This window comes from Sphingobacterium sp. UBA6320 (assembly GCF_002440335.1).
Lineage (GTDB): Bacteria > Bacteroidota > Bacteroidia > Sphingobacteriales > Sphingobacteriaceae > Sphingobacterium.
Genome location: NZ_DJTA01000028.1, coordinates 107458 through 165128 on the forward strand (window position 1 = coordinate 107458; position 57671 = coordinate 165128).

Annotated in this window: 44 protein-coding genes and 1 riboswitch (2 of these 45 only partly in view); of the genes, 20 read left to right on the plus strand and 24 right to left on the minus strand. The window is 34.3% G+C overall.

Features of this window, described 5'->3' with window-relative positions; genetic code table 11:
• The 3 genes from B3P23_RS17400 to B3P23_RS17410 all read right to left on the minus strand — a co-directional run.
• A protein-coding gene (locus B3P23_RS17400) for a DUF2264 domain-containing protein (protein WP_293928407.1) crosses the window boundary here: on the minus strand, window positions 1–1127 show its 5' portion. Its footprint begins 142 nt before the window's first position; the window shows 1127 of its 1269 coding nt (coding positions 1–1127); the start codon lies at window positions 1125–1127; its stop codon lies beyond the left edge, outside the window.
• Window positions 1128–1294: 167 nt separating this feature from the next.
• Window positions 1295–3046 carry a RagB/SusD family nutrient uptake outer membrane protein gene (locus B3P23_RS17405; protein ID WP_293928408.1) on the minus strand — a complete coding sequence of 584 codons (1752 nt, stop codon included), beginning with the start codon at window positions 3044–3046 and terminating at the stop codon, window positions 1295–1297.
• 13 nt (window positions 3047–3059) lie between these two features.
• Window positions 3060–6338: a SusC/RagA family TonB-linked outer membrane protein gene (locus B3P23_RS17410; RefSeq protein ID WP_293928410.1), complete on the minus strand. Its 3279-nt coding sequence runs from the start codon at window positions 6336–6338 to the stop codon at window positions 3060–3062.
• Window positions 6339–6470: 132 nt separating this feature from the next.
• Here B3P23_RS17410 and B3P23_RS17415 point away from each other — a divergent pair, with 132 nt between their 5' ends.
• Window positions 6471–10337: a hybrid sensor histidine kinase/response regulator transcription factor gene (locus B3P23_RS17415; RefSeq protein ID WP_293928412.1), complete on the plus strand. Its 3867-nt coding sequence runs from the start codon at window positions 6471–6473 to the stop codon at window positions 10335–10337.
• A gap of 743 nt (window positions 10338–11080) precedes the next feature.
• On the opposite strand, the gene B3P23_RS17420 is transcribed toward B3P23_RS17415, so the two are convergent.
• From B3P23_RS17420 to B3P23_RS17460, 9 genes are all read right to left on the minus strand, one after another.
• Window positions 11081–12328 (minus strand): glycoside hydrolase family 88 protein, encoded by a 1248-nt coding sequence (locus B3P23_RS17420; RefSeq protein WP_293928632.1) that lies wholly within the window; start codon window positions 12326–12328, stop codon window positions 11081–11083.
• Window positions 12329–12776: 448 nt separating this feature from the next.
• Complete coding sequence (locus tag B3P23_RS17425) at window positions 12777–13136, minus strand: CoA-binding protein (protein WP_045753969.1); 360 nt, start codon at window positions 13134–13136, stop codon at window positions 12777–12779.
• A gap of 10 nt (window positions 13137–13146) precedes the next feature.
• A complete protein-coding gene (locus B3P23_RS17430) occupies window positions 13147–14337 on the minus strand; it encodes a serine hydrolase domain-containing protein (RefSeq protein ID WP_248754929.1) in 1191 nt (396 codons plus the stop codon).
• 135 nt (window positions 14338–14472) lie between these two features.
• Window positions 14473–16104, minus strand: coding sequence for a pyruvate dehydrogenase complex dihydrolipoamide acetyltransferase (locus tag B3P23_RS17435; protein ID WP_045753967.1), 1632 nt, complete (start codon window positions 16102–16104; stop codon window positions 14473–14475).
• 33 nt (window positions 16105–16137) lie between these two features.
• On the minus strand, window positions 16138–17133 hold the full coding sequence (gene pdhA / locus B3P23_RS17440; protein ID WP_045753966.1) for a pyruvate dehydrogenase (acetyl-transferring) E1 component subunit alpha: 996 nt from the start codon (window positions 17131–17133) through the stop codon (window positions 16138–16140).
• 241 nt (window positions 17134–17374) lie between these two features.
• Window positions 17375–18757: a histidine--tRNA ligase gene (gene hisS, locus B3P23_RS17445; RefSeq protein WP_045753965.1), complete on the minus strand. Its 1383-nt coding sequence runs from the start codon at window positions 18755–18757 to the stop codon at window positions 17375–17377.
• A gap of 52 nt (window positions 18758–18809) precedes the next feature.
• Window positions 18810–19550, minus strand: coding sequence for a ribonuclease III (rnc, locus tag B3P23_RS17450; protein ID WP_045753964.1), 741 nt, complete (start codon window positions 19548–19550; stop codon window positions 18810–18812).
• Between the two features lie 77 nt (window positions 19551–19627).
• On the minus strand, window positions 19628–20881 hold the full coding sequence (gene fabF / locus B3P23_RS17455) for a beta-ketoacyl-ACP synthase II (RefSeq protein ID WP_021192393.1): 1254 nt from the start codon (window positions 20879–20881) through the stop codon (window positions 19628–19630).
• A gap of 27 nt (window positions 20882–20908) precedes the next feature.
• Window positions 20909–21145 (minus strand): acyl carrier protein, encoded by a 237-nt coding sequence (locus B3P23_RS17460; protein ID WP_021192392.1) that lies wholly within the window; start codon window positions 21143–21145, stop codon window positions 20909–20911.
• A gap of 271 nt (window positions 21146–21416) precedes the next feature.
• Between B3P23_RS17460 and B3P23_RS17465 the strand changes: the two genes are divergently transcribed.
• The 4 genes from B3P23_RS17465 (at window position 21417) to B3P23_RS17480 (ending at window position 26143) form a co-directional block, all read left to right on the plus strand.
• Window positions 21417–21911: an IPExxxVDY family protein gene (locus B3P23_RS17465; RefSeq protein WP_045753963.1), complete on the plus strand. Its 495-nt coding sequence runs from the start codon at window positions 21417–21419 to the stop codon at window positions 21909–21911.
• A 130-nt stretch (window positions 21912–22041) separates the two neighbouring features.
• A complete protein-coding gene (pyk, locus tag B3P23_RS17470) occupies window positions 22042–23469 on the plus strand; it encodes a pyruvate kinase (protein ID WP_045753962.1) in 1428 nt (475 codons plus the stop codon).
• A gap of 694 nt (window positions 23470–24163) precedes the next feature.
• The gene (locus B3P23_RS17475) at window positions 24164–25435 is read left to right on the plus strand and encodes an aminotransferase class I/II-fold pyridoxal phosphate-dependent enzyme (RefSeq protein WP_094771539.1); all 1272 of its coding nucleotides are present in this window, start codon (window positions 24164–24166) and stop codon (window positions 25433–25435) included.
• A 72-nt stretch (window positions 25436–25507) separates the two neighbouring features.
• Window positions 25508–26143, plus strand: coding sequence for a TetR/AcrR family transcriptional regulator (locus B3P23_RS17480; protein WP_094771540.1), 636 nt, complete (start codon window positions 25508–25510; stop codon window positions 26141–26143).
• 237 nt (window positions 26144–26380) lie between these two features.
• Here B3P23_RS17480 and B3P23_RS17485 read toward each other — a convergent pair whose 3' ends face one another.
• Window positions 26381–26746 carry a hypothetical protein gene (locus tag B3P23_RS17485; RefSeq protein WP_293928418.1) on the minus strand — a complete coding sequence of 122 codons (366 nt, stop codon included), beginning with the start codon at window positions 26744–26746 and terminating at the stop codon, window positions 26381–26383.
• 123 nt (window positions 26747–26869) lie between these two features.
• On the opposite strand from B3P23_RS17485, the gene B3P23_RS17490 reads away from it, so the two are divergent.
• The 5 genes from B3P23_RS17490 to B3P23_RS17510 all read left to right on the plus strand — a co-directional run bounded on the left by B3P23_RS17490 (window position 26870) and on the right by B3P23_RS17510 (window position 33600).
• Window positions 26870–28702, plus strand: a complete 1833-nt coding sequence (locus tag B3P23_RS17490; protein ID WP_045752578.1) for a sensor histidine kinase — start codon at window positions 26870–26872, stop codon at window positions 28700–28702.
• 59 nt (window positions 28703–28761) lie between these two features.
• A complete protein-coding gene (locus tag B3P23_RS17495; RefSeq protein WP_045752579.1) occupies window positions 28762–29451 on the plus strand; it encodes a response regulator transcription factor in 690 nt (229 codons plus the stop codon).
• A 173-nt stretch (window positions 29452–29624) separates the two neighbouring features.
• Window positions 29625–30281, plus strand: a complete 657-nt coding sequence (locus tag B3P23_RS17500; RefSeq protein WP_293928419.1) for a phosphatase PAP2 family protein — start codon at window positions 29625–29627, stop codon at window positions 30279–30281.
• Window positions 30282–30356: 75 nt separating this feature from the next.
• Window positions 30357–30461, plus strand: a riboswitch (SAM riboswitch).
• Between the two features lie 155 nt (window positions 30462–30616).
• Window positions 30617–32929 (plus strand): 5-methyltetrahydropteroyltriglutamate--homocysteine S-methyltransferase, encoded by a 2313-nt coding sequence (gene metE, locus B3P23_RS17505; RefSeq protein WP_293928420.1) that lies wholly within the window; start codon window positions 30617–30619, stop codon window positions 32927–32929.
• A 143-nt stretch (window positions 32930–33072) separates the two neighbouring features.
• A complete protein-coding gene (locus B3P23_RS17510; protein ID WP_045752582.1) occupies window positions 33073–33600 on the plus strand; it encodes a DUF4833 domain-containing protein in 528 nt (175 codons plus the stop codon).
• A gap of 245 nt (window positions 33601–33845) precedes the next feature.
• Here B3P23_RS17510 and B3P23_RS17515 read toward each other — a convergent pair whose 3' ends face one another.
• Complete coding sequence (locus B3P23_RS17515) at window positions 33846–34340, minus strand: hypothetical protein (RefSeq protein ID WP_045752583.1); 495 nt, start codon at window positions 34338–34340, stop codon at window positions 33846–33848.
• 333 nt (window positions 34341–34673) lie between these two features.
• Window positions 34674–35045, minus strand: a complete 372-nt coding sequence (locus B3P23_RS17520) for a hypothetical protein (RefSeq protein ID WP_045752584.1) — start codon at window positions 35043–35045, stop codon at window positions 34674–34676.
• Window positions 35046–35220: 175 nt separating this feature from the next.
• Between B3P23_RS17520 and B3P23_RS17525 the strand changes: the two genes are divergently transcribed.
• On the plus strand, window positions 35221–35619 hold the full coding sequence (locus tag B3P23_RS17525; protein WP_045752585.1) for a single-stranded DNA-binding protein: 399 nt from the start codon (window positions 35221–35223) through the stop codon (window positions 35617–35619).
• 66 nt (window positions 35620–35685) lie between these two features.
• Entirely contained in the window at window positions 35686–35865 is a 180-nt protein-coding gene (locus B3P23_RS17530; protein WP_045752586.1) for a hypothetical protein, read from the plus strand.
• Window positions 35866–35929: 64 nt separating this feature from the next.
• Here B3P23_RS17530 and B3P23_RS17535 read toward each other — a convergent pair whose 3' ends face one another.
• Window positions 35930–36589 carry a helix-turn-helix domain-containing protein gene (locus B3P23_RS17535; protein WP_045752587.1) on the minus strand — a complete coding sequence of 220 codons (660 nt, stop codon included), beginning with the start codon at window positions 36587–36589 and terminating at the stop codon, window positions 35930–35932.
• 90 nt (window positions 36590–36679) lie between these two features.
• On the opposite strand from B3P23_RS17535, the gene B3P23_RS17540 reads away from it, so the two are divergent.
• The 6 genes from B3P23_RS17540 (at window position 36680) to B3P23_RS17565 (ending at window position 45879) form a co-directional block, all read left to right on the plus strand.
• Complete coding sequence (locus B3P23_RS17540; protein ID WP_021192378.1) at window positions 36680–37069, plus strand: YbjN domain-containing protein; 390 nt, start codon at window positions 36680–36682, stop codon at window positions 37067–37069.
• A 2-nt stretch (window positions 37070–37071) separates the two neighbouring features.
• Entirely contained in the window at window positions 37072–37782 is a 711-nt protein-coding gene (locus B3P23_RS17545; protein ID WP_248754938.1) for a PspA/IM30 family protein, read from the plus strand.
• Complete coding sequence (locus tag B3P23_RS17550) at window positions 37769–37960, plus strand: DUF4177 domain-containing protein (RefSeq protein ID WP_045752588.1); 192 nt, start codon at window positions 37769–37771, stop codon at window positions 37958–37960. Before B3P23_RS17545 ends, B3P23_RS17550 begins: the two co-directional genes overlap by 14 nt.
• A 15-nt stretch (window positions 37961–37975) precedes the next feature.
• Complete coding sequence (locus tag B3P23_RS17555; RefSeq protein WP_045752589.1) at window positions 37976–38680, plus strand: OB-fold-containig protein; 705 nt, start codon at window positions 37976–37978, stop codon at window positions 38678–38680.
• Between the two features lie 9 nt (window positions 38681–38689).
• Window positions 38690–40807, plus strand: a complete 2118-nt coding sequence (locus tag B3P23_RS17560) for a flotillin family protein (protein ID WP_293928424.1) — start codon at window positions 38690–38692, stop codon at window positions 40805–40807.
• 239 nt (window positions 40808–41046) lie between these two features.
• Entirely contained in the window at window positions 41047–45879 is a 4833-nt protein-coding gene (locus B3P23_RS17565) for a DNA repair ATPase (protein WP_293928426.1), read from the plus strand.
• 175 nt (window positions 45880–46054) lie between these two features.
• Here the strand turns inward: B3P23_RS17565 and B3P23_RS17570 are convergent, their stop codons facing one another.
• From B3P23_RS17570 to B3P23_RS17605, 8 genes are all read right to left on the minus strand, one after another.
• Window positions 46055–47536: a TPM domain-containing protein gene (locus B3P23_RS17570; RefSeq protein ID WP_293928428.1), complete on the minus strand. Its 1482-nt coding sequence runs from the start codon at window positions 47534–47536 to the stop codon at window positions 46055–46057.
• A gap of 88 nt (window positions 47537–47624) precedes the next feature.
• The gene (locus B3P23_RS17575) at window positions 47625–49331 is read right to left on the minus strand and encodes a bifunctional alpha/beta hydrolase/class I SAM-dependent methyltransferase (protein ID WP_248754941.1); all 1707 of its coding nucleotides are present in this window, start codon (window positions 49329–49331) and stop codon (window positions 47625–47627) included.
• Between the two features lie 4 nt (window positions 49332–49335).
• On the minus strand, window positions 49336–50643 hold the full coding sequence (locus B3P23_RS17580) for a hypothetical protein (RefSeq protein ID WP_248754942.1): 1308 nt from the start codon (window positions 50641–50643) through the stop codon (window positions 49336–49338).
• On the minus strand, window positions 50625–51374 hold the full coding sequence (locus B3P23_RS17585) for an SDR family NAD(P)-dependent oxidoreductase (RefSeq protein WP_293928432.1): 750 nt from the start codon (window positions 51372–51374) through the stop codon (window positions 50625–50627). Before B3P23_RS17585 ends, B3P23_RS17580 begins: the two co-directional genes overlap by 19 nt.
• Window positions 51371–52408, minus strand: a complete 1038-nt coding sequence (locus B3P23_RS17590) for a patatin-like phospholipase family protein (RefSeq protein ID WP_293928434.1) — start codon at window positions 52406–52408, stop codon at window positions 51371–51373. Before B3P23_RS17590 ends, B3P23_RS17585 begins: the two co-directional genes overlap by 4 nt.
• A complete protein-coding gene (locus B3P23_RS17595) occupies window positions 52408–53244 on the minus strand; it encodes a phosphatidate cytidylyltransferase (protein ID WP_248754945.1) in 837 nt (278 codons plus the stop codon). Before B3P23_RS17595 ends, B3P23_RS17590 begins: the two co-directional genes overlap by 1 nt.
• A 2-nt stretch (window positions 53245–53246) precedes the next feature.
• Window positions 53247–53843, minus strand: a complete 597-nt coding sequence (locus tag B3P23_RS17600; protein ID WP_045752596.1) for a CDP-alcohol phosphatidyltransferase family protein — start codon at window positions 53841–53843, stop codon at window positions 53247–53249.
• A gap of 211 nt (window positions 53844–54054) precedes the next feature.
• A complete protein-coding gene (locus B3P23_RS17605) occupies window positions 54055–55686 on the minus strand; it encodes an ABC-F family ATP-binding cassette domain-containing protein (RefSeq protein WP_045755245.1) in 1632 nt (543 codons plus the stop codon).
• Window positions 55687–55898: 212 nt separating this feature from the next.
• Here B3P23_RS17605 and trmD point away from each other — a divergent pair, with 212 nt between their 5' ends.
• Together trmD and B3P23_RS17615 are read left to right on the plus strand one after the other, a co-directional pair.
• Window positions 55899–56576 (plus strand): tRNA (guanosine(37)-N1)-methyltransferase TrmD, encoded by a 678-nt coding sequence (gene trmD / locus B3P23_RS17610; protein ID WP_045752597.1) that lies wholly within the window; start codon window positions 55899–55901, stop codon window positions 56574–56576.
• Between the two features lie 243 nt (window positions 56577–56819).
• Window positions 56820–57671 carry the 5' portion of an anthranilate synthase component I family protein gene (locus tag B3P23_RS17615; RefSeq protein WP_094771484.1) on the plus strand. Its footprint extends 552 nt past the window's final position, so the window shows 852 of its 1404 coding nt (coding positions 1–852); the start codon lies at window positions 56820–56822; its stop codon lies off the right edge, out of view.

Sequence of the window (57671 nt, forward strand, 5' to 3'; positions counted from 1 at the left end):
GAACCAGCATTCGTATAGTAATCTGCCAGATTCTGTTGCAAATCGCCTACCACCCCCATACGAAGCCATCCTGAAGGTGAAAAAGTCTTATCAATATAAATATTTCTCAATACTGCTGTTAAAGCTGCACGTACTTGTCCCTTAGAAATATCCTCCGGCAATTTATTTTCAAGAGCCACCGCAGCCAAAGGCTGAAACGCTGCATTCTTATAAGTTGAAGATCGACCAACCACCATATAATAACCTTCTGGAGAAATCATACGTTCCAGATGATGTGCATAACGTTGCATTCTTTTATAAGCGCGATCAAACATTTCTTTATATCTCTTATCTACGCTTATATTATGACGCAAGGTTTCCACCAGCATATTATGGATCACATAACCATTATAATGATCAAAACTAAAGTGAGCGCCATCGCTGTACCAACCATCACCCACATACCATTCTGTATCAAATTTGTTTACAGCATAATCTATTTTCTCTCTTGCGCACTCCTCCCCGATGTCATATAAAAACGTTTCCGTCATTGCCGCAAATAAAAGCCAATTACTTTCATTTGGTTTAATTTTACGCAAAAGTTTAAATTCTTCTACAACTCGACTTTTAGTAAGGGGATCTAAAGGTGCCCACAGTGCAACAGGAGCACGCAGAAAAGCTAGAGCTAAATGAGCTGCATCAACCAAAGTTTGCGAAGAGGGACCACGCCAGGTAAAATAATCTGGAGATCTAGGATCTACTCCATGTTTTATTCCCAATAAAGCCTGCTCTCTGAATTTTTTACGCACCCTCCCCTCATCCGTTCCATCATCAGGTAAAGCCAACCAAGAGGCCATACCTGCTAATAATCGACCAAAAGCCTCTAGATAACCCACACCAGGATCACGCTTATCAAAAGTCGGACTGACCTCCATCGGCATATTTCTTCGCCATTGCTCCTTACTGATATTGGTTAATATCGGTGATGCCATCTTACTTAATATGGCTACCCAATAAGCACGGTCATTTTCCTTTCCAAAACAATGCAGTGCCTTTTGATGACCAGCCTCTACTTGCATGGGTACAGAAGTCGACAAGGTCCCTAATCCAATTCCACCTAAAAGCTTCAATAACAACCTTCTTTTCATTTTTTTTATATCTATCTATGTGCACTAGATGTTCTTATTTAATAACCTAAAAGTCTAAAAATCATATTTTTGCATTAAAAAAGCAATCCTAAAAATATCAACCGACTTGTCAAACGATTGCACAGACGGTTGATATCAAAATCTTTACAGAATGATCAAAATTTAACTTAATTATCCCAACCAGGATTTTGAGTAAGATTTGTATTTCTCTCCCTTTCTAACTGTGGTACAGGCCAAGTAAATAAATGGTCTCCCCCCCAAGTGTATGGTGAATTCACTCTACCCCAAACTTCTTTAATACCATTTCCCGCATAAAAAGACGTCGCTTTAAGAGTTTTCCAACGCAGTTCATCAAAATAGATAACACCCTCACACATTAATTCACGACGTCGCTCATCACGAATTTCCTTACGCAAATCATCTTCACCGATACCTAAACGAATAGGCTGCACACTCGCACGAGTACGCACCTCATTGGCTTTTATAACGGCCTCTCCAGGCTTATGCAATTCATTCAGAGCCTCTGCCCATAACAATAATATATCGGCATAACGAATCACGATATAATCATAAGCTCCCGCCTCTCTGTTAGGAATACCAGGATTTGCACCCGTATAGACAAATTTTCGAGGATAGTAATAAAAATTTGGAACAATGTCCGTACGCAAATCAAATACACCTCCAAACTCCTGACGATATGGCCATCTCGAAGTAAACACCTGATCAGTTGCACCATTAGCCCCCACAAAAGTCGAATACGGCAAAATAACATTACTTGACAGCCTAGGATCTCGATCAACATAAGCAGCCATAACACGTTGCTCATTGCTCGTAGGAAGGTACAAAGACATATCTAAACCCTTTTTCGTCATATTAGCTATTTCCGTAGCTGTTAAGTTATTTCTTAAGAAAAATACCTCACGTTTTATGGGATCCATAGCATTATAACCCGGAATATAATCGTTCCAATTAAATGGTGAACCGTCCTTCTTTTGATAACGGTCCACCGCATCAGGGTGCACCAAGAACGTATTCCAATTAGAACCAAATGCAGATCTAGACCCAAATCTAAATTGATAATTTGACCCATAACCTGGTAAAGCAATATTCTGAATACTTAATATAATTTCAGGACTTTTCTCATTTTCACCTTTAAACAAATTCTCATAATTTCCGAAAAGAGTATGTCCAAGATCCTTCACTTTTTGAAAATCATCTATAGCTTTTTGCCATTCTTTTCTGTACATATACACTTTTCCTCGGAGAGCATAAGCAGCAGATTTTGAAATTCTTCCAAAATTCGAATTTGTCGCTTCATATCGATTTGGAAGATTAGTTTCGTTAATACAATCAGTCAAATCCTGTACAATCAAATTCCACACCTCATCTTCTGTATTTCTAGGCTTATCTACCTTATTCCATTCAATCGGTTCCGTATATATTGGAATACCTTGGTATAGTTGATTTAAACGATAGTAATAAAAAGCACGCAAAAATTTCACTTCCGCAAGCAACCGTGATTTTTTAACCTCCTCAGTTGGAGAAATATTGGTCAATCCATAGACTGCATCATTAGCTCGATGAATCCCCTCATAAAGATTCTGCCATTCGGAAGAAAATATTCCAGAGGACGCTGTTGCAGTACCATTCATTAAAACCGAATTATCTCTTCCCTGCAACGTAACATAAGTATCATATTCATACAGCATCTGTCCATTACGCAAGTTTTGATATACACCCGTTACACCTTGATCAGTTAGGTTGTCCGTTAACCACATATTATTGGTTAATACCTGTGTTTTTGGTACCGTGTCCAAGAGATCATTATCGCAAGAAGATACCGATATTGCTGTCGCCAAGCTAGCAACAAGCATTAATTTTTTACTCCAAAATGTATATTTTATATTTTTATTTTTCATGATCAGTCTATTTTTAGCATCCAAAATTTAAACCCAATGCATACTGCTTCATTGTTGGGTATTCAGCACCTGCTCCCACTTCAGGATCTAACCCAGGGAAATTGGTAAACATCAACAAATTCTCTCCAGAAAAGAATATTCTTAAATTTCTAACCTTAAATTTCTCCGTGAGCTTCTTATCAAACGTATACCCGATTTGCAGATTTCTCAACTTAAAGAAATTTGATTCGTACAACCAATAATCACTAGACTGATTATTAATATTTTCTGCAGAGGTACCATATTTCAACCTTGGAAAATATCCATTTTGATTTGTACGCGGATCATCAGGATTATTTGGATTATAGAAGTAGTGATCGTCAGCAATTCGTGTCGTCACCTGATTTCCAGAAATCAAGACATTGTTATTATACCCATGATCATTCCAGTAATACTGCGCACCAGACTCTCCTGACCAAATCATAGACATATCCAATCCCTTATACGAAAATCCAAGACTAATACCGTATATATATTTTGGATTGACAGAAGTACCGGTAAAATATTGATCCGCAGTATTTCCATATACACCATCTTGATTAAGATCCGAATAAATTAGATCTCCATAATATAAAGCAGTACTACCGTACACATCACTGATTTTCTGACTCGAGTTTAAGAAGGAATAACCAGTAGCCTTCATCGCTTTTGCCCATTCATAGTCTCCCTCAGTACGAATCATTCCAGTAGTTGGACCTCCATGAATATTAACAGAACCATCCGCATTAAAATAAGAGCCATCCCCTTTATAGACTTTACGCAAATAAAATTCATTTAATTGACTTCCTTCAAGAATACGGTTGAGCCCCCCGCTAGAAACATCTCCTAAGTTTGTTTGCCAAGTCATTTTTCCTGTACCATCATCAACAAATCCTTCTTTCAACTGACCTTCAAATTTGATTACCCTATTCTTATTATAAGAAAAATTACCCCCTATATTATATCTGAAATCTCCAATCTGATCACGCCAATTTAAATTAAACTCAACACCTGTATTACGCATTGCAGCTTGATTAAAAAAAGGAGGAGTCGTCGTACCCGCAGTAATTGGAACCTCTGCAGCACGAATAATATTAGACGTCTTACGGTCATACACATTCAATTCTACAGATGCACGGCGTTTTAAGGTCGCAAATTCTAATCCGATCTCTTTGTTTTCAGCTTCCTCCCACTGCAATAAATCATTGCCAAAACGAGACAACTGTAAACCATTCATTTGTGTACCATTGAAAGAGTAACCAACCAATCCGTAGACACCGTGCCAACCGTATACATTAAGACCATCTCCCCCATCATTCCCCAATTTACCCCATGATCCACGAATTTTCACATCCTGTATGTAAGGATTCACAGCAGCCATAAAAGATTCTTTTGACAGCATATAACCCAAAGAAAAAGAAGGAAAAGTTCCATATTTTCGATTACGGCCAAACTTCGAAGCACCGTCTCTACGAAGACTAAACTCAGCCAAATATTTAGAGTCATAATCATAGTTCACACGACCAAAGAAGGAACGCATCGAATTATCTGATTCATCTCCTCCGATAGATGACATTTCAGTTCCTGTACCAATATTAGTAATGGTTTCATCAATCAAACCTTTCTTAGAAGCACTGAATCCCGAATCATTATAATAAAATTCGTTATGTCCAATTAACGCACCGATTGTATGCTTGCCTATTTCCGTATTATAGCGCAAAACATTATCAAAAGATTTTCTATAAATTTTCCCATAGGATTGACTTGTTGTCAGCTGTGAAGGCACAGTTGGAGTAACCACCATATTCAGGGTAGAGAAATCATATCGAGCTGAAGGATTTTGATATCCGGTAATCTCATCAAAACGCGACTGATAATTAAATTTGGTTTCAAATGTTAAACCTTTCCAAAGTTTAAGATTAGCGAAAAATGTAGAATTCAATCGAGTTCGCTCATTACTCCCTTTATAATCATACAGATACAATAAAACATTATTTAATTGTGAAGACTCCCCTGAATTTAAAACGGCTCCCCCAAACTTGTCTTCATACTTGGGGTAGATACCCGGAGTTGTTTGACGCAAAAAATTGTAAAGATTAGCATCAGAAGCCAATGAACGATGTTCATTAACAACGAACGTTTGTGTTCCTACAGTCAAGAAATCGGTTACATCAGTTTCCAAGTTAACACGTCCTTCGTAACGCTTCATTCCTGTATTGTACATGATACCGGGATTATCTTGAATTCTTCCAGATAAATTAAAACGAATTTTCTCACTTCCTCCCAGTACACTCACATTATGATTCTTCAACCAGCCATCTTCATAGATCCAGTCCCCCCAATTGGTATTAGGATAAGCAACATAATTAGGTAACCCAGAAGGAGCTAAACCATTTGGGTCCGCATTGGCTGCAGTCCATGCATCAATTGCAGACTGTGTATACTGTCCAGTAGTACCAATATTTGCAGCTGCTTCATTAAATAAATTCATGTGGCGCACATAATCATTAACAAATACAGGCTTAGCACTGGGTGAGGTCCTTGAAAATAATCCTGAATAATTGATCTGCGGGCCTTGTCCAGCTTTACCTTTTTTAGTTGTTATCAAGATAACCCCATTTGCAGCACGTGCACCATATATTGCTGCAGATGATGCATCCTTCAAAACAGAAATACTTTCAATATCTTCTGGATTTACCGCATCCATTACACCTTGTATCCCATCAATGATAACTAGTGCGTCATTATTATTCATAGTTCCTACCCCGCGTACTCGAATAGTAGCACCATCACTCCCCGGTTTGCCATTTCCTACTTTTACCTGAACTCCTGCTGCTAAACCCGAGAGTGCAGAGGAAACATTAGTAACTGCACGATTTTCCAGTTGTTTAGCATCAATAGTTGATATGGATCCCAGTAATTTAGCCTTTTTCTGCGTTCCATAACCCACGACGACAACTTCATCAATAGCAGCATTTCCGTCCGCTAAAGTGATTGTAATAGTGGTTTTTCCATCGACAGAAACTTCTTGATTTTGGTAGCCTACATTAGAAATGATCAACGTTGCATTACTCGGGACAGAAATGGAAAAATTTCCAGATTTGTTAGTCGAAGTCGCTACTGTTCCTCCTTTTTCTTTGATCGTTACGCCAGATAATGCCCCACCTTGACTATCCGTTATTCTTCCAGACACAGAAATCTTTTGCTGAGCCATAGTCGTGCCTACCGTAAATAGCATCATAGCCGATACCCCGACTGTGTAAAACTTTGCCATATTTTTGGATTTAGTTTATATATTAATTAATTGGTTTATGCCTCAAATTTGAAGCATAATCACAATAATAGAGGGTGATTTTTATAAATTTTTAGGGGTAAAATTTTAAATTTGACCTATAAACCAGCCAAAATGAATAATCAGCTAAATCTACTACGATGTTTTTTAACCTTGGGATTCTTGATTGCTCATTGCTATGCACAGGATTTTCGATTTGAACAATTAAGTCAGGAGAATATTCTTGACAAACAACCGGTTCTCTCTATTGCACAAGATCAAAAAGGTAGGCTTTGGTTTGGAGGAGCGGACAATCTTTTTGTTTATGATTCAAAAAATGTCTCCAATTTACGGAGATCTGACACCACACTAAATGATATTGAGTATATTATTAAAATTGGAATTAACGCAAAAAATGATCTTTTTATTGCTACCTCTACCCATTTACATCTATATGATATTAATCGACACAGATATATACAAAAAAACAGTAAACCCTTTAAAGAAAAGATAACCGTTCTAGACATTCAAACGCTATCTGGGCAGACTTTTCTTTGTGCTAAAGATGGGCTTTATCGTGCCAGCCCCACAGCATCTTCTTACAAACTTGAATTATTATTAGCCCGAGATAAAGTTCACACCATTACACAAATAAGTAGTGATACGTACATCATTGCAAGTCTACAGGGCATTGAAATGATACAATACAAGAATAAAAAGCTTTCTATTATATCCAACTTACAGCTGCCGATTCCATTACAAGAAGAACGTATTATAAGTTCGCTATTATATGACAAAGACAACTTATGGGTAGCAACTAAACTTCACGGTATTTATCGATATGAATTTAAGAATAAGACTTGGGTCAACCTTCATATAGGAAATAGCAATTTATTGAGTAATAATGTCCGTAAAATCACTAAAAACCCGCAAGGAAATATTTTAATCGGTACACTCAAGGGGTTATCTGTATTTGAAAAAGAAAATTATTTTAACAATTATCAACATACTACCTTCAACTATTCGCTATCACAAAACTCCATCTACGATATTTTTATAGATAATCAAAAAATTGTCTGGTTAGGCACCTATTTTGGAGGAATAAATGCCATATACCCAAACGTTCTACCTTTTACTATATATGCTACGCGATCAAATAATTTGCATCGTTTAAATAGTGACATAACAAGCAGTTTTGCACAGACAAAAGAGAAGTATTGGATTGGGACAGAGGAAAATGGAATTAATATCATCAACAAAGCAAGCGGAAATAGCATTTCAGTTCCGCATCTAACAAAATCTAATCTCATCAAAGACCTTTACGTCCGAGAAAACAAGATTTATGCTGCTCAGTACGCCGGCGGATATAATGTCATTGATATCCATAGTCATAAAACGAATCATTATTATCTAGATAAAGACTCTTTCGATGTTAAGAATAATATTTTCGCTATTTATGTCGATCCATCTAAAAAAATCTATTTAGGAACAAATAGTGGATTATTTACTGTCGAAAACAATCAGATTCCTGTTCGAGTTGAAGAGATAAGAAGCAGAGAAGTTACAGACATTCAAGAAGACAGCAAATCTCAAATATATCTTTTACAAGAAAGTAAATTATATGTAAAAAATCAAACCTCTATCTTTAAAGTTATTCCCGAACTAAAGTCGCATTCAATAAAAGGTTTTTTCATCGATCCCTTGGATCAACTTTGGTTTACCACTGACAGTGCACTTTATAGTCTGCAAAAAAATGGTGAAGCAACCTTTCACGTCAAGTTCAATAAAAATAATCTCGGTTGGCCCATCATGATCGACAATATGCTCTGGATCACGAGTGAAAATGGCTTAATTTTCTTTAACCCTAAAACGAAGTACACGAATATTTTAAATCAAAATGATGGTTTACCCGTTAAAAATTTGCAAAGTGCAAAACTGTTCCATGGTGAAGAAGGAAAATTATTCTTGACGACTCTAAATGGGTTAGTATCCATAGATACTAAAAAAATAGCCTTCAATCATATTTTACCTACAGTTTTATTAAGAAATATCTATATAAATGAAAGTACACTGCCATTCGACCGAATTCATGCTACAGCAACGAACAATCATTATCAAATAAGATTACAACACCATGAAAACTATTTAACAATCGATTTTTCAAGCTCTAATTTCATCAAGCCACTAAAAAACAAATACAGATACAAGTTAGATGGGATTGACAAAGATTGGATAGAGACCAATTCAGCAAACATTAAATACACCAATATACCCGAAGGAAGACATAAATTAACCATATTTTCTTGCAACAACGATATGATTTGGAGCAAAACTCCTCTAATCTTAGATATTACGGTACTTCCTCCATTTTGGCGCACCTTGTGGGCATATCTTTTTTATGCACTATCATTTGCTTTAGCCATTCATTTCATAATAAAATTCATTGTGGAACGTGAAATTTTAATTAATTCAGAAAAAGAACACGAAAATAAAATTAATTTTTTCACTCAAATTTCACACGAAATTAGAACACCACTTACCTTAATCACAGCTCCGCTTGATGAATTAATAACAGAAGTGGCCAATCTTCCAACTACACAATTTAAATTAATACGCATCAAAAAAAATGCAAACAAACTTCTAACTGTAGTAAATGAATTATTGGACTTTAAAAAATTTGATGATCATAAACAAGAACTCAAATTGACATCAATTTCATTCAGAGAATATATCGAAGATACTTTTTATCTATTTAATGATTTTGCCCAAACAAAAAATTTAAACTATTATATTAAACACATAGATCCCATCGGCATCCAGTCAATTGATACCATACAATTTGATAAAGTGATGTTCAACCTACTGTCCAATGCTATTAAATATACCCCTGAAAATGGCACAGTCTACTTAGAAGTTATTCAAGATGAAAAAAGAATCACCATTCAGATTGTTGATAATGGCATCGGAATTACATCAACCAACCAATTTAAAATATTCGAAGAATATTATAGAGAAGATCAAGTAAATGATACTATCGGCACTGGTATAGGATTAGCCCTAACTAAAAAAATAATCGAACAACATGGTGGAGAAATTCATTGTCAATCCAAGCACGAGCAACAAGAAAATTGGACTATTTTTACCGTGCACTTGCCGAAAACATCAAATCTTGATTACAGTGAGACTGACAATTCCGTTCAAAGCATTTCTCCATTATCCGCTTTCCCCGCTATTGCAGAAGTAGGATTACAAACGACAATCCTCATTGTTGAAGATAATAAAGAGCTATTAGAAATAATTGCCAATATTTTTAAAGATAATTTCAATATTATTCTTGCTCATAATGGCGAGGAGGCATTAAAAAAAGCGGAAAAAATAGTACCTGATCTAATTATTTCTGACTTCATGATGCCCAATATGAATGGAATAGAGTTATGCAGAGCTATCAAGAACAGTATCATTACAAGCCATATTCCATTTATTTTATTAACCGCTTTAACAGACCATCAATTACAAACTGAGACTTTACAAAGTGGTGCAAACATTTATTTAACAAAACCATTTGATAACAGTCAACTCTTTTATTCTGTACAAAATCTCTTAAATATAAGTAAAAAGCGAAGCCAGAACTTTCAAATAAAAGCGCCCATTAGTGATAACGAACAAGACAACAAATTCATTCAATCCTTAAACAGGCTTATCGAACATCACCTACTATCAGATTCATTTGACGTCAATTTTATTTCTCGTGCTATGGGAATGAGTGCTCCAGTACTTTACCGTAAATTAAATGCCATTACAAACCTTTCTCTTAATAACTATGTTAAAAACTATAGACTAAATAAAGCAAAAGATCTATTGCTTTCTGCTCTCAATATAAGTGAAGTAGCTTATGCTGTGGGATTTTCAGACAGAAAATACTTTAGTAAAGAATTTAAAAAACTCTTTGGACAAAATCCTTCTGAATTTATTATTAAAGAACAGCGTGATTCAAATGAATAATAACGTGTTAGTAGTTAGCATGCTAAATTGTTTATGTATTAATTGTACAACATAGTAATAATGGGGCAATAGTAGGATTACTTTTTGCCTTCGGCTAGTACTTTGTTAGCAAACTTGAATCCCTATTTCCAAACAAGTGATCGCTTGTTGATCAATGGAACCGTTATTTCCAAAAAAACTGTCCTGAGTTGATAAACTTAAACTACTATTTCCAAAAAACAGATCCTGTGTTTAGAAATAGTAGTCACTTGTTCCCAGCAATGTACTCCTTAATCCATAAAGTGTTCCATCCTTTTAAATCATCGATTACTTATTTTCAAAAAGGTGATGGTTCTTATGAACAATGGAACACAGTTTTAGAAAACGTGATTTTCTTTTTAAAAGATTGGATTCCTTTGCCAGAGGATGGATTCCTTTTTTGAAAATAGGAACTACTCTTAGTCAAAGAGCGATTGCTCAGAGCCAAAAAGTAGTTGCAGAAAGGTTCACATGAGCTCCTAAAACGGATAATTTAAGCTTTAAAAAGTGTTTTTACACAACAGTCCCATATAGTGAAGCTATAATTGATTAAGGTTGCAATATGGTTGTTCCACTAACTATATCCATTCTTACCGTATAGTCTACTTATCCTAGAGCTCCAAAAAATTCAGTTTTATAATCAGCTCGATCATGATCGCTTGGCATATAGAATTGCAACTCACATTGTCCAAAATAATAAAGAACTGTTAGAGAAGTAAAAAATGTCATTTAGCGATCTCCTGAATAATAGCATTTCCCTCTAGAAGTCTTTTGTATCTAATCAATGCTTCAACATAGTAATAATCGGCATACGTCAATGGTACATCTATTTCAGAATTCAAAGGTAGTGCCCCTACACTATGTTGTAATAAATAACCGCCATTCTTTCCATACTCAGCCTTATAAGGAGCCTTAGATAAATTTGTGAGCATGGTCTCCGCCTTAGTAAGATAAAGCGTCGACTCCTTACCTACTGTATATTGCGCCAATTCTAGTAAAGCAGATGCATACAATGCCGCTGCTGAAACATCACGTAGATCTTTCTTAGCATACATTTTACTAAATTGATCAATCTTATCCTTATCAAAATCCCAATAAGGAATTAAATCTTGCGTTAAATTGGGATGATTTAATATATACTTTGCAATATGTCGAGCCTGATTTAAAAATTCCTTCTTCTTGGTCTCGCGATACATCATGGTATACCCATAGAGTGCCCAACCTTGCCCTCTAGACCATGCAGATTCGTCAAATGCACCCTGATGTGTTTTTTTTGCAATAACTTTACCCGTGTTCACATCGTAATCAATAACATGATATGAGCTATAATCTTTTCTAAAATGGTTTCTCAATGTTGTCTCGGCATGTGTTACCGCCAAATCATAATACCTTTTATTTCCAGTCATTTTTGAAACCTGCGTCAAAAACTCCAAATTCATCATATTATCAATGATGACAGGATAATGCCAAGGCTTGTGATCCCAAGACCGAATAGTCTTTGTTGTCTCATTGAAACGAGAAGCGAGCGAAGCTGCGCCAGTAACTAATACATCTTTATATTTCACAGAATCACCTGTTAGACGTAAGCCATTTCCAAAACTGCAAAACAACATAAAACCTAGATCATGTGTCCCTATATTATATTTTTCTTTCTCCAAATAAGGTAACTTCTCTTCCACCTTTTGTAGTAACCCTCGATCTTGAGTTCCTTCATATAAGTACCACAGTGTTCCTGGATAGAATCCAGAACACCACCAGCTCGATGATGAAAAGACTTCTTTATTATTTTCAAAAGTTTTAGGAAATTTTTCGTTTGGGATCTCATTTGCCAAGACTTTAATTTGTCGAGCGGCATCATTCAAATTCTGCTGGATAAACTCTTTCGATAATTTCAGATCGCTGGACTGGCCTTGCACAGTACATATTCCTAAAGCAGAACATAATACCATGAGAATCTGTTTTTTCATTTTCATCATAATTGCTATCGTCTTAATTTGCTACTATTTTATACATCACTTGATTCTTTAATTCCTTACTATTTATTGCAACATTTATTTTATAAGCGTTTCTCCCCACACTTTTAGCAATCGTGGATCTTCTATGTTTTTTGTTTCTGAAGAAAAATGAACCGTTCCCCTTTCGAAATATATAAAGCCATTTTTCCATTATACGATGTCAGAAGCACGATAAATAATACATAAGATTGGAATTAAAATAATATATGAACTTCTCACAACTTGGGCTCAATTGGACTCTAAAGTGTACTTTTTTTAGTAGACACACAAGGGAAACTTACGAAATCGTTTGAGAAGGGAAGGCATAAAAAAGGGTTATACTGGCTTTTTAAAACCAATATAACCCTTTTTTATGAGTTAAATACGGAATATAAATTCCGATAAAGTATAATTACAATATTTCAGTCTAATACTGTCCTGTACTTAAAAGAACCAGTGTACAAGCATTTTCAGTATCAATACCTAACTTATTAGCAAGTACCGCTAATTCGGGATTTTCAGCACCAGGATTAAAGATAATTCGCTTTGGCTTTGTTGCCAATATGTAATCCATATAGCCCTTCTGATTTGCTTCGCCGACATACATCGTGATCGTATCAATATCCGCATGAATTGGTCCCATTGACTCTATTGCAACACCTGCAACTTCACCCTTCTTAAGACCTACATTCACAATATCATGTCCATATTGCTTCAATTTATGAGCAGCTTTATACGAATACCTTTCTGGATTAGTACTCGCTCCTATTATTAGCGTTTTTTTCATAACTCCTTAATTAAACATCATCAGCCACATTACCAGCATCATTATAAACACCCTTCCTCAAAATAGGCATACCTAAAATTTTATACAATTCATCCAATTTAACTAAACTTCCATTAGTCATATTCGATAACAGTACAATCGTGACATTATTTTTAAGATCCCTCACATACAGATTGCGAAATCCGTGCCACCATCCGGTATGATAGATTATTACATCATTATTTCTATGAAAAGTACGCCATCCCAATCCATATCCAAATATTCCATTTTTAGATTTCGCACGGTCGACATAAGCAGAATCTAATGTTTCTTTCTTTAATAATCTACCTTCATTCAAAGCTAAATCTAATTTATATAGATCCCTTACCGTACTATAAATTCCCTTATCTCCCAGAGGCCCATCTTGAAAATTTTGAACAACAGATCTTCTCCATACTTTATCGTGACCGATAACATCTGTAGGAATTTTTTCATAAATAGCCTTTGACAATGCTGCCGTATTTGTCATGCCTGCCGGATTAAAAACATTTTCCTTCATCCATTCCGCATAACTTTGATTAGTTACCTTTTCAATAATGGCACCTAACACCATGAAATTCGAGTTGTTATAAAAGAATTTACCATCTGGTTTTCCATATCGATTCGGCTTAAATTCTATCAGCATATTCATGACATCTTGATTGGTCATGCCCTTCTTCTTTTCCTTCCAATGCTGCTCCGAAAAATAAACATAATTTGGCAATCCAGATCGGTGAGACAACAATTGTTTAATTGTGATATCTGGATAAGGAAAATTCGGATAAAAATCATTAATGGTTTGATCCAATTTCAATTTCCCCTCCTCGACCAATTTCAAAATACCTATACCTGTGAGGGGTTTTGAAACAGAAGCCAATTCGAATTTTGAATCAATTTTCAAACTATCTTTTAAAAGATAATTGGCCCAACCAAATGAATTTTGATATAAAATCTTTCCATTTCTTGCAATCAGCACATTACCATTAAATCCTGATCTTTTATGCAGATTTTGCATAAATGCCTCAACTTTCGGATCTGCTTCAGATGGATGGTATATGAGTTTTAGACTATCAGTTTTAGCCTGTTCAACTAATGCCTTTTTTTGTTTTTCTTCTTTCGAACTACATGATACTGTTGCTATGATAAGAACAGCAACTAGACTTTTTAATATATATAACTTCACTATTTAACGGATTCTATTTCTTTTCTAATGTATAAATGCTAAAATGCTGATTTTAGTACTAAAAAAAGAAAAAAACAATAAAAAAAGGTCACTTTATATAAAGTGACCTTTTCAATATAAGTATTCGAAGTAAGATTATGCTAATAATCTTACTGGATTTTCTAATAATGCTTTTAACGTTTGTAAGAATTGAGCACCTGTAGCACCATCCACTACACGGTGGTCACAACCTAAAGTCAACTTCATCACATTTCCAGGAACAACCGCACCATTCTTAACAACTGGTACTTGTTGAATTGCACCAACAGATAGGATTGCACCATCAGGAGAGTTGATAATTGATGTAAATTCATCAATACCAAACATACCCAAATTAGAAACTGTAAATGTTGAACCTTCCCAATCTGCTGGAGTTAATTTTTTAGTTTTAGCTTTTTGAGCGAAATCTTTAACTTCTGCAGAAATGTGAGATAATGATTTTCCATCGGCAAAACGTACAACAGGAACTAATAAGCCATCTTCAACAGCCATTGCGACACCAATATTTGTATGTTCATTAAAACGAATCTTATCACCTTTCCATGAAGAATTTACGGCAGGGTGTTTTTTCAAGGCAACTGCAACTGCTTTTACAACGATATCATTGAAAGAAACTTTTACTGGAGCCACTTCATTGATTTGTGTACGAGCAATCATTGCATTTTCCATATCAATACTTACCGTCAAGTAAAAATGTGGAGCAGTAAATAAGCTTTCACCTAAGCGACGCGCAATAGTTTTACGCATTTGAGAAACAGCAACTTCTGTATATCTTTCTTCACCTACAAAAGTTGGTAAAGTGATCGCTTTTGTTTCGGTAGCTACTGGAGCAGACGCAGCAGGAGCAGATTTAGCAGCTGGAACGTAAGATTCAACATCTTTTTTAACAATACGACCACCATCAGCAGATCCTTTTATCTCACTCAGATTGATCCCTTTATCTTTAGCAATTTTACGGGCTAAAGGAGATGCTTTCACTCGAGAATCATCAGCTACATCAGTAGATTTATTTTCAGTAGTTACAGGAGCCTCTTCTTTGGATTCTTCTTTTTTTACTTCTGCAGGAGCAGCTTGAGATGCAGACGCTGGCTTTTGATTTAACAATGGTGTTACATCTGTTCCAGCAGGACCTACAATAGCAATGATATCATTTACTTTAGCAGCTTCACCTGCTTCAAGACCTACATACAACAATGTACCGTCAGCATAAGCTGTCACTTCCATTGTCGCCTTATCAGTCTCTACATCAGCAATAGAATCATCAGATTTGATCGTGTCACCAACTTTAAAATTCCACTGTGCAATCACACCTTCAGTCATCGTATCACTCAACAAAGGCATAGTAATTACGGTAACACCTAAAGATTCCGGAGTCACATTAGATTGTGGAGCTGCTTCAGTTTCAGATGAATTAGAAGTTTCTACTTCCTTTTTCTCTGTTACTTCTTCAGTCTGAGGAGCATCACTTAATAATGCTTGAAAATCTTCTCCTGGTTCTCCAAGAATAGCGATAACAGCATCAATCGCAACTGCTTCACCTTCTTTTGGACCAATATATAAAAGCGTTCCTTCTTGGTATGATTCAAAATCCATAGTTGCTTTATCAGTTTCGATTTCAGCAACTAAATCACCAGAATTAACTTTATCACCAACTTGTTTGTGCCATTTTGCGATAACCCCTTCGGTCATGGTATCGCTCATTTTCGGCATTCTAACTACTTCAGCCATTGTATTTTATTTATCTAGTTAAAGTAACTTATATTAATCTAATATAAATGGATAATCCTCTTGAACGTACACATCTTTGTACAATTCATCAGCTGTAGGGAAAGGAGATTCTTCCGCAAATTTTACAGACTCATCTACAATACTTTTCACTTCAGCATCCACTTCAGCAAACCAAGCTTCATCAGCATAATTGTTTTCAACAATAGCATGCTTTGTCGCTAATAATGGATCACGCCCTTTATATTCTTCTAGTTCTTCTTTCGTACGGTATTTCGCAGGATCGGACATAGAGTGTCCTTTGTAACGGTATGTACGTATTTCTAAGAAAGTAGGTCCTTCACCAGCACGAGCACGTTGAACAGCTTCGTCCATTGCGTTGTGTACCGCTACTACATCCATACCATCTACTGGAGCACAAGGCATATCAAAACCTAAGCCCATTTTATAAATATCTTGCATATTGGTTGTACGTTGTACAGAAGTACCCATTGCGTAACCATTGTTTTCACAAACAAAAATTACTGGTAATTTCCACAACATGGCCATGTTCAAAGTTTCATTGAAAGCACCTTGACGAACAGCACCATCACCCATGTAACATACGTTAACATTATTTGTGCCCAAATATTTCTCAGCAAATGCGATACCAGCTCCTAACGGAATCTGACCACCGACAATACCATGGCCTCCCATCATCTTATGTTCTTTCGAAAAAAAGTGCATAGATCCACCTTTTCCTTTTGAACAACCTGTTGCTTTTCCAAACATCTCAGCCATACATTCATTTGCAGACACTCCTTTTGCTAAAGCATGTGCGTGATCACGGTAGGCTGTAATTAAAGAATCTTCAGGTTTAATTACAGACATGGTACCTGCTACTACTGCCTCTTGTCCAATGTACAAGTGACAGAAACCACGGATTTTTTGCTGTCCATAAAGTTGACCTGTTTTCTCTTCAAACTTACGCATAAGTAGCATAGATCTATACCACTCTAAATATGTCTCTTTTGTTATAGGTGTTGAACTCATTTCAAAGTTTTGAATTTCTTACTAATCTTGACTACAAATCTAATCAATTTGGGTGATATTTTGGTCAGAAAATCAAATTTTCTTCTCGTTTTAGACAGTTCTAAGACATTTGATTTAAACCACATAACAGGAAAGGCAAATAAATGACTGGCTTAATTTAGTAAATTAAAAAAAGAACAAACAAAAAAGCCAAAAGACATAATAATCTTTTGGCTTTTACTATTTTTTAACAAATTTGATTTTAGCTCAATTCAGCAATCAAAGTTGATTCATCAATTTTTCTTTGATCACCTGTTTGCATATCTTTTAATGAAAGCTGTCCAGAAGAAACCTCCTCATCACCGATTAACAAAACATATGGAATCCCTTTACTGTCCGCGTAACTCATTTGTTTTTTCAATTTTGCGGCTGTTGGATAAAGTTCCACAGCAACATTTGCTTGACGTAAGCGATTTAAAAGTGGCAATGTAAAGGACTCGGTCTCTTTATCAAAATTCACAATCAACAGTTTGGTATAATCTCCTTTAGCCTCTGGATAAAGATTCAACTCTTCTAGAACATCATAGATGCGATCGGCACCAAAAGACACACCAACGCCTGTTAACCCTTTTAACCCAAACATACCTGTCAAATCATCGTAGCGTCCTCCGCCTCCGATACTTCCCATAGCTACTTCATTGGTCTTAACCTCAAAAATGCATCCAGTATAATAATTTAAACCACGAGCTAAGGTAATATCCACCTCTACAAACTGCTGTAAAACTTCATTTGAAGAATCCAACTTAGAAATATAATCAAAAGTTTCTTCTATTTCAGCTACGCCCTTCAATCCAATTTCCGAATTTGACAGTACATGTTTTAGCGCCGACAATTTCTCTTCATTTGATCCTTCCAATAAAATAATTGGGCGTAAAATTTCCAAATCAGTTGTTGTAAAACCACGTTCTAATAATTCCTTGTTGACTCCTTCTAAACCGATCTTATCCAATTTATCGATCGCAACTGTCATATCGACAATAAGTTCCGGCTTACCAATAATTTCTGCAATACCTGAAAGAATCTTACGATTGTTGATTTTAATCGTAAAATCTTTCAATCCCAAATTTTTCAGTGCTTCATGATAGATCAACATAAACTCAGCTTCATTGAGTAGACTGGCAGAGCCCACAACATCTACATCACATTGGTAAAATTCACGATAACGACCTCTTTGAGGACGATCTGCACGCCATACAGGTTGAATTTGAAAACGCTTGAAAGGTAAGGAAATATCATTTTGATGCATGACAACGTAACGAGCAAACGGTACAGTAAGGTCATAACGAAGTGCCTTTTCAGAAATATGAGAAATTAATTTAATGGAAGATTTAGATTTAAATAGATCATCAGGAGCTTTACTCAAATAATCTCCCGAATTCAAAATCTTAAAAATTAACTGATCCCCCTCATCACCGTACTTTCCAGTAAGTGTCTGTAAATTTTCAAAAGAAGGAGTTTGAATTTCACTGTAACCATATTTTATAAAAACACGTTTAAGCGTATTGAAAATATAATTACGTTTAAGCATTTCGGCTGGTGAAAAATCACGCGTGCCTTTTGCTAAAGAAGGTTTTACTGTTGCCATTTGGCAAAGTTAATATTTAAGAAGGATTTTTTGAGGCTTCTAAGAAAAAAGCTTAGTCAAGTTCCAAAATTTTCAAATATTCACAAGCTTTTTCAGCAGCAGATTTTTCGGCACTTTTCTTATTGAAATCTTGTCCCAACCCACATACCTCGCCTTGGACAATAGCCTCTACAGAAAACATTTTACTCGATTCTCCTGGTGGATTTTCAATTTGATTGAAAACAACCTCCTTGCCATTATGTTGACACCATTCGATCAATCGGCTTTTAAAATTTGTTTCCGTTTGTTCCAATAAATGAATATCAACATGTGGCTTAATAATGCGATTTAACAGAAAATTTTTAGTAAAAACATAACCTTTATCTAAATAAACAGCACCGATAAGTGCTTCAAAAGCATCTCCTAGCAGAGAGCCTTGTTTATTAGGAAAACTGATCATTCTGGCATCAAACTGAATCAGTTCATTGAATCCCAATTTTCGGGAAAGTTGATTAAGATGGACACGACTAACAATTTTAGATCTCATTTCAGTCAAAAAACCTTCGTCTTTATAGGGATACTTTTTGAAAAGTAATTCAGCAACAACTGAACCCAAAATTGCATCGCCCAAAAATTCCAATCTTTCATTGCTGTTTTTTGAACCTTCCTTAATCACAACAGCTACAGACTTATGCCTAAAAGCCATTTGATAAAGTCGTATGTTTCCAGGGACAAAACCTAACAGGTTCTTGAGCTTTCTAACATAAGCTTTGTCAGCAGAAAAATATAATTTATAAATCCTTGAAAAAGGCATCTTAGTCTAAAAATGGGACAACAGGTATAAAGCACCTGTTGTATCCCAATTATTTTAATAACTTAAATAAAGTAATATTAAGCTTTGTATTTTTTCACAACAATAGTTGCATTGTGACCACCAAAGCCAAAAGTATTACTCATTGCAGCATTTACAATACGCTTTTGAGCTTTATTAAATGTGAAATTTAATCTGTTGTCCAATTCTGGATCATCTGTAAAATGATTAATAGTAGGCGGTACTATATCATTTTGAACAGCTAAAATAGAAGCAATAGTTTCAATCGCGCCAGCTGCACCTAAAAGGTGTCCAGTCATTGATTTTGTAGAACTAATGTTCAATTTATAAGCATGCTCACCAAACAAATCCACAATAGCTTTAGTTTCACTAATATCCCCTACCGGAGTAGAAGTGCCATGCACATTGATATAATCAATATCTGTGAAATCTAGTTCCGCATCATTGACAGCCATTGTCATTGCAAGTTTAGCACCTAAACCCTCTGGATGTGAAGCTGTGATATGATGTGCATCAGCGCTCATACCTCCACCCCCAATTTCAGCATAAATTTTAGCACCACGCGCTAATGCGTGTTCTAAACTTTCTAATATGATCGCACCAGACCCTTCACCAGAAACAAAACCATCACGATCTTTATCAAAAGGACGCGAAGCTGTTTTAGGATCATCATTTCTAGTTGACAATGCATGCATCGCATTAAATCCACCGATTCCAGCTTCATTAATAGTCGCTTCAGATCCACCTGTAACAATCACATCAGCTTTACCCATACGAATATAGTTAAAAGCATCAATCATCGCATTGGTTGCCGAAGCACATGCAGAGACAGCAGAAAAATTAGGTCCACGAAGTCCGTGACGCATAGAAATATGTCCCGGAGCAATATCGACAAGCATCTTTGGAATAAAGAAAGGATTGAAACGCGGTGTTCCATCCCCTTTTGCAAAATTGACAACTTCATCTGTAAAAGTTGTCAATCCCCCAATTCCTGATCCCCAGATTACTCCGATACGATTTGTATCTAAATTTTCAAAAATTAAACCAGCATCCTTGATTGCTTCATCAGATGATGCAATAGCATACTGTACAAAAGGATCTACTTTGCGAGCTTCCTTTCGATCCATAAATTCATGTGGATCGAACCCCTTCACTTCACAAGCGAATTGGGTTTTAAATTTTGACGCATCAAAATGCGTAATGGGAGCAGCACCGCTTACACCATCTAGTAAACTATTCCAATATTCTGAAACGGTATTACCAATTGGTGTAAGTGCGCCTAATCCTGTTACTACTACTCTTTTAAGCTCCATTTATACGATTTGGCCCAATTAAATTAGTTAGTTAACGTTTTTTTCTAAATAAGTGATTGCTTGTCCCACTGTACCAATAGTTTCAGCTTGGTCATCAGGTATTGCAACGTTGAATTCTTTCTCAAATTCCATGATTAACTCTACAGTATCAAGTGAATCTGCACCTAAATCATTAGTGAAAGAAGCTTCTGGTGTTACCTCGTTTTCGTCTACACCTAATTTTTCAACGATAATTGCCTTTACTCTTGAAGCGATATCTGACATGATTTTATAGTTTAATTGTTTAATAAATCTGTGCAAAGAAAAATAAATTTCATCAAATATAAAAATCCAATTGATTTTTAGATTGTCAAATTATTTTCCAGGTAGGTACAGTCATACCCGTAACTCGCTATAAACTAACCTTCTTCAAGTATAACAATAATTCCTAATATGTACAAACAAGAAGTCAATTAATTCAAATTTTACATTAAATTCACAGCATTTGCATCATTTTTTTGTATTTTCGTCAAGAACACAAGCATAAATTTTCACTTTGAATAACAAAACGATACTAAAATGGGACCTAGAATTTGATGCCGAACTTGACTTCGTACTCATCGCCATATCATGTCCTTTAAAAGATTACCGTCTCTGTCATTTTATCAACAAGGTGACCTTACTCGATTTTGTAAGAGGTAAAGAAGATAAGTTTGATCATAATCAAAAATTAAAACAAAAATCTGCTGAAGAATTAGAATATCACATCATTGTCGATCATCATAAAAAATCGATACAGCACTTCACTACTTTTTGGTACATAAACACCAAATTTCAAACTGAGTATTATTTAATCAACAATAAAAGTATAGAGGGAAGCCTGCTTATACCCGAACATGCCAATTTTGATTATTTTATTCTCATCAAAAATTTTATTGATGAAGACGATTTAGATCGGATCATAAAAAACATAAACAAAATACCCGAAGTTGTGTTTGTAAAAGAAATATCACCAAAAATATTGAAATCCAAAGAAAATCTGATATTTTAGCAAACTATTTAATAGTGTACAAGATACACGCCTTAAATCTAAATTATCCTCGTTAGTAAAAACGAGTTTTATAATTTCAAAAAAATGAAATTATATAAAAATAAAAATACATAGTAATAAAAAAATTAGAATGGAAAAAGTTCAAAAAAGGACTAAAATTGTTGCAACATTAGGTCCTGCATCTGCTGACAAACAAGTGTTAACAAATATGATTGCCAAAGGTGTAGACGTTTGTCGTCTTAACTTTTCTCACGGGAGTCAAGAGGATCACCTAAAAGTTATTGAAACCATTAAAGAGATTAATGAAGAAACAAATTTCAATGTCGCTATTTTAGCCGATTTACAAGGTCCTAAGATCCGTATCGGAAAAATGAAAGAAGGTGGTGCTATCCTTGTAAATGGATCACAGGTTGAAATTACTACACATGAATTAATCGGTGATGAAGAGAAAATTTACATCACATACGATAATTTCCCAAATGATGTTGAAGCAAATGAAATCATCCTATTAGATGATGGAAAATTGCAATTACGTGTTATAAACACAAATCATAAAGATACTGTTACTTGTGAAGTTGTACATGGTGGTGTACTTACTTCCCGTAAAGGTGTTAATTTACCAAACACAAAAGTTTCAATCCCTTCTTTAACAGAAGAAGATTTAGATAATTTAAATTTCGCCCTTGATCATGGTGCAGATTGGATCGCTATGTCATTTGTGCGTTCAGCAGAAGACATCTACCAATGTAAAAAAATCATTGCTGAAAAAGGAAGTCATGCACAAGTAATTGCAAAAATTGAAAAGCCTGAGGCTATCGAAAATATTGATGCTATCATTGAAGCTACTGATGCAATCATGGTAGCACGTGGTGACTTAGGTGTTGAAATGCCAATGGAAGAAGTACCAGGACTACAAAAAATTATTGTTCAGAAATGTCGTGATTTATCAAAACCTGTTATCATTGCAACTCAGATGTTAGAAAGTATGATCACAACTCCTCGTGCTACACGTGCGGAAGTTAATGATGTGGCTAATTCGGTTATTGATGGTGCTGATGCAGTGATGCTAAGTGGCGAAACATCTGTAGGTGAATTTCCAGAGATCGTTATCGAAACAATGAGCAAAATCATTATCCACGTGGAACAAACATCTTATCCATATTATAATGAGAAAGTTAGTGAGATTAGTGATGGAACTAAAATTCCTGATGCAATTTGTGCATCTTCAGTATATTTAGCTAAGAAAACAGATGCAGCGGCAATTGCTGTCTTAACATCGTCGGGTGCTACTGCATTTGAAATCGCAAGTTACAGACCTAATGCAGACATTATGGTATTTACAGGAACTAAAAAATTGTTACGTCAATTGAGTTTATTATGGGGTGTTAAAACCTTCATATACGACAAATTTGATAGTACTGACGGTTCTATTCACGATGTCAACAAATTTATTGTGAAAAACAACTATATCGCTCCAGGTTCGATTGTGATCAACACAGCATCGACACCTTTAATCGAAAAAGGAAAAACGAATACCATTCGTGTTTCTCAATTGTAATCAAAACAATATAAAAGATAAAAAAGCTCTCCAATATGGAGCGCTTTTTTTTTGCAATATACCTCAATTCTCTCCAATTCAAAATCTTATTCTTCTCAATTCAAAATACAATTAACACTGACGATCCCAAATAGTCATCAAATTTATTCATGAAGTGAAAGTAACGTGATTTGAACCTCACTCGTATTCATGTACATCTTGGAAAATGTTATTCACACCTATGATATCCAATTTAATAGGCTAATAAGTAGTTACATAAAGCAGAGATTTTTCATTTTTATTTCAAATAATAAAATGATTTTATTGATAGCAATTTACAATTATCTCCTATTTATGACAATTATATTGATTGAAATAATTGTAAATAAAAATTATTATCATTAATCAACAAAAGCAGAACAAAACTTTCATAATCAATAATTTACAAAAAAAACAATTTAATGAGCTTGTTTACTGAAAGATATGCTATTAAGATCTTTCTCTCATAAAAATAACTAGCATCCATGAAAGCATCAAACACTTCCGAAAATTGGCGCTATATAATTCATAAAAAAAGCATAAATTTCACTATAATTAGATTTTGATATTGTTATTAGCTAATTGTAAGTACTGACTATCAATCAGTAACTACCTAAAAGTTCTCAATAATTAGAAAAAGCATTTTAGTAATTACACTTCCCAAAAAAAGCTCACTATGATTAATCATAACATTGACTTCAACAAAGCTAGCTTCAAAGAATTTGAAAATATACCACATTACGATATTGTACAATCTGCAAACGCTTTCCAAGAATTTATAGATTACATGAGCGATCATGATCAAATGAATTTTAGATTTATTACAGCAGGATGTGGTCCAATTGTTCAAGTCAAAACACCATTTATGAAGGTAGCAAAAGAGTGTATCAGCTTAGTGTCCAATGACTACCTCAATTTTACACAACATCCTAAAGTGAAACAGGCTGCGATTGACGGGATTATGAAGTATGGTACAGGAGCCGGAGCATCTCCGCTTATTGGAGGGCACCACGAGTACCATGTGCAACTCGAAGATCAATTATCTAGTTTTTTTAATAGACAACGGGGATCATCAATTGTATATACAACAGGATATTCTGCAAATGCAGCAACTCTACAATGTTTATTAAAGGCGGAGGATTGTGCAATTGTTGACATGGAAGTACATGCAAGTGTTTATGAAGGCTTATTACGTACTAATACTAAACGCTTTCCACATAACAGTATGATTCATTTGGAACGAGCATTGGTCGATGCAGAAAATAAATATAGAACCAAATTAGTGATAATAGATGGCGTATACTCTCAAAATGGGGATTTAGCAAAAATCGACGAAATATATCATTTGTGCGAAAAATATGGTGCTTATTTAATGGTAGATGATGCACATGGGATCGGTGTAATAGGAGAAAACGGAAGGGGCTGTATGGAAATGTACAATTTATTAGATAAAGTCCATATTATCTCCGGTACCTTAAGCAAAGCGTTTGGGCACATTGGAGGATTTATTATTTCATCTCCCGAGATCATCAATTATTTACGTCACCAATCCCGCCAACAAGTATTTTCGTCCACCTCCACTCCCGCATCCAATGGGCTTATACAGGCTATAAAACTAATCGATGAAGAACCAGAATGGCGTACAAAATTAGCTGAAAATATTTCATATTTTAAAAAAGGTCTATTATCTTTAAATCTAAACATTGGAACGTCACAGTCTGCAATAATTCCTATAAAAATCGGTGATCCACACAAAACATCTCAAGTTGCAAGAATGCTTTTAGCTGCTGGTGTATATGCAAATTGTATTGTCTATCCTGGTGTTTCAAAAAAAGATGCCCGAATAAGAACAAGCTTAATGGCAACCCATACTAGAGAAAATTTGGACCACGTATTAAATGTACTTGAACAAATTGCGAAAAAAATTAATCTTACAAAGACCACATAAAATCAATCATTAAAGAAAATGATATATTTAAATTAACTTTGAACCTAATGTTTAACCACATACACAACTACCATGGCTAGAAAAACGTATCAGGGGGAGAAAAACGACAAAAGTAGAACAATGAATAAGCTCATTCATTCTGTCGGCATTGTTTTAGAAAAAAAAGGATATACAGGCTTAACAATTGCTAATATCGCCAGTACAGCAGGTGTCGATAGGAAGTTAATCTCTGTATATTTTGGAAGCGTTGAAAACCTAATTGAAACGTACATCAAAGGAAAAGATTATTGGGTAGAAGCGACAGCTGCCGCAGAACAAACATTAGCAAATTCTAAAGATGACAGTACGCGTTATTTTCTAGAAAAACTGTTATTGGAACAAATTCACTATTTTGCATTAAATGACGAAATGCAAAAAGTTGTTCTGTGGCAGATTAGTGAAAAGTCAGATATTATGTCCCATGTGACACAATCGAGAGAAAAAATGAGTTCGCTCTTCTTTCCATATTCTGACAAGGAATTAGCAGGTAAAAATGTAGACCTCCGAGCAGTTTCAAGTTTACTTGTAGCAGGTATTTACTATTTAGTATTACATACAAAAATGACTGATAGTACTTTTTGCGAGATCGATCTTACAACCGAAGAAGGTATGAATCGTATTAAGGAGGCTGTTAAGTTTATTTTAAAACAGACTTATGAGGCGGAATAATAATGAGCATTAATTTACGACAATAAAGAATCTAGTAGTGAGTAAGCACCTTTGTTCAACATTATCAATATATATAACCAAAATATCCTATTACTATTAAAATATAGGTAATTCCCATTATCCCTTAAGAACTAAAACAAAACATCACCATTCATATTATTTTGGTGGTGAATGAGTGAGTATGATTTATCATATAGAATAATATCAAATATATGTTCCAAAAGAAAAAATCAGTTACTACTTTTCTTTGGCATCCATTCTATTTTTTAACGGAGAATCCATTCGATGGATCAGACTATCTTGTAAAAATTTGACACTATCTGTTAATCCTTTATTTTTCAACTGAGGAATACTGTTTCGTATTGAAAACTCTGAATGTTCAATAGAATTTGGTATCTTAATTGCAGAATTTTCATCAAGCTTTTTATATTTCAAATGGTAATGAACATTTGAATCTTGCGGAATCTTTAAAAAAGGTGCTTTCGAATGGAATTTACTGTTATTTGAATTAATCTTCCCTTTCAAGGTATCCTTAGACATAATTTGTGCTCGTGTTAAAAAAAAGCAAATAGAAAAACAAAACAAGGTTAATATCTTCTTCATATTTTTCAACTATAAAAAATGTTAATCTAAATTAACCAATAGCATTTTAAAATGAAACAATAAGCTTGTTAAACATTGTTAAATGCCGTTAAATCAAAGAAAGCATTCCTATATTTGTAACAAATGAAGAAAAGTAGCATCGTTTTGATTATTAGCTTGATGACCCTCGCCTTATTGGGCGTTGCGGCTATGCAATTCTATTTTATTAGAGAATCATACCGCCAAAAATCACAGCTTTTTGATGAATCTGTTAATGCGTCTCTAACAGCTGTTGCCGGCAAAATAGAGCGTAGAGAAGTTATTGACTTTGCGAAAGTACAGCAACAAACGAATATTAAAAAATACCAGTTTGAGCAAGAGAAGCAGCGACATCTAGCCGAGCAGCTGAAACTTCAAAGAGAGTTAGAAAATCTCAGATCTGAGCAATATGCTATTAAAGAAAAATTTAAAGAAGCAGAAGATCAATTGAAAGAAACTTTCCCAAGTGTTATTTCAATTGAGAATTCATTTTATGAAACCTACATCAATAGAAAGAATAAAGAGAATGTATTGAGTATTGATGTTATTAAATATAATAGTCCAGACCATGTCGTAAAAGAATATGTTGAAATTGGCGCTACCAAATTTTTACCTCGAGTAAACGCAAAAGATGATAGTGCCCGATTTGTTATTCCAACGATAGACCCTGTCCTAAAGCAAGCTATTGAATACAAAATAGCGACTTTACCCCCAAGATCTAATAAACAAATCTCAAAAAAAATAATTGAACTTGAAGATCAACTCGAAAACATGAGTGGTCAAAATTTAATTGGTAATGGGAAAAATGTATTTGATACCATTGCTGCCATTGGTGGTAAAAAAAGCGGTATTATAGAAGATGTAGCTATCGGTATGGAGTTATCAAAGCGTCCCTTTCGAGAGCGTCTAAATATCAATCTCATTCAAAATTTATTAAAAGAGGAATTATCTGAACGCGATATCCACTACCCTTTCAACATTGAGGTTCGAGATAGCAGTAATATTGTTTTCCGAATACAAACCATCGATAATATTATCAAACCCAATAAAATAACGCGCTATTCAACGGCCCTATTTAAAGGTGATATTGGCTCGCCTCCTGGAAGACTAAGCGTTTATTTCCCGAGAAAGAGTACAATTATTGTCGATAATATGAGTTATTTGCTACTCCCAACTCTAGCTTTACTTTTTCTTTTAATCGGCTGTTTTGCATATACCTTACTCATCATATTCAAACAAAAAAAGGTTTCAGAAATGAAAACTGATTTCATAAACAATATGACGCACGAATTTAAAACTCCTGTCGCTACGATCATGATAGCCAGTGAGTCTCTACGTGATCCCGAAATCATATCAGATGAGCGTCGAGTAAAGCGACTTGCCAATATCATATATGATGAGAATGTTAGATTAGGCAATCATATTGAACGAGTCTTAGATATAGCCCGTCTCGAAAAAGAGACTTTAAAACTAGAAAAAACGCCTATCCATATTAATGATCTATTATCAGCAGTGCTGGATAGTATGCAGCTGCAATTACAAAAAGTAGGTGGTAAATTTGAACATCATTTTGACGCAAAAAACGATGTTGTAGTAGGTGATGAACTTCATTTATCAAATGTATTTTTCAATTTGGTGGACAATGCCATTAAATACAGTAAAGATAATCCACACATAACTGTTAAAACTAAAAATACAAAAGACAGCATTCACATAACAATTATTGATAATGGGATCGGAATGGCAAAGGATCATCTCTTAAAAATATTTGATCAATTTTACCGCATTCCAACAGGAAATGTCCACAATGTGAAAGGCTTTGGGTTAGGACTTTCATATGTGTACGATATTATCAAAAGAATGAATGGCAAAATTCAAGTAAAAAGTGACAAAGACAAGGGAACACAATTTGACATCGTATTACCTATAAAAAATTAAATTTAAATCGATATTAATTTCGTATATTATCATCAATATTCGAACAAAACCATAAGAATATGCAGAAGATATTATTAGCAGAAGACGATCCAAACTTAGGAGACTTATTAAAAGATTATTTAGAGCTTAAGGGAAAATTTGATGTTACCTTATGCACTGATGGTGAAGAGGCCGTCAATCAATTTCGCAAAAGCACATATGATCTATGTATCTTAGACGTCATGATGCCCAAAAAAGATGGCTTTACAGTCGGTAAAGAAATCAGGAAAATAAATACGACAACCCCGATCATATTTGCTACCGCAAAAGGCATGATGGAAGATAAGACAGAAGCTTTTGAACTTGGCGGCGATGATTACATCACAAAACCATTTCGAGTAGAAGAATTACTCCTTCGCATAAATGCGTTGCTCAAACGTGTTATAAGAGAAAAAGATGATCAGGTTGTGAGCGATAAATTTGAAATTGGAGAATACTTCTTTGATTATACCAGTCAGCAAATAGCCCACAAAGGTGTGCAGCAGAAGCTATCGACAAAAGAAGCCGAATTATTAAGGTTACTTTGTTTAAAAAAGAATGATGTACTGACAAGAGAAGAAGCACTTTTAAAAATCTGGCATGATGACAATTATTTCACAGGGAGAAGTATGGACGTTTTCTTAAGTAAACTGAGAAAATATCTACGAGATGATCCAAAAGTTGAGATTGTTAACGTACATGGAAAAGGCTATAAATTATTGGTCAGCTAATATACATTTACTCCGAATAATAAAGAGATGTTAAAACATCTCTTTTTGTTTATCTTGCTACAATGAAAATATCAATAACAATTTTTTTTATCCTTTCTATCTTTTGCTACTCTCCATCTCTTTATGCGCAAAGAGATACTTTACAAAAAAATAATGAAGATTTTGACACCAGTATGAGTCAAATAAATTATAAACAATTAATAGTACCCGCTGCTTTAATGACTTATGGCATAATCTCCTTAAACAGCCCATACCTCAAAAATAAAGATCAACAGATAAATAATTCCATAAACAATGATCCATCAAAAACATTCAAATTTGATAATGTCAGTGCTTTTATTCCTTCAGCAGCTGTTTACGGTCTCAATTTCCTAGGTGTCCCAAGTAAACATAACTTCAAAGAACGTCTAGCCATTAGTGCGATCGCTCATGCCATCACCTTATCTACGGTATACACGATCAAACAGACCACTCCTACTTTGAGACCAGATCGTGCTGATCATGAATCATTCCCATCCGGACATACTGCTGTCGCATTTACGGGAGCCGAGATGTTATGGCAAGAGTATAAAGATCAATCCATTTGGTACGGTATCGCAGGATACACAATAGCTGCGGGTACAGGGTACCTCAGAATGTACAATCAGAAACATTGGTTTTCGGATGTCGCTATGGGAGCAGGTATTGGTATCATGGGAACAAAAATAGCATACTGGCTATTACCCCTATTTGATAAACATTTGCAATCAAGAAAGACAAGTTACTTAACCATGGCAACTCCATTTTACAATGGGAAACAACTTGGTGTATCTGCTAATTTTCAATTTTAAGCCTTGATTTATTGTCATTTTGATATAAAAGTTACAAAATATTTGTTTTTATAAAACTAATTCCGATATTTACAGCGCTTATAGAGAAAGGCAGAGGGAATAGACCCAATGAAGCCTTAGCAACCTGTCGATTGACAAGGTGCTACATTCTACCCCATCAAAAAGTGGGAATGATAAGCTAGACACAAATATATCTTGTGCCCTCCTCTCTAAAAGCAATCAAAAAATTTAGTAAATAGATTCAAGAATTTTTGATCGTTTTTTATTTCAAATAAAAAAAATCCATCTAATTTCTTGCTTCGTTAAGGTTGAACAAATAAAATAATTTTATATTTATGTTACTAACGAACAACTTAGGTTACCCACGTGTAGGTGCCTTCCGCGAGTTGAAAAAGGCCAATGAAGCATATTGGGCTAAAAAAATCAGCGCGCAAGAATTATTGCAGGCTGGACTGAAAATCCGTGAAGGCAACTGGAAAACTCAAAAAGATGCTGGCATCGATTTGATCCCTTCAAATGATTTTTCATTTTATGACCAAGTATTAGACTTGACTCTAACTGTAGGTGCTATTCCAGCACAATACCAATCACTCTTAAACAACGAAGATAAAGGATACAATTTGGACCTTTACTTTGCAATGGCGCGTGGTTTTCAACAAGATGGCGTTGATGTAACGGCAATGGAAATGACAAAATGGTTTGATACTAACTACCATTACATTGTTCCAGAATTCGTAAAAAATCAAGAATTCAAATTGACTTCAGAGAAATTCTTAAACGAATACAATGAAGCAAAATCTTTAGGTATCGAAACTAAGCCTGTATTAATCGGCCCAATCTCATACTTATTATTAGGTAAAGAAAAAGAATCTGGTTTCAATCGTATCGATCTAATCGATAAGTTGGTTCCCGTATATGAAGAAATCTTAGGCAAATTGGCTGCTGCTGGTGCAAAATATGTACAAATTGACGAGCCATTTTTAGCTTTAGATATCGATGATGCAACACGTGCTTTATACACTAGTGTATTTACTAAATTAGCTGCTGCTGCTCAAGACATCAAAATTATTGTAACGACTTATTTCGAGGCATTACGTGACAACGAAGAAACCGCTCTAAACTTACCAGTTTATGCTGTTCATGTTGATCTAGTAAGAGGTGAAAATCAACTCGACACTATATTAGCTAAAGTTCCTGCTACATTAACACTTTCATTAGGTGTTGTTGAAGGACGTAACATTTGGAAAAATGATTACGAAAAATCTTTAGCACAAATCAAAAAAGCGGTTGATGCTCTAGGCAAAGACCGTGTATTAGTAGGACCTTCAAGTTCCTTATTACATGTACCTTTTGATTTAGACAATGAGGATAACGAAGAATCATTGCCTAAAGAAGTTAAAAATTGGTTAGCATTTGCTAAGCAAAAATTAGCAGAGGTAAAAGATCTAGCGATCTTAGCTGAAGGTGAAGTAGATGCAAAAACTGCGGAGCGTTTCGAAGCTAATAAAGCTGCTGCAGAAGACCGTCGTACATCTTCTTTAATTCACAAACCGGAAGTCAAAGAGCGTACTGCAAACATCACTGACGACGACGCAAAACGCACATCTTCATTCGCTGCTCGTAAAGAAGCACAGCAAGCTAAATTTAACCTTCCAGCATTCCCAACTACGACAATTGGTTCATTTCCACAAACAAAAGATGTCCGTAAATGGAGAGCTGATTTGAAAAAAGGTGCAATTACTCAAGAACAATATGACAAAGAAATCGCAGAGGAGACAGAAAGAACAATCCGTCTTCAAGAGCAATTAGATATCGATGTATTAGTTCATGGTGAATTCGAACGTAATGACATGGTTGAGTATTTCGGAGAGCAATTAGCGGGTTATGCCTTCACTAAGAATGGTTGGGTACAATCATATGGCTCACGTTGTGTAAAGCCTCCTGTTATTTATGGTGATGTTTACCGTCCTGCTGATATGACTGTTCGTTGGTCTTCATACGCCCAAACTTTGACTAACCGTCCGGTAAAAGGGATGTTAACAGGTCCAGTAACGATCTTACAATGGTCATTCGTACGTAACGATCAACCACGTTCTACCACAACTTATCAGATTGCATTAGCAATTTTGGATGAAGTACAAGCATTAGAAAAAGCAGGTATAAAAATTATTCAAATCGATGAACCAGCAATTCGTGAAGGTCTTCCGTTGCGTAAAGCCGATCATCAACAATATTTAGATTGGGCTGTGCGTTCATTCCGTGTTTCATCTTCTAATGTAGATGACGATACACAGATTCACACACATATGTGCTACTCTGAATTCAATGATATCATCGAAGATATCGCTGCAATGGACGCTGATGTAATTACCATCGAGACTTCTCGCTCACAAATGGAATTATTGGATGCATTTGCGGCTGACTTTAAATATCCAAACGATATTGGACCAGGTGTATATGACATCCACTCTCCTCGTGTACCGAGTACAGAAGAAATGGTTGAGTTATTGCACAAAGCTAAAGCTGTAGTTCCTGCAGAACAACTTTGGGTGAATCCTGATTGTGGTTTAAAAACACGTGCTTGGCCAGAAACTAAAGCTGCTTTAGAAGCGATGGTTGAAGCTGCCAAAATCTTAAGAGCTGAATAAGTTTAGCGTTTTAGAATTATAAATATAAAAGATCCTGAAGTAATTTTACTTCGGGATCTTTTTTTTACAAAAAAATAATACGCTCTATCTATTTCTTTAACACAGAAAGATTAATTTTACTGTAATCAAAAAAAGTGTATATCATGAAAATTTTAAGCTGGTTTTTCTGTTTGCTGTTTTTTTCATCTATCTATATCTATGCACAAGAAGGTTATCCGATCCCTCCTTTCAAATCTAACACCCTTTTTTATATTCAACATAGCGAAGGCCATAACACTTATGTATATGAAGCCAATATGATTGATAAACAGCATCTCAATGCCAACATTCCTATCAATAACTATCGAATTTTGTATGATAAAGGAGGAGAAATTAAACCTTTAACGAGTATTCAACAAAAATTCGCATACGGAATCATTTCAAAAAATTTAGAGAACAATATAGTTGAGTTTGAGATTGTGTCTTATAAAAATCAACCGCTATATCTTAAGGTCGATAAAGCAGGTAAACCCTATGTAGAAACCACATTAAATGGACACAAATTTAATCTACATCGTATTTTTATCAAACAAAAGGAAGGAACGTCTGGTCTAGGGACACGAGTCGATTATCTCTTGTTTTACGGAATAGACCACAAAGGCAATAAAGTCCGAGAGAAATTAGTGCCGTAATTGATTTTTAGAAAGCAATCTCGTCACCTTATCATACTCAATGCTTTATTGCATCAGACTTTCTATTTTAATGAGTTTGTACCTCTTCAATGAAAAGAAGATAATACGTTTTATATGACGATGATGCATGATGATATTTAAAGCGTATACCCTTCTTTAATTCAATGGAAGGATATACGTCTAGTACTTTTTTTATTATAGTCACAATTTGTTGAATTTGTCCATACATTAGAACGTGCAACCTATCATTTCGTTATTTTTTGTTTACGTCCTATTTTCCGTTTTCCTTTAATTCGATCTTCAATATCTTTGATCGTGGCCAACATCTCAGTATCAACATTTTCCAATCTAACCAATTTTAATACTTTTAAGGCTTTTTTAAATTTTTTAAGTTTTTCCAATATGAGTACTCTTTTTAATAGAAATAATGAAGGTGAAACTCCAGGAATTGTTAGAGCAAACTCAATTGTTTTTTCAGCCTCTTCATATGCATTGGTATCAATCAAAGTCTGTATATAAGGTTGATAAATTTCCAAAGCATATAAATTATGTACTAACGCTTCTTGAAAATATTTCTTTGCTTGTTCAAAATCAAACAATTGTTCAGCATGAAGCCTCCCCATCAGGCATAGCGCCATCGTATTTGATTCGTCATAAGATAGGGCATATGACAAAGATTCTATCGTATTTTCCAGGTAATATGGATAATTATCCAATGCCTGTAACACATATTTATTCATAAAATATATTGCATCAATTCTCAAAAGATCCTGACATAAACGATGTTTATATCAGAAACAGTAATTAATAAAAGATCATCTTATATACTTCGACTTCCGAAATATATAAGACATCATGAATTACTCGAACATTGTCGAGACCAAAATAAAGTCAAAAGAGGAGTAACTACGAGAAAAAAGTATTCTGAAGAATATTCCCAAGATCCTTCTTTTGGATTGAAGTCGGGTTATTTAATATAGCAAACATATTCTTATATTTTTAATTGTGAATACCAAATTGATATGCAAAAATTTAAAACAAAATTGAAATTTCAAAATAAATTTTTCAAGAAACTATTTAGGTACGCGTTTTACGATCAACAATAAATTATTTTCCAGTAACAAATAGCCATATTCGTAAATAAAATAATAAGTCTGTCCTTTTACATTGGTGAAATTATGAGTATGATATTTTAAATCAAAGCCCTGCAACAACATCTTTTCCTTGCTTATTTTGAGCATCCCCTCCTCTCCCAGGACTTCTTGTAGAATACGTCTATTCTTACGTAATGTATGATTGATCTTTCTAATCAAGTTAGTGTGATCACTATTTTGCCTATAATTATAGCTATTGCGACAGGCATCATCACAAAATCTTTTATCAGACCTACCTATTAGTGTCTTTTTACATTCTAGACAACTTTTTAAATTAATTTCTTCTTCCATAAATCTCAAAATAAACGACAACAAACGTTTACAAACGACTATAGTCGACTACAAACGTTTAATCACCGACTAAAACTCGCTTTACGTTTCATCTTTGCTTCTGTTCCTCAAGAATAATTCGAAGGAAAGCAAGTATTTAAGTTAAACATTTTTACAAACATTTAAAAGTAAAGTTATGAGTACATTAAGAAACAAAGTCCAACTGATCGGTCATATAGGTGCTGATCCAATTATTAAGACAAGTACGAACGGAACAAAAGTTTCATCGATTCGATTAGCCACAAAAGATCTATTTAAAAACAAAAATGGAGATTGGGTAGACGAAACCCAATGGCATACATTAGTAGTATGGGGTAACATCAATAACATGATTGAAAAGCAGTGTCAGAAAGGAACTCAAATCCTAGCTGAAGGCAAAATTGTCTATCGCGAATATGAAGATAATAATGGTGATAAAAGACAGGTCACTGAAATTAAAGTGGGCAATATTGTGGTGATGAATAAATCCAGATCAGCTCAAGCTAGCAACACAATCATGGTAGAAGAAATCCTCGAAGAAGATTTACCATTTTAAAGAAATAAATAGTAGAAACAAACTTTTTAGTCTTAATAATTGTTCTTTATTAAAATTCAATATATTATGAAAAGAATATTTCCATTCACGTTGATCGTGTTAACTTGCCTTTCTTTATCCAGCTGTTCGGTCATTGAAGGCATTTTTAAAGCAGGAGTTTGGTCAGGTATAATCATCGTTGTTGTTGTTGTAGCTTTAGTAATATGGCTACTTGCTAAACTTTTTGGTGGCGGCAGTAAAAACTAACATAGATTACAAAATATGTCTAAAGGTATCTTTAGGCATATTTTGTAATATGATTATTAAACGACTAAACTTTTTCAAACTTTCCATACAATTTCCAGTAATACTTAATATCAGGTAAGGAAAACAAACTACTTTTCCAAGAATTAAGGATCAGAGATATCTGTTCCCCGTTTTGTTCATACTTTCCGATAAAAACTTCCTCTTTAGACAAGAACAGACCTAAATTATGGTGAAGAAGATGAAGAGATTCTATTTCAATACCTTCAAAAATTAATATACTCTGTTCTTTAACCTCCAATTCCAATGGAGCGGCAATCAATTCTGAAAATTCAATGGCTAAAAACTTATGCTTACTTTGAATAGGAAGTTGAAGTTGCTCTGCACCCTCTATCTGATTTAACAAGTCATTATTATTCATCATAACTTCTCGTGTCAGTAAAGGAATACTTGCTAATTTTTTTATGCCATTTGTTACAATCGCGGGTTCAAAATAATCGCTAAAATTTAAAATTTGATTGACGGAAAGATTCTCCTGAATTAAACTTTGGAGCGGAATGCCAAAATAATTAGCAATTACCATTACAGTTTCGATCTTAGGCTCAGCCCTTAATTCTTCATAAGACGAAATATTACCCCTACTTAGATTAAATAAATCAGCAAATGCTTGTTGACTCAATCCTCTTACCTTTCTTAATTTCTTTATATTATTACCAATATTTGTCATTATCAAAAAAATTAAAATTTTTTGCAAAATATTTTTGCAAAAATATTATCTTTATGCAAAGAATATATGCAATATATAAAAAACTAAATTATGTACTTCTCAAAAATTGAAAATTTTATTAGCAATATCGGATATGATATCTTTTATAAAGATGAAAAAGAAGGTGTTTTCATTATTCAAAATGAATTAGACGGCATTCACAATTTAATTGTAGGCATCGCTAATCCAATTTTAATTTTTGAACAATACTTATTTACTATTTCCAATGAAAGTATGGAATTGTTCAAATCACTACTGATTAAGAATAGGGATATGATCCATGGGGGTTTTGCTCTAACAGAAGATGGTAAAAAAGTAATTTTTAGATATACGCTGCAAATCAGCAATATTGATCAAAATGAATTTGATGCTGCAATCAATTCCTTAAGCTTATTAATAAGTGAGTACTACAATCAATTAATTAACTTCTCAAAATTATAGTAATGATGAATATTTTTAAAAGAATTTTTAGGATTGGTCAAGCGGAAATACACGCTGTGGTTGAAAAAATGGAAGACCCAATCAAAATGACGGAACAAGGTATCCGCGAAATGAAAGATGATTTAGAACAAGCTTTGGAGGCATATGCCAAAGTTAAAGCTTTAGCAATTCGTACTAAAAGCAATTTTGAGAAAAAACAAGAAGAATCAACTGTCTTCGAAGGAAAGGCTATTCTCTTATTGAAAAAAGCACAAAATGGAGAACTTTCAATTGATAAAGCTGAAAACTTAGCAAAAGAAGCTCTAGTATTAAAAAACCAATTCATAGCAGAAGCTACAGAATTAGAAAAACAAAGTATAATCCATCTTCAATCAGCAGATGAATTGCATAAAAATGTAGATATTCTCAAGTTTAACATTTCGAAATGGGAAAGCGAATTGGCGACCTTAAAAGCTCGTGTGAAAGTATCTAATGCCGCTAAAATGGTCAATAAACAATTGGCAAATATTGATTCCAATAGCACCATATCTATGCTAGAACGAATGAAAGTCAAAGTAGAGGAAGATGAAGCTTTAGCAAAAGCATATGGTGAAATTGCACATGCCAACAAATCGATTATTGATGAAATCAACGAAACAATTTCAAATAAGGACTCCGTCAATGACGAATTACAAGCTCTAAAATTAAAACTAAAAAACGATGAGAAGATTTGAATATAAAACTATCAAGATTGAACCCAAAGGTTTTTGGGGGACAAAACTTGACGAAGCTAAAATCGATGAAATACTGAACGAGCTAGGTAGCCAGGGCTGGGAACTGGTATCCATGCAAGATTTGGAATTGGGAGGAAATTCTTGGTCATTTCACTACACATTCAAAAGAGAACTTTAACAAAACTAACCAATTATGAGCGAATTATTTAACCTACTTTTCAATCCAGTATCCAACGGCATTATGACTGTACTGACAGGAATTTCGCTATTATATTGGTTAATTATGTCTTTTGCAGGTGATGGATTACACCTCTTTGATGGTGACGTTGATCTTGATGGCCATATAGACGCAACTGCTGATGTCACAGATGTGGACAGTTCTCAAGATTTACATCATCATTCAGATACACAGACGCATACAGAACCATCTTTTTTCGCAAAAGCAATGGATTTCATTAATGTTGGCAAAGTTCCTATTATGATCATCGTTACACTTTTCAAATTTATTGGATGGATCATTACGATCATTTCTTCCATATTTTTAAATACTGCCACATGGGGTCTGAAATCAATTTTCATTCTAATACCCATATTCTTCATCACATTTATATGCATGCATTTTTTTACCAAACCATTAGTAAAACTATTTAATAACATTGGCTATCATGGGGAAGAACCAATTGATTTTCTTGGAAGAATGGGAAAAATGAAAGCAACAATAGAAGGTAAAAAACTGGGGTCAGCAGAATTTTTGATCGAAAGAGATCCTATTCGTCTTTATGTAGAAAGCTTAAATGGGGAAAAAATCGAATACGGAGATGACGTCATTATTGTTGATGAATCAAAAGACAAAAAAATATATTACGTAACAAAAGAAATAACCATTCACAATATTTAATTATTAACCATGCAGTTACAAACTCTTTTATTTATAGATGGGATAACAGGTCTCATCCTCTTGATTGTAGGAATTATAGTATTATTAATTTTTGCATTTTTCATTGTATTAAGTGCTTTTTACAAAAAGATTCCACAAGGAAAAGCAATAGTAAGAACAGGTATCGGGGGTACCAATGTGGCTTTCAATAAAGGGATGTATGTTATCCCTGTTTTTCACAAAATGGAGATTATGGACATTTCTGTAAAGAAAATCGAAATATCCAGAATGCAACATGATGGTTTAATCTGTAAGGATAATATTCGTGCTGATATCAAAGTAGCATTTTTCGTTCGTGTCAACAAGTCTGTTGATGATGTAATCAGTGTTGCTCAAAATTTGGGATGTGAACGTGCAAGTGATCCCGATACCTTAAAGAGTATTTTTGAATCTAAATTTTCAGAAGCACTAAAGACTGTTGGAAAAAAATTCGACTTCATTGAACTATACGAAGCTCGTCGCGAATTTAGAAATGAAATATTAAACATTATAGGAACAGATTTAAACGGATACATTCTAGACGATTGTGCAATAGATTATCTAGAACAAACAGAACTAAAATTTTTAAGTCCTGATAATATTTTAGATTCACAAGGTATTCGTAAAATCACTGAACTTACTGCCGCACAAAATATTCACGCCAATCTTATACGCCGTGACGAAGAGAAAGTAATTAAAAAACAAAATGTTGAAACTCGTGAGGCAATACTTGAGCTAGATCGCCAATTGGCAGAAAAAGAAGAGAAACAACGTCGTGAAATCGATAACATTAAAGCTCGTGAAGATGCTGAAATAACAAAAGTTAGAGAAGAGGAACGTCTAAAATCAGAAACTGTTCGGATCTCTACTGAAGAGCAATTAGCTATTCAAGAAGAAAATAAGCTTCGCCAGATTATCATTGCAGAGAAAAATAAACTACGTACTGATGCTGTTGAAACTGAACGCGTGGAAAAAGATCGTGCATTAGAAGAAACAGAGAGAATTCGAATTGTCACATTAGCACAAATTGATAAAGAGCGTTCAATTGAAATCGAGAAGAAAAATATTCAAAATGTAATTAAAGAACGTGTTCAACTTGAAAAAGGTGTTGTAGAAGAACAACAAGGAGTCAAAGATATCGAGGTGTTCCGTGAAGTTGAACGTAAAAAACAAGCTGGTGTTATTGCAGCTTCACAAGAGGCCGAAGAACGTTTAATTTCAACTGTTAAAGCGGCTGAGGCAGATAAGATAGCATCTGAACAAAAGGCGGAGCAAGATGTTATATTTGCTGAATCAAGGAGAAAAGTTGCAGAGAAAAAAGCACAAGAATTACTAATAGATGCTGATGCGAAAAAAGAAGCATCCGTAAAAGAAGCAGAAGGCCGGAAGATTATTGCAGAAGCACAAGCAAAAGAAGATGCTGCTTTAGGATTATCGGAGGCTGAAGTAATGATAGCAAAAGCAGAAGCTACCCAAATCCAAGGTACAGCTGAGGCATCTATTATTGAGAAAAAAGCAGAAGCGAACCGTAAGCAAGGCTTAATGGAAGCAGAGGTAACGCGTGAAAAAGCGATTGCTGAAGCTACAGGAATTCAAGAAAAAGCGGAGGCCATGAAAAAATTAGATGGTGTTGGAAAAGATCATGAAGAATTTAAGTTACAATTACAAAAAGAAAAAGATATTGAATTGGCCCACATAGGCATTCAAAAAGATATTGCGGCATCACAAGCATCTGTATTAGCAGAAGCTTTAAAAACTGCAAAAATTGATATTGTGGGCGGTGAGACTATGTTTTTTGAAAATATTGTCCGTCAAGTATCTACTTCCAAAGGTTTTGACCATTTAATCAACAATTCAAAACATGCCACAGACATCAAAAACTCGTTGTTGGGTCCAGATGGAAAAGGTGATCTTGCTGAAAAAGTGCGTGGCTTAGCGGATAAATATGGGATATCCTCCAATGATATCAAAAATCTAACCATCTCTGCTGCTTTGGTACAATTGCAACAAGCAGCCAAAAATGCTGACGATAGTGAAGATAGCAATTTCATCAACTCGCTATTCGGCTTAGCCAAAAACTTAGGGATATCCAATAAAAAGTTGATCTAATTTTTTCTCAAATCTGTCAACTTGAAAACGGATCGTATTCAAGTTGACAATTCAATTGGTATCATGAAATTTGTCTATCATACAGTATTTTTCAAAGATAAATTGGATTTTTAGTGTTATAAATGTACAGTTGACTTCTATATACAACATTCGTATAGTCAATATAGTAACTTGATATCAAAATAAGTAGAAAACAGAACTCAAAAAAGATTAAAATAGTCCACGATTATTTTCGAATTATGCAAGAAACACAAGCGAACAACGATACTTTAGACTCTGGATCTTACGAAATTATTAGAAAACGTCTTCTAAATCAGAAAGAAACACTTTCTAATAAATTACAATTATTAAATACTTCCAGAAAAGAGGTATTTAATTCGACCAACTTTATATTAAAAGCCAATCAACGCATATCAACAGATAATAACTGTGTATCAAGAGGTATTTTGGCTATTGGTAATATTTGCATATTCGGATATAATGTACATTTTGGATTACGAACCGAAATACAGCTACAGGATGTATTTAGTATCTATTTATTTGAAGATAACCAATTTATTCCACAAGATCTTGATTTCATAAACGATGTAAATTTTGTAAATGATTACCAAAATCTATACAAATATTATAGAGATTCGATTTTTTCCAAATTCAGAAAAACGGAGAACTACTTGTATATGATCTTTCAGACCACCAAGAATGAACAGGATCTAAAAGCGTTTAAATGGTTGATTAAAGATGGGAAATTAATCTACTTAGATGATAGAAGTATACATGAAGTCAAAAAGGCAAATCAACATGAATTTGATTGGATAAAAACTACACTTGAAGATCGAAGATTGGGTCGTTTTCCTCATATCTCAATCTTAGACAAGGTATTTATTGAAGCGATTCATGGTGATATCACATTTAAAATTGAAAACAATACCGAATCTGGTAAAGGTATTTACTCTGAAAAGGTAAGTAATCTAGATCAACAGCTAGATGATGCAGAATACCACTACGCTGATTTAGGCAATATGATTGCTCTAAGGATAAAACCCTTTCAAGAAGAATTTCGTGCTTACATTTTCAACTTAAGGACAAAAGAAGTAGTTAATCTAAAAACGCTGAATGAATCAGCTATTTTGCTACCTGATAATCAAGGTATCATATTCTCTAATGGATATTATCTTCAGAATGGCACACATAAAACCTTCGAGAATAACCTCGAAAATGTTCAGTTTCTAAAAAAAGTAATCTCTCCTAATGGAGAAGACTATCTCTATGTTTTCACACATGAACAGTCGAATACATATATTTTGATGTCTTATAATATCATTCAGCAATCTGTAGAAACCCCAATCGTTTGCAATGGATTTACGATATTTAAAGATGGAAGCTTAATCTATTTTCGTACTGAAAACGAAGCGACGCGACATCATCAAGTGCAGATATGGGAGACTCCTTACATGGCTGTTCTTAAAGAAAATGAATCTCGCAGAGATGATCCTTTGTACAAAATCGGAAATAAAGATATTGTTCAAGCGATGTCTGAAGTTCAAGAAGTCATTCAACTGATCAACAAAGAAGATTCCTATGAGGGGCTCTATGAAGATATTCTTAAAAAATCAAATTCCATTATAGATTCTTACTTCTGGATTAATGATAAAGCGCTTCAAAATCTTGGCGAACCCTTACAACAGATAAAAGAAGTCGCGAACACCGCGATCGACGAGTTCGTTAAAGTACAGATTCAGCGTAAACACGCCGAAGAAATTTTAGCGGCTACGGAGAAAAAAATAGAAGATCTTGTTTTTAAAGTCAATAGTTCGATCTATGAACAGCTAGATCAACTGGTGCACAATTTATCAGATACACGTAAATTACAAGGCGAGGTGATTGACTTACGAAATGTAAAATACATTGATAATAATAGAGTAAATGAATTAGAAGATCAACTTCAACATATAGCATCTCATCTTTCTGAGAAAACAATACAGTTTTTATTACAGGAGGCTGCACTTACATCATATGAGCAAAAAGTTATCATCCAAAAGCAAGAAGTCGAAAAAGTAACAAAAGCTATTGATGCCAAAGCTATTGAAGATGGATGTAAAGCGATCTCCAGTGATCTCGAATTATTGATTGATATACTTCATAGCTTAAAGATTGAAGACACAACACAGACAACAAGAATCATTGAAAAAATATCCGTTATTTTTGCATCTTTAAATGAGGTTCGAGCTCAATTAACACGGAAATTAAATACACTAAAAAGTTCTGAAGCGATTGCAGAATTTTCGGCTCAACTCACTTTGTTAGAACAATCAATTGTTAACTATCTGGAATTATCCACTTCAGCAGAAAAAGTTGATGAATATTATACTAAGATTGTTGTCAACTTAGAGGAACTTGAAAGTAAGTTTTCTGAATTTGACGAGTTTGCTTTAAAAATTGCTGATAAGCGTGACGAAATTATTAAAGCCTTCAATGGCAAGCGGGAATCTATTATTGAGCAAGTCAATAAACGATCATCTTCTCTGGAACAGATAGCGCTACGCGTCCTTAAAAACATTGAGAATAAGGCAAAATCACTATCCACTAGAGAAGATATTCTAAGTTTTTACTCGACAGATCTCATGGTTGACAAAATTCGTCAAATTATTGCAGAGCTGAAGACAATACAAGATGTATCTAAAGCTGAAAGTCTTGAGAATTTACTAAAAAAATCACAAGAAGATGCACTGCGAGTTTTAAGAGATAAGTCCGAACTATTTGTTGAAGGTGAAAATATAATTAAACTAGGCAAAAACAAATTTACAGTCAATAATCAGCGTTTAGGTTTAACTTTAATCCGTCGACAAGATGAGCTATATTATCATTTGACAGGAACCAGTTTTTATCAAAAAGTGACCGCCCAAGAGATCAATACTTTTCGGGATATATGGGAACAAGAAATTATTTCAGAAAATAAACTGGTATATCGTGCCGAGTATTTAGCATATAATACCTTCATAGCATCACAATCAGAAGAGAATTTTAATGCTGAAAAATTTATCAATCAAACCGTAGAACAAAATTATGCAGAATCATATATCAAAGGTGTTCATAATTTTGATGCACTTCAGATTTATGAGCAGCTTCATATTCTAGGGAAAAAATTAGATTTATTACAGTTTGATCCTGATACTAGAACATATGCCCATTTTTTTTGGTATCAATTGGATGCATCCGTTCGTTCTAAATTATTAGCTCTTATCCAATCATCTAATCAAATACTTAAGAATTTTCCAAATTCAAATCGTTATCAAAGTATAATAAAGGAAATTCTAGATGAAGTCAGTCACTGGGAGACAAATTTGGATTTATCACAGATAAACGAAGCCAACATGGCCCATTATCTTTTTAAAACATTTAGCAAATTCAACAAATTATCATTGTCCGAATCTGCAGATCATTTAAAACAAGAGTTTACCCGTTATCTACATGATAAAAAGATTTTAAAAGATTTTGAGGCAGATCTGAAAAATGAAGGTTTCAATCTGACAGATCGCTTTTATTTAACTCAAAACTGGTTATATGCTTTTATTGAGAGCACTGATCATGTAATTACATTTGAAAAATACATTAATGAAACAGCAGCGCTCATTTTATTTAATCAGGACGATTATGAACTCATTATAGCCAAGGATCAACTTTCTGTGGCACATTTGAAAGGTAGTCATCCCGTAATTTTAAATGAAAGTTATCAAATAGATTTTCATTCTTTCATTCAAAAATTGACAAAATTTCAACACATCGATGTACCTCGTTTCGAGTCCTTTAATACATTAAAAGAAAAATTAAGCACGGCCTATAAAAAAGAATTAAAGATAAACGAATTCGAGCCTAAAGTACTGAGTTCCTTTGTCCGTAATAAATTGATCAATGATGTTTATTTTCCTCTAATCGGAACAAATTTCGCTAAGCAATTAGGTGTAGCTGGAGAAAATAAACGTACAGCAAAAATGGGCATGCTTCTGCTCATTTCTCCTCCAGGATATGGCAAAACAACATTGATGGAATATCTCGCAAAAACGATGGGCTTACATTTTGTGAAAATCAATGGTCCTACCATCGGTCACTCCATTACCTCCATCGATCCAGCTGAAGCTAAAACTTCTGGTGAACGAGAAGAGCTTAAAAAAATTAATTTAGCATTTGAAATGGCAGACAATGTGATGCTGTATTTAGATGACATTCAGCATCTCAACCCTGAATTTCTTCAAAAATTTATTTCTCTTGCTGATGGACAAAGAAAGATTGATGGTATTTTTGAAGGAGAAAGTAAGACTTACGATCTTCGTGAAAATCGATTTTGTATCGTAATGGCTGGAAATCCTTATACGGAAAGTGGTTCTAAATTTAGAATCCCTGATATGTTAGCGAATCGTGCCGATGTATACAATTTAGGAGATGTTATTGGAGATACAGATTATTTATTTAATTTAAGTTTAATTGAAAATGCTGCAATTGAAAATCCTGCAATTGATAAAATTGCAAGTAAGAGTTTTAATGATTTTTATGCGCTCATCCGATATATAGAAAATAAAGAAGAACAATTACCAGAATTAGAAGGAAACTACCTAAAACAAGACGTTGATGATTTCATCGCAGTTTTGCAGCATCTTTTTAAAATTCGGAATATCGTCGTAAGAGTAAATCAAAACTATATCAACAGTGCTGCTATGCAAGATAATTATCGAACAGAGCCTCCATTTAAATTACAGGGCTCTTATCGTAATATGAGCAAATTAGTAGCTCAGGTCATACCGATGATGAATGACCGAGAAATTAATCAACTGGTTTTGACGCATTATGAAAGTGAATCACAAACACTTACCACAGATACAGAATCCAATTTATTAAAACTGAAAGAATTAGCACATCTCTTAACAGAAGAGGAAAAAGAACGCTGGGAAACAATCAAAAAGGTTTTTCAAAAAAATAATAAGCATGGTGATCTTGGGAAGGATGATAAGATGTTTGCTCAATTATTGGAATTTAACGAGAACCTACAAGGTATCATCCATGCGATCAGTAAAAAGTAAATACAAGATAAATTGTATTTAAAGATCTTTTTTAGCTATTACTACAATCTGAAATAAAAACAGTGTAATTGTCAATTGATGATTACACTGTTTTCTTTATACAGCTACAACAAGCAAAACATTAATGATCAAATCAGTATCAAATAACATTATCGGCCTGATTGCAGACAAACGATTACCACCTTCCTCCTGCTCCACCACCACCTGAAGATCCTCCACCAAAACTTCCTCCACCGGAGCCACCAGAACGCCCCGATCCACCTCCAGAACTACCAGAAGAAGACCTGACTAGACGAGGCGTATTATGAGTTCCATGAGATATCTCATAGCCACAGTATTTACACAAATCGTACTGCTCTTCCAATCCACCAGAACTATAAGTAGCCTTCGTAATTGTCTTTCGCAAATCTTTTTCAAATGTTTTATAATGGCATTGTGGACATAGTATAATAGTTTTGTCCTCATCCCAGGGAATCAATTGAGTTTCGTTTGTTTTACTATTAACCCAGACTTCATAATCACGGCTATTAATTTTTTCTTCCATTAATTGTCCTGCATCCAGAAAATTTCTCATTTTTGAATCTGCTTGATCTCGATTTATTCTTAACCAGTTTCCGGAATTATCAGGAGCGACTAAACGTCCTGGATGAAGACTTAATCGCTTATTGGATCTTCCAAAATCTATCCATGCCAAAGGACTTATTAATAACGGTAGGAAATTCCATTTCAAAAATTTACGAATAGCTTGCTGAATGTTTTCCTCATCCTTATAAGAATTTGTGACAGCTGTAATACCAGCATTATATTTCATACCTAAAGTAATCACTCCGAAAATGAGAATGAAGTAGGGCAAATTTTTAACTTGATAAACTTGGTCAAAATTTTCAAAAACAAATGCAAAAATAAAGGAAGTAAAAAACATCAGTATTCCCATACAACCACAACCACTGATTAATGGAGGAAAGTAACTGCTTTTTTTTGTTATTTTCCCTTTCGTGATTTTGGTGACCACTGAAATCCAAACATAAAGAAATATAAATACGGCAAGTACTAACAACGAATTTCTTAAATATGGATTTTTAAAATTCCAAAAAGGTATTGCTTCGGGCATTAACCGATCTAATTCAGCTCTTGCATCTGGAGCATTTAAGATTTTTTGGATAAATTTCGATGACTCTAAAACTCCACGATCATAATCATCATTTCGAAAATTAGGAACTAAATATTTTTCACCTATCCGTTTAAGGTAAGCATCTGGCAATATACTTTCCATGCCATAACCCGATATAAATCGGTACTCATGTCTATTTTTGGCAATAAAAAGAAGTAAACCATTATTACTCTCTTTTTTTCCGATTCCCCAAGTATTGAATAACTTTAATGCAAAATCAAAATCGCTATCTCCAACGTAATCATCAACGATAACAATCGCAAATTCACACGCTGTAATCGAGTCGATCCGCCAAGATATAGCGTCAAGTTCATCCATGACACTTGAAGAAATAATATGATCTGGATTTGAAACAAAATAAGCCTGCCCCTTGATTTTAGGATTAGGAAGATCCTCGACTGTATATTGAGCAAATGAAAGCGAAAACCCGTGTATTAAAATAGAGGTAATTAGGGTATAAATAAATATTTTTATTTTCCTTGACATAACTTTTCATTAATCATTCACTCCTCATCTAAAATAATCTAGACGATCATTTTTTATAATGCCGTAATAACAGTTCTTAAATTAAATTCTATCCTTTAACCTTTCCCGATGAGACTGTAAAAATACCATAGTCATCAATGAGCATATCCTCTTTCTTAATATGATTAAACGCCATTATTCGATCTAGCTCTTTTTGAGAGCGTCTACGCATTACCCAATCCTTTTTTTGATGACTATTCAGAACAAATGCTATCATTTTCAATTGTGGATGCCAAGGTTGTCCAGTATATAGAATATGACTATTTTCCTCTGAGATAGAAACAATGCCTTGCACAGCTTTATTCGTAAGTTGATTATCTCCGAATAATTCGAAGATTCCAGAAATGATAGTAATATTAGGTTCAAAATTAATGAGCTGATAAGTCTTAGGATCAAAACAGTCAAAATTTGTAAAACGAATATCGCTATAACCTTTTTGATGAATAATTTTTTCGCCCAAGCTGATATTTGATTCCACAAATTCATTGATCACAATTTCTACATCTGGGTACTTCTCCTTGATATCAAAAAGATAATTTCCTGTCCCACCTGCAATATCTAAAATCTTTACCTTTCTTCCAGAAGATTGAATATCTAGAATATTCTTTTCTAATAATGTCAATAGATGTTGTTTTCGAATTCGGATCCCTCTCCAACCAATTGCTTCTAAATATCCTTTATCGATCACTTTACCGATTCCAAACTTTCCCTTTGCTTGATTATGATATACATAGTCTAGCGATATACCAGAATCAAATCCGTATTTTAACCCAAGAGCCATCCCCTCACTTAAAGTACCGATTTTTCCCAAAGACCATTTTTGAAATGCAAAGTTCAACTTTTCCATAGTTGGCATTACTTTGTAATATAAGTTCTCATACTCTTTTACCGAGAACAAGTCCGGAGCTAAGCTCAGCTCATTCGGTTCTACTTCAAATGATTTGACTACAAAAGTTTTAATATATTGATACACTTCATGCCTCCCACTCTCGAACAATATGCCATGAAAAAAATTGGGTAAAGTTCTAAATTCCTTAACTTGAGATTCCAAATTGACATAAAATTTCTTTTGCACACTATTTTTAACCACATAATCTTTTTCAGCAGATAGGATCAAAGTTGGAATATTAATCGCTGCGGCATCCTCCACCAATCTTTTACCTGCACTTTGTAAATCCACTAATAACCTACCATTAATCGACTTTGAAATCAGCGGATCTTGATCATACGCCTCCTGTTGTGCTTTATCGTGAGTTAAAACTTTAGACTTGACATAACTTTGAATCACTAAATCTTTTTTTAGTTTGGTTGTAAAACCAATAAACTCATTAGCAAAAGGAACATATAATTTAATCTCAAATGCAGGAGCTAACAAAGCCATACCTGCAATTGGGGGAGCAAAATCATGAACCCATGACGTCACAATAACTCCAGCTATGCTATTGGCAATTACGAAAATATCTTGTTCATTTATCTGGTATTGCTGATGCAGATATTTAGAAAACATATCCAAATCCCGTACATTATCCATGAAAATTGGTGATACCGGTTCTTTGGTGTAACCATGCCCACGAAGATCATAAGCGAAAACATTATATCCCTCAAACTGAGCATCCGTGGCGATCTCATGTAACCGTTCAGAATGTTCGTGACCACGGTGTATAATGATCAATGTTTTTTGATTGGGTCGAAAATTCCATGCTCTATAAAAAATGTCACTTCCGTCAAAACTTTTAAAATATCCTGTGTTCATCATCTTTTCATTTTAATAAGTCAATTGAAGCGGCATGTAGAATACTATTTTTATTCTTTTCTTGCATCAAAGCAATTGATTGGTTTATGTTTAAATATAATATTTTTTTCAACAATAATACACCTACTAATGTACTTCTGGAATACCCCATGGTACAGTGTATGATCACTCTTGTTTCTGGACATCGTTGCTCATACGCGACCGCTATCTTGCTAACCAGATTTTCCAGATCAACAATTGAAGCTACTCCAATATCCAATATAGGGAATGAATAATACAAACACTGTTCCCTAATGATCCTATTTTCCTCCAACTCTGCTGACAAATCATATACATAATCCTTTTTAGATATCTGACAAGCTATAATCTCTTTATTGGTTAATCGAGCTGTAATAAACATGTTTGGCAATATTTCTAAGAGTATCTTTTCTTGTTTTTTCCTGAAAAAATGCCATATTAAATAATATGAAAACTGATAAGGAAAATAAAATATCTTTTTCAAGATTGAAATATGTCCATGTTTATCTTTTAAAAAATGGTGACGGTTATATTGATATTGTAACCCAACCATAAAGACCATTATACTGACCCATACTGCTACAAAACAATAGATAAGATTTAATTCATAGCATAAGGAAGCCAATAAACATACTATAAAACTGAATAGATAATAAAAACAAGCAATGTATTGATTCCTGCACGTAGCTAATTTTTTACTGGGAAAGGTTAATATCAAAACAATCTGTACAAGTATTAATGCCGTTATTACATCTATGAAGTGATGTTGATAAATAGTCAATGTCGATATTCCTAAAAGAATTAACCAGAATCCAAAAATGAATTTCACAACTCCAAATAAACGTTCTTTTAATACAGACCAAAACAAACAAGCATAACCAATATGTAATGATGGTGCTTGATTGAAGGGAGAATCCCAAGTCTTTAAAAAATCAAAAAAATAATATAACGGAAAAGTATTGACAATTGGTTTTGAATAAGAAAACTGAAGCGGAATAAGGATAAAGAAAATACCAGATGCCACCGTTAATAGCACAACACGTTTTAGATATACCATCAATTGAGATCTAGTACGACATAGAAAACAAAGTGACAAAAAAAACAATCCGCTGGACATATATGGAATAATCATCCAAGGAATAAAAGGAATATATCTTTCAAAACTAAATACAAAAGAAGGTACAACTTCCAAATTAGAAGCATAATAAGCACTACCGTTGTAAATTAATGAAAATATAAACCAGCAGGCCAATGCTGCTTTGATTTTAAGTTGTATCGTCAATCGTTTTTCATCCATTTTGCTTTTTTATACATCATAATATCCAAAAACCGAGCAGGAAAATAAGACAGAAACTTCATCAAGACTTTCATCTTCCAGGGGAAAACATAAAGTTCCTTTTTTTTAACGATAGCGTCAGCAATATAGATGGCAGCTTCTTCTTGTGAAACTAAATAAGGTTTCTTTGATAAATTCTGTTGATTAAGATCGCGCAATTTTTGGGTATCCACATACCCAGGAGCAATAGTCGTGACTGTGATCCCAAATGGTTCTAATGCCTTACGATATGCATCAGCAATTTGAATCACCGCTCTTTTGGATTTACTATATAGACTTGCTTTTGGGTAATGTAGCGTCCCAGAAACGGATGCAATCGTGACTATATGGCCTTGATTGTGTTTACGCATAACTTTTCTTGCTATCTCAAAACAATTAATAGTACCTAAAATATTGATTTGTAACATATCAATGCTTTCATTATATCGGATCTTTCGAGCGACATCATCAGCATAGCTACCTGTTGTATTAATAAAAAGATCCAAAGGCTCCTGTTGCACAAAGTCAAGAACATAAAGCTGCAGCATTTCCACATTTAACACATCAACCTCATATTTCGTTAAATTGCCGTTTTCAATAACAGTTTTTTGTAAGTCTCTTCCACAAATAGCAACAAGATAACCTTTAGCCAGATACAAATTAGCTAATGCCGCACCAATGCCAGATGTTCCGCCTGAAATAAAAACTTTCATCTTTTTAAACTTTCTAATGTCTTCTGATAACCATATTCCCATTGTCGTTCAATATCATCTTGATAATGCTCAATAGTATCTGGTCGTTTTACAACAATCTCTCCCTTAAACCAATCCACATACTTAGCACAATAATGTCCTTTAAGGATTTGGGGAGCATCTCGAGTATCAATCCAATAATCCGCATGTTGCACTTCTACCTCACGTAATCGTTCATTTCCACTGAATCCTAACACGGCTCTTACTAATGCTTCCTCTACAGGTTTATACGACTGTTTTCGCTCTATAAAAGTATGATCTGCTAAGTATTGTGCTAATTCTATTGGAACCAAATCTATCGCTCCTCCAGCATAATAATTTTGTCCAATCTCTACTGGTGCTACGTAAAACATATCGGATATCGATATGCGCACAGCTTGATGAAGTGGCACTGAGCTTTCGATCAAAATTTCTTTTGAAACCGCGCTATGCAAATAGTTCTCAGATTCAATTTCAATTTGATCGGCAGCGATCTTTTTAGCAGTTTCTACGTCTGTAAACAATACTTTTTGATAGAGCTTCCTATCTCCCCTTTTAAATAAAACCTCAAGAGGTGTAAACAACATCTTAGAACCTACAACAATGATTTTAGGACTGTTGTTTTCTTTTTGTTTCAATGTCGGTAACAAGACTGTTAAATCTTGAGGCATTTCGACCAAGTATCGATCTAGTACGTCTTCTATATATGGAGCATATTCTTTGTTAAAAGTCTTCAATAAAGAGTAATATCCGATCTTAAAAATGCTTTTATGGTCTGTCAATTTTATTTGAGCAACAAAATCATAAAATTCCTTTGACTTAAGATATTCTTTTTGTTCATTAACTTGGGGAAAAGTCTGTATAACAGCCGCAGCAATAGCTCCCCCACAACTAGCAACAATAAGATCAGGAGACATGTTCATGTCTACCAATGCAGCATACATGCCCGTATATAATGCAAAGCGCGTTCCTCCTCCAGAGAAGACAATTGCCCTTTCAAATTCCTTCTTAGCCATCATTTTAATAAAATATACTGTACAATAAGAAAGAAGGCTGGCGCATTAAAAGTTAAGCTATCCATCCGATCCAATAGTCCGCCATGTCCCGGAATTAAAGTGCCTGTATCTTTGACATGTGCTTTGCGCTTCATATAAGACATAAGCACATCTCCACCAAATCCCAATATCCCAAGTAATAATCCCATAAACGTAAAATTGAGTAAATCATAAAATGAAAATAATAGATAACCCAATAGATTGCTCAGTAGCGTTGTCAACATAACACCTCCAATTAGCCCTTCCCAGGTTTTATTGGGGCTGATTTTTGGGACAATCGGTTTATTGCCGAAGAATTTACCGGACAGGTATTGAAAAACATCATTTAGCTCGGTGACAACAACAATAAAGATAATTAATCGAAGGCCAAAATGAGATATGATCGGATATTCAATAGATCGTATATATGCCAGGTAAGCAAAACAGATCAAAGTGATACAGAGTCCTATTCCAAAAGAAAGCAGAGCTTTAAAAGAAAATTTCCAAACGATGAATAAAATTATTAAGGCGATTAATATAGTAATAATAGCATAACGAAGATAAACAGTATCGGAAATAAAATAAATGAAATACGCCTGTAAACAAGTTAGCAAAACTAATAAAGGAAGAAAGGAGAAGTTTGGTTTGATCATCCTAAAAATTTCCTTCATCCCCTGAAAGGTAAGCAAGCTGACAAAGATTGTCATCGTTAGCGAATTAATAATGCCTAAAGAAAAAAGAATAATAATATATACCCAACTTTTCACACGGATAGGGACATCCGAAAATTTTCCATTAACAGGATCTTGCTCTTTCATATTTAGATTAAAGATTTTCTCAGCCTTGTTAACGTACTGATGATTAACAATATATTAATCATCGCAAAAATATATAAAGAACTATGCTGTAAGGAAACTTGGCAGAAGGCTAATATTCCATACAAACCCACTAATAAAGCACGGTCACTTTTACCCATTGGCCCGTCGTATCGACGTGCAGTACCCACGACCTTTCCCATCAGACCCGCCATCTCGTTGATTATACTCAATATGATGAAGATAATAATCAGATAGAGACTTTCTGGAAGAAATTTAATCAACGGAAAAAAAACAAAAACATCAGATACGACATCTCCAATTTCATTTAACAATTCTCCTTTTTTGCTAGTTTGATTGTATGTCCTCGCCATCATACCATCCAATGCATTTAAAGCCATACGAATCAGTAAACCTATAGGAAGAGCTAAAAAAAACCAGCTGCAATAATCAGCACTCCAAAATAATAAGCCAATCAGCAATGAAAGTACGATCGAAGCTATGGTTATTTGATTTGCAGTCACATTTCTTTTATAGAAGAAAGCCAATATAGGCTTTAGTAGTTGCTGAAATTTGGGCTTTAGTTTATATACAGAAATCATGTGTTAGTATGTGTTATTATTAAAATAAATAAAAAAGGCTCTTTTCGCAATATAGAATCAAATATACTCCACATTTCTTTTAATCACTCTAAAGTTTTGCGAAACTTTTATTGTTTAACTTAGGCTGGTTTGAGATCTTCATATCACCCATAATACAAAAAGGTAAGTATCGACGATACTTACCTTTCCATACTCGATATTCGATTATAATTTACCGTTCGATATCTTTTAAGCTATTCATTTTCTTATATTCAAGAAAACCTTTTATATCTTCAAAATGTTCACGAACGCGTTTATTTCCAAATTCAAATACTTTTTTAGCTAGGCCATCCAGAAAATCACGATCATGCGATACTAAAATCAAAGTTCCATCAAAATCTTGGAGAGCATCTTTAATAATATCTTTCGTTTTCATATCCAAGTGGTTGGTAGGCTCATCCAGAATAAGAACATTTACCGGCTCTAGCAGTAATTTTATCATCGCTAATCGTGTTTTTTCACCACCAGATAAAACCTTTACCTTTTTTGTTGTATCATCTCCGCTAAACATAAAAGCACCTAATAGATCTTTTATTTTAACTCTAACGTCACCTACAGCAATTTGATCTATCGTATCAAATACGGTTAATTCGCCATCCAAAAGCGCAGCTTGATTTTGTGCAAAATAACCGATTTTAGCATTATGTCCTATTTTCAATGAACCTTCATAATCGATCTCCCCCATGATAGCTTTGATCATAGTTGATTTTCCTTCACCATTCTTACCTACAAAAGCGACTTTTTCACCACGTTCGATGACCATATCAGCTTTTTGAAAAACAACGTGGTCACCGTATTTTTTAGTTAACTCCTCCACGATGACAGGATATTGCCCTGATCGTGGTGAAGGTGGAAATTTCAATCTTAATGCCGATGTATCGACCTCATCAATCTCAATGACATCTAATTTTTCCAACATCTTGACACGAGATTGGACTTGAAGAGTTTTTGAATATGTACCTCTAAATCGATCTATAAACTCCTGATTATCGGCGATGAAACGTTGTTGTTCCTCATAAGCTTTCAGTTGATGCTGACGACGTTCCTTTCTCAATTCCAGATAGTGGCTATATTTTGCCTTATAGTCATAGATACGCCCCATTGTAACCTCTATAGTGCGGTTAGTGATCGTATCAACAAAAGCCCTATCGTGTGAAATAACAATAACAGCCTTCGCTGAATTCAATAGAAAATCCTCTAACCATTGAATACTTTCAATATCCATATGGTTGGTCGGCTCATCCAATAATATTAAATCTGGTTTTTTCAATAAAATTTTTGCCAATTCAATACGCATGCGCCATCCACCCGAGAATTCTGAAGTTTGACGCGTAAAATCCGAACGCTCAAAACCTAAACCTTTTAATACTTTTTCAACCTCTGCATCATAGTTAACTTCCTCAATCGAATAAAATTTCTCACTTAACTCGGATACTCTTTCTATAAGTTTCATGTAATCATCAGTTTCATAATCTGTTCTTACATTTAACTGTTCGTTCAACTGCTCCAGTTCATCACGCATATGATAAGCCTCTTCAAAAGCTTTTGACGTTTCCTCAAAGACTGTCACATTATCTTGCGTTAATAAATGCTGGGGTAAGTATGCAATAACTGCATCTTTTGGACCAGATACATTACCTGTCGTAGGCTTACCTGCGCCAGCAATAATCTTCAATAATGTCGATTTACCCGCTCCATTTTTTCCCATTAGAGCAATTTTATCATTCTCATTAATTGAAAATGATACATCACTGAAAAGAGTTGTTCCACCAAAGGAAACTGAAATATTATTTACGTTAATCACTTTTATTCGCTTTTTTTTGCGCAAAGATAAGCGAATCAATCTTATAAATGTAGTAAGTATTATTTTTATGGTAAATGCAGAGTTCATTATTGTTAGAAATTATATGAAGCTCATACCTATTTATTTTCGCACGCCCGCGTGACGATGTTTGACATCGTCACGTATAAAAGAAATTAATAATAGTAATTTTCAATTTTGTGTATCTTTGTCACATGCGATTTGATATAATTACCGTACTTCCAAGTTTATTAGAAAGCCCGTTTGCGCATTCTATTTTACAGCGAGCACAGAAAAAAGGTTTGGCTGAAATTGTTGTGCATAATCTTCGTGATTATGCGACCAATAAGCAAAAAAGTGTTGACGACTATCCATATGGAGGAGGTTCGGGTATGGTGATGCAAATAGAACCTTTTGCTGCATGTATTGAGAAACTTCAGTCTGAGCGAAATTATGATGAAATCATATTTATGTCCCCTGATGGAGAAACTCTCAATCAAGAAATAGCAAATAATCTATCTACGAAGGGCAATATGATGATTCTTTGTGGGCATTATAAAGGGATTGATCAGCGCATTCGAGATATTTATGTTACAAAAGAGATTTCTGTCGGTGATTATGTGTTATCTGGAGGAGAATTACCAGCTGCCATTTTAACAGATGCTATCATCAGATTAATACCTGGAGTTTTGTCTGACGAAACATCAGCTTTATCGGATTCCTTTCAAGACGGATTATTAGATGCACCCATTTATACGCGTCCAGCAGATTGGAAAGGCCATAAAGTTCCTGATGTTTTACTCAGCGGACATGAAGCTAAAATTTCAGCTTGGCGAGACGAACAACAACTTATTCGTACCCGAGAAAGACGACCTGATTTATTAAATGACTAATAAATTTCACTTTTTATTGATTATTTATCATAAAAAGTTTGCATAATCATTTTTTTTTATAAATTTGTGATACAATGACGACAGTTAGAACATATACAAATTGGTGGTGGCCTGAAGCAATAAGCATCGGGGACTAATTGGTATTGTCAAAATATTTCATAATCAACCAAAACCATTTATGGAAGTTCAAACCCGATGCTACTCAGTATCGGGTTTTTTTTATGTTTAAAATTAAAGAATAAAATGAAATACACGTTTAAAACAAATCTTAAAAAATTGCTTGCTGATACGACAACACCAGTTAGCATCTATCTCAGATTACGTGATGTCTTTCCAAATAGCATATTACTTGAAAGCTCTGACTATCATAGCAGAGACAACAATATCAGTTACATCTGTTGCCAATCGATTGCACATATCAAGTTAGATAGTCAGCAATTAGAAATTGCGTATCCAAATGAAATGCTCATTATTAAGAGCAAGGAAGAAATCAATTTAAAAGAAGAGGTTGCTATTTTTAGAAAAGCTTTTGAAGCAACACACTCTACAGAACGTAATATCATATCAAATGGATTATTTGGATATTTCACATTTGATACCATAGAGCATTTCGAAGATATCAAGCTGACAACGACTCCAAGTCCAAATCTAGATATCCCGCATTTACAGTACCATGTGTACAAATACGTAATCGCGATCGACCATTTTCGCAACGAACTGTTTGTATATGAACATTTATTAGATGATGAAGCATCAGAACTGGACAAACTTCAATATTTAATTCAAAATAAAAACTTTCCAGAGTATACCTTTCGCAGAACTGGAGAAGAGACTTCAAACAGATCCGATCAAGAACATCGCGAATTGGTGAAAAAGGTGAAAGAACATATCCAACGAGGCGACGTTTTCCAGATTGTTCCATCACGTGCTTTTTCAACACCTTTTCTAGGTGATGAATTTAATGTATATCGTGCGTTGCGATCTATTAATCCATCTCCCTATTTATTTTATTTTGATTACGGTAATTTCAAATTATTTGGTTCTTCACCCGAAGCGCAGTTGACTATCAAAAATGGTGAAGCTACTATATATCCA

Coding starts and splice junctions, on each gene's coding strand:
- B3P23_RS17500 (WP_293928419.1), top strand. CDS start 29,625: ATGAGTCAAATAAATTATAAACAATTAATAGTACCCGCTGCTTTAATG.
- B3P23_RS17490 (WP_045752578.1), top strand. CDS start 26,870: ATGAAGAAAAGTAGCATCGTTTTGATTATTAGCTTGATGACCCTCGCC.
- B3P23_RS17405 (WP_293928408.1), bottom strand. CDS start 3,046: ATGAAAAATAAAAATATAAAATATACATTTTGGAGTAAAAAATTAATG.
- B3P23_RS17565 (WP_293928426.1), top strand. CDS start 41,047: ATGCAAGAAACACAAGCGAACAACGATACTTTAGACTCTGGATCTTAC.
- B3P23_RS17460 (WP_021192392.1), bottom strand. CDS start 21,145: ATGTCAGATATCGCTTCAAGAGTAAAGGCAATTATCGTTGAAAAATTA.
- B3P23_RS17485 (WP_293928418.1), bottom strand. CDS start 26,746: ATGAAGAAGATATTAACCTTGTTTTGTTTTTCTATTTGCTTTTTTTTA.
- B3P23_RS17480 (WP_094771540.1), top strand. CDS start 25,508: ATGGCTAGAAAAACGTATCAGGGGGAGAAAAACGACAAAAGTAGAACA.
- B3P23_RS17510 (WP_045752582.1), top strand. CDS start 33,073: ATGAAAATTTTAAGCTGGTTTTTCTGTTTGCTGTTTTTTTCATCTATC.
- rnc (WP_045753964.1), bottom strand. CDS start 19,550: ATGCCTTTTTCAAGGATTTATAAATTATATTTTTCTGCTGACAAAGCT.
- B3P23_RS17560 (WP_293928424.1), top strand. CDS start 38,690: ATGCAGTTACAAACTCTTTTATTTATAGATGGGATAACAGGTCTCATC.
- B3P23_RS17415 (WP_293928412.1), top strand. CDS start 6,471: ATGAATAATCAGCTAAATCTACTACGATGTTTTTTAACCTTGGGATTC.
- hisS (WP_045753965.1), bottom strand. CDS start 18,757: ATGGCAACAGTAAAACCTTCTTTAGCAAAAGGCACGCGTGATTTTTCA.
- B3P23_RS17585 (WP_293928432.1), bottom strand. CDS start 51,374: ATGAAAGTTTTTATTTCAGGCGGAACATCTGGCATTGGTGCGGCATTA.
- B3P23_RS17570 (WP_293928428.1), bottom strand. CDS start 47,536: ATGTCAAGGAAAATAAAAATATTTATTTATACCCTAATTACCTCTATT.
- B3P23_RS17535 (WP_045752587.1), bottom strand. CDS start 36,589: ATGACAAATATTGGTAATAATATAAAGAAATTAAGAAAGGTAAGAGGA.
- metE (WP_293928420.1), top strand. CDS start 30,617: ATGTTACTAACGAACAACTTAGGTTACCCACGTGTAGGTGCCTTCCGC.
- B3P23_RS17545 (WP_248754938.1), top strand. CDS start 37,072: ATGATGAATATTTTTAAAAGAATTTTTAGGATTGGTCAAGCGGAAATA.
- B3P23_RS17420 (WP_293928632.1), bottom strand. CDS start 12,328: ATGAAAATGAAAAAACAGATTCTCATGGTATTATGTTCTGCTTTAGGA.
- B3P23_RS17515 (WP_045752583.1), bottom strand. CDS start 34,340: ATGAATAAATATGTGTTACAGGCATTGGATAATTATCCATATTACCTG.
- B3P23_RS17520 (WP_045752584.1), bottom strand. CDS start 35,045: ATGGAAGAAGAAATTAATTTAAAAAGTTGTCTAGAATGTAAAAAGACA.
- B3P23_RS17590 (WP_293928434.1), bottom strand. CDS start 52,408: ATGGCTAAGAAGGAATTTGAAAGGGCAATTGTCTTCTCTGGAGGAGGA.
- B3P23_RS17555 (WP_045752589.1), top strand. CDS start 37,976: ATGAGCGAATTATTTAACCTACTTTTCAATCCAGTATCCAACGGCATT.
- pyk (WP_045753962.1), top strand. CDS start 22,042: ATGGAAAAAGTTCAAAAAAGGACTAAAATTGTTGCAACATTAGGTCCT.
- B3P23_RS17595 (WP_248754945.1), bottom strand. CDS start 53,244: ATGAAAGAGCAAGATCCTGTTAATGGAAAATTTTCGGATGTCCCTATC.
- B3P23_RS17540 (WP_021192378.1), top strand. CDS start 36,680: ATGTACTTCTCAAAAATTGAAAATTTTATTAGCAATATCGGATATGAT.
- trmD (WP_045752597.1), top strand. CDS start 55,899: ATGCGATTTGATATAATTACCGTACTTCCAAGTTTATTAGAAAGCCCG.
- B3P23_RS17575 (WP_248754941.1), bottom strand. CDS start 49,331: ATGATGAACACAGGATATTTTAAAAGTTTTGACGGAAGTGACATTTTT.
- B3P23_RS17410 (WP_293928410.1), bottom strand. CDS start 6,338: ATGGCAAAGTTTTACACAGTCGGGGTATCGGCTATGATGCTATTTACG.
- B3P23_RS17600 (WP_045752596.1), bottom strand. CDS start 53,843: ATGATTTCTGTATATAAACTAAAGCCCAAATTTCAGCAACTACTAAAG.
- fabF (WP_021192393.1), bottom strand. CDS start 20,881: ATGGAGCTTAAAAGAGTAGTAGTAACAGGATTAGGCGCACTTACACCA.
- pdhA (WP_045753966.1), bottom strand. CDS start 17,133: ATGAGTTCAACACCTATAACAAAAGAGACATATTTAGAGTGGTATAGA.
- B3P23_RS17495 (WP_045752579.1), top strand. CDS start 28,762: ATGCAGAAGATATTATTAGCAGAAGACGATCCAAACTTAGGAGACTTA.
- B3P23_RS17425 (WP_045753969.1), bottom strand. CDS start 13,136: ATGAAAAAAACGCTAATAATAGGAGCGAGTACTAATCCAGAAAGGTAT.
- B3P23_RS17435 (WP_045753967.1), bottom strand. CDS start 16,104: ATGGCTGAAGTAGTTAGAATGCCGAAAATGAGCGATACCATGACCGAA.
- B3P23_RS17580 (WP_248754942.1), bottom strand. CDS start 50,643: ATGGATGAAAAACGATTGACGATACAACTTAAAATCAAAGCAGCATTG.
- B3P23_RS17530 (WP_045752586.1), top strand. CDS start 35,686: ATGAAAAGAATATTTCCATTCACGTTGATCGTGTTAACTTGCCTTTCT.
- B3P23_RS17525 (WP_045752585.1), top strand. CDS start 35,221: ATGAGTACATTAAGAAACAAAGTCCAACTGATCGGTCATATAGGTGCT.
- B3P23_RS17550 (WP_045752588.1), top strand. CDS start 37,769: ATGAGAAGATTTGAATATAAAACTATCAAGATTGAACCCAAAGGTTTT.
- B3P23_RS17475 (WP_094771539.1), top strand. CDS start 24,164: ATGATTAATCATAACATTGACTTCAACAAAGCTAGCTTCAAAGAATTT.